Raw genomic sequence first — 53754 nt, forward strand, 5'->3', positions numbered from 1 at the left:
CGACCGTCGCAGCCACGAGGCCATCCGGCTGTCGCAAAAGCCGGTAGCGAAACACCGACTCTGCGAGGGAGTTTTGCGACAGAGATTTTCTTGAAAGGCAGCGTCGCCGATTTTGTCCGTATATTAGGGATATCGCGACAAATCTATCAGCGGAAAGGCGCTCAAGGCGCTTGGTATGGTGACTGGGGCTGCCGGATGCAGATACAATCGGCCCAATTCTCCAATGGCTGAGACATCAAGCAAAGCCATGGAGCGAAGCGTTTCGTCTTCCAACAGCTCAAGCATGCGAGTGATTGCGGCCTCGCCTCCCGCGGCCAGGGCATAGCACTGCATGCGGCCAAGGCCTACGAGGTCCGCACCTATTGCGAGGGCTTTAATGATATCCGATCCGCGACAGAGCCCTCCATCGACCATCACCTTTGCTCGGCCTGCTACGGCATCGATGATTTCGGGCAAGGCATCCATTGTAGCACGGCCATGGTCGAGCTGACGGCCACCATCGACGAGGAGGTGATTAAGAGAGCCAACACGAGTGCGCGCAAACTGCCCGAACCCATCGGAAACCGCATTTCATACTCTCCATTCAGCATCTCAACGCGCCCAGAGAATAGCGGAACTCGCGGTGTGAACAATGACCGCAGATGGCACAATGTTGCCCTTTGGCGCTGTGGCCGCGAATTTCCGGATTCCACCCAAAGCGATCCTCCGGGGAAATTGCCGCGAGTTATGGTGAAGGGCAATTTACCCTGGCAAAAAAGCTAAGATTGCTGAATAGTCTGAAGACGAGATGCTTATTTTTCAGTGCGTTGGCCACGGCATAGGGGTAAGTTAGCGTGGCAATCGACACACGGCTAGGGTTTGACTAGGCCTGAGCCGAAGCAGCTCCGCCCGCGGCAAGCACCGCCACGACATCCTCGAGCCACTGGTCGCGGATGCCCATTTCGCGGAGATGGGAGAGCGTATTGAGGACATAATCCGTGTTTGGCCCGGACTTGCCGACAGCGGCCGCCACAGTTGCCGCCGCTTCCGTCGCCGTCAGGGCCCCTGCATACTGGACGTGGCTGCGGTCGATCACGTAGGCAAGCGCCGGCACGCGGCGTCCATCCGCGAGTTGGACCGGCATCATCCGCTCTTTGTAGACATGCGTGACCAGTTCCCGCTCGCGAAGATAATCGATCACATCCGCCTTGTCGCTCGCCGCCACGCGGAAGGCCGTACCAATGCAGGAGCCGCCGTAGTCGAGGCCGAGCACAAGACCTGGACGCCGTTCCGTGCCGCGATGCACCCAGGAGCGTACGCAAAGCGAGCGGCGATAGCCGAAAGCGCGCGCCGTCCGCTTCTCCTCGAAGCGAAAGCCCGGATTCCACATCAGCGAGCCGTAGCCAAAGACCCAAAATTCGTCCATATCCACTGCCATTCAACCCATGCTGCTGCCGATTGGCGAATAAACCTCGGCAATACCCGTAGCTGACTACTGCATGTTTCCTTAAATCGGAGCCGATTTAAGGATAAACATGCAGCAACTCAAAGTGCTGCAGCGACCTTCACGCGTCTGAAAAGACGCACGGCGCCGTAGAACTTTCTAGAGCGGGATGAGGAAAAGTGTGAAGCGGTTTTCCGCCCGTATCCCGCTCAAGCTGTTAGAAACGCGCCATAAACGCGAAAGCACCGAAATTCCGGTGCGGATGAGCGAAGTCCGCTGCCGCGCCGCGCAGGAAAATAGTTTGCGGGATTGCATCCGACCACCCGAAAGCCGGATGCCGACGCAACAATTGGAGTACGCGACACCATGACGGTCACCGAAGTCGCCAACGGGCGGCCCACTGGCAGGAAGTTCCGCTGGCTGGCAATTGGCATTGTGCTTGCCATCGGCCTCTATTCCGGCGGCTGGTATCTTGCCGCCGACCAGCTCGAGAAGCGGGTGACGTCCTATCTCACGGAAAAGCAGACCGCCGGCTTCGGTGGTGAATGCACGGATCTGGAGGTTCGCGGTTTCCCCTTCCGCATCGGCCTTTTCTGCGACAAGATTCGCCTCGACGATACGCGCCTTGGCGCATCCGCCTCCTTCGGCGCGCTGAGAACGGCCGCACAGGTCTACCAGCCCGGGCGTGCGGTCATCGAGCTCGACGGCCCCGCCGAAGTACGGGTCTCGCCGGATGTGTCGATATCCGCCGACTGGACCTTGCTCCATGCCAGCCTGGCGGCGACAATGTCGGGCATCGACCGTACGTCGCTCGCCTATGACAATCTTACCGGCACGGTGCGTGCGCCGCTGATCGGCGACAGCCTGGGCTTTGGCGCAGCCCATGGTGAGGTGCATCTTCGCAAGAACGGCACGGATGTCGACGCAGCTCTGAGCGTGGATAAGCTCGATCTGCGCCCGCACCAGGGGCCGAGCTTCGCCCCTCCGGTTGACATAGCGGCGGATCTGACCGTCGTCGATCAAGCCGAATGGCTGCAGGCGAGCGGCTTTTCACCGCAGATGCTTCGCGGCACCAAGGGCGAATTGCGTCAACTGAGCCTTGATGCCGGCGCGGGAATGAGCCTCAAGCTTAAGGGTCCCTTCTCTGTCGACGATCAGGGGCTGATTTCCGGCGAGTTCTCCCTGACCATGACGGATATCGTGGCCTGGCGGGAGAACCTGGTGAAGGCGGTGCCGGAAGAAACCGACCTCATCAACGATATCGCCAACATGCTGACTGCACTTGCCGGCGGCAAGAACGAGGCCACCGTCAAGCTTAACGTGCGCGACGGTACGGCATTCCTCGCCTTCATTCCGATCGGCGTGCTGCCCGCGCTATGAGACAACGGGATGTATGAAGCGGCTTCCGGCATTCCGCTCCAGCCGTTTTGCAGGCCTATTTCTGATCCATTGCGTGCCGGCCGAAGTCCGGCATCGCCGTGTCCTGGCCGGCCTGAATGATCGACCGGCGGATTGCCCGCGTGCGGGTGAAGAGATCAAACAGCTTGTCGCCGTCACCCCAGCGGATCGCACGCTGTAGCGAGGCGAGATCCTCCGAGAAGCGGGCAAGCATCTCGAGGATAGCGTCCTTGTTGTGCAGGCAGACGTCGCGCCACATGGTCGGGTCCGAGGCCGCGAGGCGGGTGAAATCGCGGAAACCGGATGCCGAATATTTGATCACTTCGGATTCCGTTACGGTTTCAAGGTCATCGGCCGTTCCGACGATGTTGTAGGCGATGATGTGCGGAAGGTGCGAAACGATCGCCAGCACCTTGTCATGATGCTCCGGATCCATCTCGTCGACCATCGAGCCAAGCGTTTCCCAGAAGAGCCTGAGCCTGGCGACGGCCTCCTCGTCCGTGCCGGGAGGCGGCGTCAGAATGCACCAGCGTCCGCGGAAAAGTCCGGCGAACCCGGCGTCGGGACCTGAATGTTCCGTCCCGGCGATCGGGTGGCCGGGAATGAAATGCACGGTCTTGGCCAGATGCGGCGCCATCTGGGCGATCACCGACCCTTTCGTCGAGCCGACATCGGTAACAATCGCGCCGGGTTTCAGATGCGCGGCGATTTCCGCAGCGATGGCGCCCGAAGCACCGACCGGCACTGAGACGACAACGAGATCGGCATTCTTGACGGCCTCGGCCGCCGAAAGCGTATAACGGTCGCCGAGACCGAGCTGCTCGGCGCGTTTCAGCGTCGCCTCCGTTCGCGTCGAAACGACGATCGTTCCGGCAAGCTGTTTCTCGCGGATGTCCCGTGCGATCGACGATCCGATAAGGCCTATGCCGATGAGGGCGATCGTTTCGAACTGCGGAGCCATTATTTCCGTCCCATGAATTCAGCAAGTGCGGCGATTACGCCTTCATTCGCCTCTTGCGAGCCGATGGTCATGCGCAGCGCATTGGGGAAACCATAAGCGCGCACGCCACGCAGGATGAAGCCGCGGCTTGTCAGAAACGCATCCGCTTCCTCGGCCGATTTTCCGTCGGCCTCCGGGAAATGGATCAGCACGAAATTGGCGACCGAAGGCGTGACGCGGAGACCGATCGCCTGCAGTGCCTCGGTTATCGTTGAGAGCCAGGTCAGATTGTGATCGACCGCTGCCGCAACGAATGCCTGGTCCCGGATTGCGGCAGCGCCGGCCGCGATGGCGGGCGCATTGAGGTTGAACGGACCACGCACACGCTCGACCGCGTCCACGACATCGCGCGGCGCATACATCCAGCCAATGCGTAAGCCCGCAAGGCCATATATCTTCGAAAACGTCCGCGTCATCACGACGTTGCGATTGCCCGAAACCAGCTCTAACCCGGCTTCGTAGTCGTTGCGACGGACATATTCGGCATAGGCGGCGTCGAGCACCAGCAGCGCGCTAGCGGGAAGTCCGGCATGCAGCCGCCGGACCTCGTCAACCGGAATATAGGTGCCGGTCGGGTTTGCCGGATTGGCGATGAAGACGATCTTCGTCCGCTCCGTCACCGCAGCCAGGATCGCATCGACGTCGACGCGCGCATCCCTTTCCTGGACCGTCACGGCAGTGCCACCGGCGGCCATGATCTGGATCTTGTACACCAGGAAGCCGTGCTCGGTGACAATTCCCTCGTCACCGGATCCGAGATAGGTGTGGCAGAGGAGCCCGAGCAGTTCGTCCGAGCCGTTGCCGCAAAGGATATTCGCCGGATTCAGCGCATGGACGGCGGCGATCGCGTCCTTGAGGGCGTGCGCCTGTCCGTCGGGGTAGCGCTCGAGGTTGAACGCTGCTTTCCGGAACGCCTCGATCGCGCTCGGGCTGGCGCCAAGCGGCGTCTCGTTCGACGAGAGCTTGTGAACCTTGGCGGCGCCCGGCGCGTGTTCCTTGCCGGGCACATAGGCGGCAATGTCGAGAATGCCGGGGCGCGGCTGAGGGCTCTTCGAAACAAGGTTCATCGGATCGTCTTTCGGGGAACGAATGCGATCCAGCCAATACCGGGACTAAGCAAATTTGTCGAGTGTGACGTCTTTAACAGGGCAGGCGCAAAATATTTGCCCCTCATCCGGCCTGCCGGCCCTCTCTGCAGGCGGGTCGACGGAGACGCGCGGCAAGCTCCGAGGCCAAAATCGCCTCTCCCCGCCTGCGGCGAGAGGCTAGGGCAAAGCAATCGACCTACCTACCCTTGACCTCCGTTAGCCGGCTGCGCGTGCTTGGAACGCCATGCGGCGCGAGCACCGGAACGAAAACGCGGCGCGATGCGCGCACAGCAACCGGCAATCCCTGATAAAGCCGCTTCTGCGCCTCGACGATGATCACCCCGGAGAATACCGGCCACAGCGAGCGCCCGACTCGCTCGAAGCCTTGGCGCAGACGGAGGATCATCTTTCGCTCCGTAGGTGGAAAGAAGAGTGCTTCGGCCGTGGCTCCGGGCGTAAAGTTCGTTTCGCGCAGGAGCGCCGTCAGTTGACCCCGCGAATAGGGTCGTCCGGAGCCGAAGGGGGTATGCTCCATTCGCGCCCAAACGCCGCGCCGGTTCGGCACGACGATAATCAAGCGCCCGCCGGGCGCGAGAATCCGCCAGATCTCTTTCATTGTCTCGCGCGGGCTTTCGGCGAATTCCAACGAGTGAACCATCAGCACACGATCGATCGACGCATCGGGCAGCGGCAATTCCTCATCGAAGACCAGCGCCGTTGAAGACAATTCGGCAACCGGCCAGTTCACAGCGCCCTGCCCGGCCGGCATGAAGGCGAAAGTCCGTTCAGTGTCGGCGCGGAACCGCTCGAGATAGGGCACCGCATAACCGAGCCCGACAAGCCGTTCCTCCGGCAGACGCGCCCAGACGGAAGCGAGCGCCATGCTGACGGAGTGCTCCGCCATCCGGCCGAGTTCGGAATGATAGAATTGGCGCAGATCGACGATATCCGTGTGCATGGGGCAACATGTTAGCCTTGAGGCGGTAGACTTCAAGGCGAGCCTCGCTACATTCGGCTGGAGCGGGTGAAGCGGTTTCGCCATCCCGCGCGACGCCCGAACGGAGGACCAAGCCATGGCCGCGCTCGAACTCGACCTTTTTCTCTGCCGCACCGATAATTTCGGTGTTCTTGTCCACGATCCGGAGAGCGGCGCTACGGCATCGATCGATGCTCCGGAGGAGCAGCCGATCCTCGACGTGCTGGAGCGCCGGGGCTGGCGGCTGACGCACATTCTGACCACCCACCACCACGGCGACCACGTGGCCGCGAATGTAAGCCTGAAGGAACGCTTCGGCGTCACCATCATCGGCCCGACGCGCGAGGCATCGAAAATTCCCGGCATCGACAGGACGGTCGGCCACGGCGATCGTTTCGATTTCGCCGGCCACCCGGTCGATGTCATAGAGACGCCGGGGCATACGGCCGGCCACATCTGCTTCCATTTTCCTGACGATAAGCTGCTCTTTGCCGCCGACACGCTGTTTGCGCTCGGATGCGGCCGGCTGTTCGAGGGAACGGCCGATGCGATGTGGCAATCGCTGAGCCGGTTGATGGCGCTGCCCGATGACACGGCCGTCTATTTCGGTCACGAGTACACGCTCTCCAACGCTCATTTCGCCGTGACGATCGATCCTGAAAACACCGCGCTCAAAGCGCGTGCCGCGGAGGTAGAGGAGACCCGTTCGGATGGCGGCTTCACTGCGCCGACGACGATCGGCCTCGAGAAACGGACGAACCCGTTCCTGCGCGCGGCCGATCCGAAGATCCGCGCGCATCTCGGCATGGATAAGGCGACTGATGCCGCCGTCTTTGCGGAGATCCGCAAGCGGAAAGACAATTTCTGATGATTGCATCGCGAGATTTGACCGCGGCGGCGTTTATCGAAACGCTGGGCCTTCTGCGCCACCCGGAAGGCGGCTGGTATGTGCAGACCTTCCGCGACCAGGCAGGAGGGCCGCGTGGCCATTCAACGGCAATCTACTATCTGCTCGAAAAAGGTGATCGATCGCATTGGCACCGTGTCCGGGATGCCGCCGAAGTCTGGCATTACTATGCCGGGGCGCCGCTCGAACTCAGCATTGCCGAACCCGGTGAGCCCGCCGCGCATGTCCGGCTCGGCCCGGACCTCCTCGCCGGCGAGAGGCCGCAGCACGTGGTCCCCGCCAATTGGTGGCAATCGGCCACTTCCCTTGGGGACTGGACACTCGTCGGCTGCACGGTCGCGCCGGGCTTCGATTTTTCCGCATTAGAAATGGCGGCACCCGATTGGGAGCCGCCTCAGAGCGCCGCGCCTTCTAAATAATTAGGCGCGCAACTTACTCGGCCGGCTGCGGCACGGCTCTGTCCTTCCGGAAAATCATGTCGTTTGCCGCAAGCACGGCGCCGCCGGTCACCAGCAGGCAGGCCGCCGCAATCCGCCAGGATGGCTCCGCAAAGCCGAATAGGATGAGGATCAGCGTCGAAAGGACCGGCGCCGCGTAGCTCGCAACGCCGAGAAGCTGAATGTCGCCGTTCTTGACGCCGAAATCCCAGGCGTAAAAAGCCGCGCCGACCGGCAGCAATCCAAGTCCTGCGACCGCAAGCCACTCGAAAGCCGTCTGCGGCCACACGGTGGTTTCAAGGCCGAGGTGGCAGAGGAAAGACAGAATCGAGGTTGCCAGGCAGAAACCGGTCACGACATCGGTCGACACCGCGTCGAACCGGCGGGTGAGCAGCGAATAACCGGACCAGGTGAAGGCGCAGAGGAACGCAGCCCCGTAACCGAGTGTATAGGCGCCATCGAAGGCGATGCCGTTGCGGGAGACGATCAGGATCGTGCCACCAAGTCCCGCAAGTGCGCCTGCGATATGATACCAACGAAGCCTCTCCCCAGGCAGCAATGCCGAGCCGACGACGATCAAGAGCGGCCAGAGATAGGCGATCAGGCCGGCTTCGACCGCCGGGGCATTTCGAAGCGCGGTGAAATAGAGAAAATGATAGCCGAAGAGGCCGGCGATCCCGGTGACCCAGACCTCGGCCGGCTGCTTCAGAAGCGCCAAACGCTGAGGCTTCAAAGCGAGCACGACGATACCGGGCAGGCTGCCGATGAGAAAGCAGATTGCCGACAGCTGGAACGGCGGCATTTTGCCGGAGGCGGCAGTAAAGAGCGCCAGCAGCGACCACATGAGAATCGCGGAAAATCCGATCAGCGTAGCCTTGAACTTCATTCCTGCCCCCACGCGCCGCATGCTTGTTTCGCATTGTTAGAACCGCATCGCGGAAAACGACGCAAGGGTTTTCCGCTGCCACGTCAACTTATAAAGGATCTACCGCTCTTCCGCGATTGGAAGCGCGACGGCCTACCGGCTAGTTTCATCCGCCAAAGCGTGTCGCCGATATGGTTACCGGGCCGAGCTTGGTCGGAATGCGGAGGTAGACCGGTGCGTAGACGTCGACAGTTTGGGCTTTTGCGAACCAGACTTCCATGGTTGCTAGGCGGCGGAGATATTCGACATCCTCGCGCCCCTTCCTGTAGCCCGCCTTCGGCACGAAGCGGACGCCGCAAACGATCACCTCGCCCTCGAAGCCCTTGGTTCTGAAAATTCTCGTCCCCCTGGGCGAAAGTTGGATATCGAGCCGCGATTCGCCGTCGAAGATCGGCAGGGTATTGGGGCAGATGCGGCTCCTCGCCGGAATGATCAGCCCGGAAAGCGGATCCAACACGTTTCGCATGTCGCGACTCGTGACCGGCACCCAGTTCTTCGGCAGCGGGTTACGCTTCGGGGTCATGCTCGCTTGAACGACGTTGCCGTTGCGGAAGGTCACGTTGATCGCGCGGGCCTTCCTGCCGCTGCGGTAGGACATGGAATATTCGGTGGCGCGAAGACGATCGCGCCCGACCACGCCGGAAACGCGCGTCTGCCCCGAAGTTCGGCTGATGATATCGGCGAGCCCGGCCGACCTCAGCGTGCCCGAAATCGTGTAGCGATTCTTTTCAACCTCGGTGTAGAACGAGGCCCGTGCCACCGGGAGACCGGCAAGCGAGATGCTATAGTCCGTCTGATGCTCGATATCTGCAGCGGGAGACGCTGTGGAAAACATGATGGCGGCCAGCAGTGCCGGCGCGTGAAAGCCAATGCGCAACTTCATGCCCGATTGCCCCATTCCTTCTAAGCTGTCGCAATCCCTTGAGATGCAGGCGGTTTGCGGCTTTTCTAGGCCAATTCCTCAAAATCCGCGCGACCGCCGACGCTGACGCCACGCATGGTTCCAGCGAAGAGTAGCGCATCCCAGAACGTCTTGGAATTCGGCCTACACCGCGCTACTGTGGCAGGCATCGCTGCTTGATCTTGCAAAGCCATCGCGAAAAGTGCTGGTTTTTCGGGAACGCGCAGGTTTGGCTTGACTGGCGAGCCGCCACTGACTATAGAACCGCGACTTTCCAATAATGGCCAACAGGAACGCGGCCTGGGCTCTAGGCCCGCTACCGCATTGTCCGGCGGCGATAAAAGAGAATAGGTGTACCATGTCCCGTAGTTGCGAATTGACCGGCAAGGGCGTCCAGTCGGGCAACAATGTCAGCCATGCCAACAACAAGACAAAGCGCAAGTTCCTGCCGAACCTGTGCAACGTCACGCTGATTTCCGATGCTCTCGGCCAGCGCTTCCGCCTGCGCGTTTCCGCTGCCGCTCTCCGTTCGGTCGAACACCGCGGCGGCCTCGACGCCTTCCTGCTGAAGGCCGATGAGAACGAGCTGAGCATGCGCGCTCGCCTGCTGCGCCGCCAGATCGTCAAGAAGGCTGCTGAAGCAGCCTGACCGGCGCCCAGCACGTCCGACAAGAGCTTGAAGGCTTGCGGGCTCGTCCGGCAAGCCTTTTTCTTGTGTCGCCACATATTCATCCGCCGGCGCGCCCGGCTACAGCGCCGTGCGTCTTTTCAGACGCACAAAGGTCGCTGTAGCACTTCGAATTGCTGCATGTTTGTATCCTAAATCGGAGCCGATTTAGGATACATGCAGTAGGCTTTCTCCAACTGGTGGCATCACCCAGGATAAAAAAATGCTGATCAACCGCACGTTCTTTATCTATGTCGCGCTGATGACCCTCGTGGTCGTGGCCTCGAATTTTCTCGTCCAGTATCCGTTGCCGGGCTCCATGGCCGGCATGCAGCTCGGCGATCTTTTGACCTGGGGTGCCTTCAGCTATCCCTTCGCCTTTCTTGTTACCGACCTGACGAACCGACACTTCGGGCCGCAGGTCGCACGGCGGGTCGTGATTGCCGGTTTCGTTGCCGCCATCGCCCTTTCCTTCTTCGCCGCAACGCCGCGAATTGCGATCGCCTCGGGCTCGGCATTCCTGCTCGGGCAGCTTCTTGACATCTCCGTCTTCAACAGATTGCGGCGCCAGAGCTGGTGGCGCGCGCCCCTCGCCGGCTCTCTCATCGGCTCGGCGCTGGACACGGCCATGTTCTTCTCCTTCGCCTTCGCGCCGTCTTTCGTCTTTTTTGGTCCGAACGACGGTTTCGCGCTGGAAGCGGCTCCCTTGTTCGGTCTACTCACGCCCGACGCGCCGCGCTGGATTTCCTGGGCGCTCGGCGACCTCGCCGTCAAGATCCTTTGCGGCGTTGTCCTGCTGCTGCCCTATGGCGCGCTGATGAGCGTCATCAAGCCGATGCCGGTCGCTGCGGCCCGGGCGGTGTAACGAGCCGCCCGGCGCCGACGACTCTTTTGAGCGGGGCCAGCAGGCCCCGTTTCTATTTGGCCAAGCGGAATTCGAGCATAAGGTTGCGCTCGAGGATCGAGTGATTGTCGTCGGAAACGACGATCACCCGGATATCGCCATCGCTCCGTGCGATCACATCGAGCCCTTCCATATTGTCGATCTGATAGGCCATATCCGCCTGGAGCAACACCTCGCCATTGACGACGGCACCCGGCCGAATGTCTTCGGCCGCTATTCGCCGAATGCGCATGCCGAGACCGGAGGCGAGATTGAACCGGCGTTCCAAGAGCAGCAGGTCGCCATTCGGCAGGAAAGCACCATCGGTGACCGAGTAGGGATCCTCGCGGGCCACCGTGAAAGCACCCTTCATCGGGCCCTCCAGAATGCCCGCCAGGAGGTTGCCGGCTTCGTCGACGCTGCGCTCCGACACCACGACCGCGGCACCGGCGAGCGGCCCCTCTTTCGGCGCTATGGCAATCGTCTCCAGACCGCCGTTGCTGCGCAATTCCTCAAGCGGAAACGGCAGCCTCATCTGGGCTATGGGCCTTGAATGCGCGAAACCCGGATCGGGATAGACCTCGATGCGGGACAATTGCTCGAAGCTCGCGATCGCCTGCCCTTCGCGCAAAGCCAATCCCTCCGAATCCACCCTCCATTTCTCGAGCTGCGCCCTGCCGCTTCCATCGGTCATGGAGGTCGCCTTCAGATCGGTAAGCCCCGCAAGCCTGCCCGCATCATCTCGGATAACGGCCCCTTCGACCCAATGACCGGTGTCCATGACCGCAACGAAGCTATCGCCATCCGGGCGAAACCGGATTGCCGAAATAGCACCGAGCAGCGGATTGGGCGAAGTCATCTCGATCCCGCCGATGAATTCGAGCCTGCCGAACACCGTCTCGTCGGAGCCGACCCTGAATTGCGATATCTGCCGGCTCTGAACCGGCACGATCTCGCTTGCAGGCACCGCGCGGGCGGCCACCGTTGACGCCAGCAAGAAAAGGACGGCAAGACTTCGGCAGAGCATCTGGGGACCTTCCGAGGAGGATAAGGCAGAATAAGGCGGGAGCGGCTTTGCCGCTCGCAAGCGAACGGCGAAACCTTCGTAGACGGGAGCAATTGCTGCATGATTCCCCGTAAATCGTGACTGATCTGAGGGTAAATCATGCGCTCATTCAAAGTGGCATAGCGACCTTGATGCGCCTCAAAGGAGGTAGCGTCGCTGACGAGAGACTTAAATCCGGCTCATGGCGGATGCGGCGCATCCCGTCCTAGCCGGCGCGCCGCATGCGTCCCGAACGACGAGTCAAGCTTTCATCCTCGAAGAGCGCCGCAAGCTGTTCCGTCATGGCGCCCGCCAGCTCGTCAGCGTCGACGATCGTCACGGCGCGGCGGTAGTAGCGGGTGACGTCGTGACCGATCCCGATCGCCAGAAGTTCGACCGGCGAGCGGGTTTCGATCTGCTCGATGACGGCGCGCAGATGGCGCTCGAGATAGTTGCCCGGGTTCACCGACAGCGTGGAATCGTCAACCGGCGCGCCATCCGAGATCATCATCAGGATGCGCCGCTGTTCCGACCGCGCCAGCAGGCGGTCATGCGCCCACATCAGCGCTTCGCCGTCGATGTTCTCCTTGAGCAGACCCTCGCGCATCATCAGTCCAAGATTGCGCCGCGCGCGGCGCCAGGGCGCATCGGCGGACTTGTAGATGATGTGCCGAAGATCGTTGAGACGCCCCGGCGACTGCGGCTTTCCGCCGGCCAACCATTTCTCGCGGGATTGCCCGCCTTTCCACGCCTTGGTGGTAAAGCCGAGGATCTCGACCTTGACACCGCAGCGCTCCAGCGTGCGGGCGAGAATGTCGGCGCAGGTGGCCGCAACGGTAATCGGCCGGCCGCGCATCGAGCCGGAATTATCGATCAGCAGCGTAACAACGGTATCGCGGAAGGTCGTGTCCTTCTCCCGCTTGAAGGAGAGCGGTTGCATCGGATCGATGATGATGCGTTGCAAGCGCGCGGTATCGAGATAGCCTTCCTCCAGGTCGAACTCCCAGGACCGGTTTTGTTGCGCCATCAACCGGCGCTGCAGGCGGTTGGCGAGACGGCCGACGGCCCCTTGCAGATGGGCAAGCTGCTTGTCGAGGAAGGCACGCAAGCGATCGAGCTCCGCCTCGTCGCAAAGCTCTTCGGAGGTGACTATCTCGTCGAACTCCCGCGTGAACACCGCATAGTCCACCTTCTCGTTGAAATCCGCGAAGGGGTGGCTGGGCCGCTTGACCTCGCCGGGTGTCTCGCTCTCCTCGTCGCCCTCGTCCTGAAGGTCGTCGTCGGAAATCTCCGCGCCGTCCATCTCGCCTTCTTCCATCTGCTCCTCGGCAGACTGGTTTTCATCGGCGGGTGCGGCATCGGACCCCTGCTCCTCGTCGCTTGCGTTCTCGTCCTGCTCCTGGCTGCGCGGCTGGTCCTCGTCGGTCTCGTTCTCCTGCTCATCCGGTTCGATGTCGTCTTCGCCGTATTTCTCGGCGACATCCATCGAAGAGAGCATGTGGCGCACCACGCGAGCGAAGGCCTGCTGATCATTGATCGTGGCCGGCAGGCCGCGCATGTCCGCCGCTGCCTTCTGTTCGATGAAATCGCGCCAGAGATCGAGCACCTTCCCGGCTGACGCAGGCGGTTTCTCTCCGGTGAGCTTTTCCCGCACGAGGAGCGCCACCGCCTCTTCCAGAGGTGCATCTGCCTGGTTTTCGATCGCCGCGAAATTCGCCTTGGCGTATTTCTCCTCGAGCATCGAGGAGAGATTGTCGGCAACACCAGCCATCCGGAGCGCACCGATAGCCTCGACGCGCGCCTGCTCGACGGCATCGAAGATCGCGCGCGCATCCGCCCCCTGCGGCGACATCGTCGCGTGGATGCGCGCATCATGGCAGGCCTTGCGCAGGGCCATGGAATCGCCGAGGCCGCGCGCAACCGCAAGCTCCTGCCGGGTCGGGCGCTTGGAAAGTTCCGGCAGACGGATGCGCTCGCCCGCCATGCCCGGACGCTCGTTAGCGAAGGCAACCTCGAGCTCTGCATCGCCGGCGATCGACCGGACGCAGCCGGAAAGCGCCCGCTTGAACGGTTCAGCGGCGTTTTCCCTCGTGTTCGGTTTCGCCTTGGAATTCGAGCTCACAACAGTTCCTTCTTTCAGCCCGATCAGCTGACATCCGAGCGCATCATCAGGTTAGCCCCACTGCATGGTTCTTAAATCGGAACCGATTTGACGATAAACCATGCAGCATTTCAAAGTGTTACAGCGGCCTTTGTGCGTCTTAAGACGCGCGGCGCTGAAAGCCGCAGTCCGGCCTCAAATCGAGCCCGGCGTTGGGGCCTCAGGCGGTGGCTTCCAGCACGATATTGGCGGCGCTTTCCTTGAGCTCGACGCCAAAGGCGCGCTGGTAATGTTCGGCGACCAGCGCCCGCTCCAGCTCGTCGCACTTGTTGAGGAAGGTCACGCGGAAGGCAAAGGCGATGTCACCGAAGATATAGGCATTCTCGGCCCAGGTGATCACGGTGCGCGGGCTCATGACGGTCGACAGGTCGCCATTGATGAAAGCGGCGCGGGTCAGATCGGCGACCCGAACCATCTTCGATACCGTCTCGCGGCCCTTGTCGGCAGTGAAGCCCTTGACCTTGGCGGCAACGATGTCGACTTCCTTGTCGTGCGGCAGATAGTTGAGCGTCGTGACGATTGACCAGCGGTCCATCTGTGCCTGGTTGATCTGCTGGGTACCATGATAGAGGCCGGTGGTGTCGCCGAGGCCAACGGTGTTGGCGGTCGCAAACAGCCGAAAGGCCGGATGTGGGCGAATGACGCGGCTCTGGTCGAGCAGGGTCAGGCGACCGGAGGACTCGAGCACGCGCTGAATGACGAACATGACGTCCGGGCGGCCGGCGTCGTATTCGTCGAAGACGAGCGCGACATTGTGCTGGTAGGCCCAGGGCAGGATGCCGTCCTTGAATTCGGTGACCTGCAACCCGTCCTTGACGACGATTGCATCCTTGCCGACGAGATCGATACGGCTGACATGGCTGTCGAGATTGACGCGCACGCAGGGCCAGTTCAGCCGCGCCGCGACCTGCTCGATATGCGTCGACTTGCCGGTTCCGTGATAGCCGGCAACCATGACGCGTCGGTTATGGGCAAACCCTGCAAGAATGGCGAGCGTCGTCTCGCGATCGAAGAGATAGTCCGGATCGAGATCGGGCACATAGGCGTCACCCTTCTTATAACCGGGAACGCGCAAATCCGTATCAATCCCAAAAACCTCCCGGACAGAGATCGTCGTGTCGGGGAGGTTGGAAATATCGAGGTCAATCTTGCTCATCATGTCTCCAGAGCGGCCGCCGGAGGGCACCCGCGCATTCGCCTGCAAAAGTGCTTCATGTAATAGTCCGCGTTGTTAGCAGAAGCCAGCCTGTTTTAACAATTGATAGGCTTGAATAACCGCCCGAAAACGGTCTTCCGATCCCCTGTCGCCGCCATTTGCATCGGGATGATGCTTCTTGACGAGATCCTTGTAGGCGGCCTTGATATCGGCAGACGTTGCCGCGGCTCCGAGCCCGAGTGTTTCGAAGGCCTTGGCTTCGAGCGTCTTCAGCTTACGCAGGCGCGGTTCATGCCGGGCGGCTCGGGCGCGCGCCTCGCTGAAAAAGCCGAACGGATCGCGCAGGCGCGCCTGCGCACCGGCAGTGCCGGAACGCATCTGCGACTGGCTGGGACCATTGCGGGCATTCTTGTTGACGCCGACAGTCCAGGTGGGGCGATGGCCGGTCAGCGCTTCCTTCTGATAACGCGCGATTTCGGTGTCGGAGAGCCCGGAGAAATAATTGTAGCCCTTGTTGTATTCCTTCACGTGCTCGAAGCAGAACATGAAATATTCGCCCTCGGCATTGCGGCCGACGGGAGCCCGATGCTGCGCGTTCTTGTCGCAACCGTCCCACTGGCATACCGGCGCAGACGGCTCTGCGCGCGGCTCCACCTTGCGGCGCGTGCGGATGCGATCGAAGTATTTGGAATCGAGTTTCATGGCTCACATTATGGGGTTTGCAGAGGGTCACAACAAGAATTGACAAAGCTGAATGTTGCTGGCTTTGTGCGAGTATTTTGCGGCTTTGAGCGGTACCGCAGCAAACAAGGAAATGGGACGGAAGCATGTCGCTGCAAAGCCGGATCGAACAGAAGCTCGTGGAAGCCTTCCATCCGGAACGTCTGGCGGTGATCAACGAGAGCGGCCAGCATGCGGGGCACCAGCCGAGTTTCGACGGCGGCGGCGAAACCCATATGCGCATACGGATCGTTGCCAGCGCTTTTGCGGGCATGAGCCGCGTTCAGCGTCACCGCGCGATCAATGACCTGCTGAAGCCGGAGCTCGATGCCGCCCTGCACGCGCTGGCAGTCGAGGCGGCAGCACCCGGAGAGCCTACGCGCTGGTGAGGTGGACCGCCATTCCCAGTCCACCTGCTACGCGAGCGGCTGATCATCCTCTGCAGGGCGGATGCGCAACTTGGTAATCCGGTTCCTGACGCGTTTCATGACGATGAAGCGCTTACCGTAGAAGGTGAAGGCCTGCCGCTCTTCCGGAATGCTCTTCGACTCATGGATGACGAGACCGGCGACCGTCGTTGCCTCTTCGTCCGGCAGCGACCAGTCCAGCGCTCGGTTGAGGTCGCGGATCGGCACCGATCCATCGACGACGATAGAGCCATCGGCCTCCTGCCGCACACCCTGAATGTCGAGGTCATGCTCATCGGCGATATCGCCGACGATCTCCTCGAGGATGTCCTCGAGCGTGACGAGACCCTGAACCTGGCCATATTCGTCGACGACGATGGCGAGGTGCAGCTTGCGCCGCAGAAACGCGTTGAGCTGGTCCTTGAGGTTGGTGGTGTCCGGCACGAACCACGGCTTCTGCGCGATCTTCACGATGTCGAGGTTCTCAGGCTCGACGTCCGGCTCGGCCAGCGCCCTCAAAAGATCCTTGGAATGGACGACGCCAATGATGTTATCGGTGGATCCGCGCCAGAGCGGCAGCCGCGTGAAGGGACTTTCGAGGATATCCCGCACGCAGACCTCCGGGGGATCATCGGCGTTTATCGCCCGCATCGCGGTGCGATGGATCATGATGTCGGAGACTTCAAGCTCGCCGAGGTCGAGAACGCCGCCAAGCCGGTCGCGGTCCGCCTTGATCACGGATCCTTCGCGGTGAAGCAGATTGACCGCACCCCGCAATTCCTCATGCGCCGTAAGCATCGGCATGTCGGATGAAAGGTTCACGCCAAAAAGGTGCAGAATGTGCCGGACGATCGCATTGACAAGAGTGGATAGAGGACCGGCGACGGCAACGAAGGGCCTCACGACCGGCGCCACGGCGAGCGCGAACCGATCCGGCGACGCGATTGCCCAGCTTTTCGGCAGAACCTCGGAAAAAATCACGAGCAGCACCGTCATGGCGAGCGTCGCAATCGCCACGCCGGAATCGCCGAAGAGACCGATCAGCAGGCTCGTCGTCAGCGATGAGGCGAGAATGTTGACGAGGTTGTTGCCGATCAGCAGTGTCCCGATCAAACGGTCGCGTCGCTCGATCAGGCGATTGACGATACCGGCGCGCTCGTCGCCGTTGCCCTCCAGCATATGCATCCGCGACCGCGAAGCCGCGGTCAGCGCCGTCTCCGAGCCGGAGAAAAAGGCGGAGAACACGAGAAGGCAGACGACCGAAACGAGAGAAAGCCAGTATTCTGCCAGAAAGGCCAGGAATGCGTCGGCGGTCATCGGGGGTGCTTTTCTCTGAGGAAGCTCAGCACTTCGGAGGTTGGGACGTCGTCGGCGACGAAGGATTGGCCGATGCCTCGCGTGAGAATGAAGGTGAGTTTGCCGCCTTTTACCTTCTTGTCCTGGGCGATCGCGTCCATCAACCGCTCGGCCGGCGGCAGCGTGCCAGGGATATCGGCCATCCGCGTCGGCAGGCCGACAGCCTTGAGATGGGCAGCCACACGCGCAGCATCGTCGGGGCTTGCCAGGTTCATGCGGGCGGAAAACTCGTGCGCCAGCACCATACCGATCGCCACGCCCTCCCCGTGAACCAGCCGTCGACTGTCATACTCGGTCGCTGCCTCCAGCGCATGTCCGAACGTATGGCCGAGATTGAGCAGTGCGCGCAGGCCGTTTTCGCGCTCGTCCGCTGCGACGACGTCTGCCTTCGCCTGGCAGCTGACGGCGATCGCCTCGATCCGGGCAGGCCCGCCGGCAAACACCTCCTGCCAGTTCTGTTCGAGCCACCGGAAGAAATCCGGTTTGTCGATAAGACCGTATTTGGCGACCTCGGCATAGCCGGCGCGGAACTCGCGCGGGCTCAAGGTGTCGAGCACATCCGTGTCGGCGAGAACGAGATCCGGCTGGTGAAAGACGCCGATCAGGTTCTTGCCATACGGCGAGTTGATCCCGGTCTTGCCGCCGACCGAAGAGTCGACCTGCGCCAACAGCGAAGTCGGAATCTGAATGAAGCGCGAGCCGCGACGCACGATGCCGGCCGCGAAGCCGGTGAGGTCGCCGATGACGCCGCCGCCGAGCGCGATCACCGCGTCGTTGCGCTCGATCCTCGCGCCGAGCACGGCTTCGCAGACGGTGATCAGATGCTCGAAGCTCTTGGTCTTTTCCCCGGCCGGCAGAACGAGGGAAACGGCATCGATATCGTTTCCTTTAAGGCTCGCCATCAACGGCTCAAGGTAGCGCGGCGCGACGTTCTCGTCCGTAATGACGGCCATCTTACGGCCCTTGAGGCGGGACGCGATCTCCTTGCCCGCAGCAGCGATCAGGCCGGGGCCGATGAGGATATCGTAGGAACGATCCCCGAGGTGTACGCGGACCTTGCGTTCGGCTGCGGGGATTAGATGGCTGTTCATGGCTTCTGGGCTTTCTGGTGGTCAGCGATGGCAGCGAGGACTTCCTCCACCATCGTTTCCTTTTTTACGTCGCGAGAGAGGACCGTAAGATCTGCCTCGGCATAGATCGGATAGCGCGCGCGCATCAGGTTTTCGAGTGTCTGCTTGGGGTTCTCGGTCTTCAGCAGCGGGCGCGTGTCGCGTTTGTTCACCCGTTCCCAGAGCACGTTGAGGTCGGCATTGAGCCAGACCGTCAAGCCGCCTTTTTTGATATGCCGGCGGGAGCGTTCATTGATATAGGCGCCGCCGCCGGTCGAAACCACCCGCGGCCCCGATCTTAGCAGCCGCTTCAGCACGCGTGCTTCAAGGGCGCGGAACTCCTCCTCGCCATAGGTGGCGAAAAGGTCGCTGACGGTCATGCGCGAGACCCGCTCGATCTCATGGTCGGAATCGACGAAGGGAATGCCGAGCGCCTGAGCCGTCAACCGACCGATCGCCGATTTTCCCGCGCCCATCAGTCCGATGAAAACGAGATTGCGCCTACCGAGGGCGAGCTTCGCCCGTTCGGCAAGCGTCTCGGAAACCGGTTCGGTCACGTCGTTCATTGCGTTTCATATTCCCCGTTTTACTCCGTATCGACAAATCGACGGGGAGCGTCAAGTCGCCGCGCGTTCGCCTGCGGCGCTTCTTGAACTTGGCGACAGGGCCGTTCATATAGATCGCGCATCCGCTACGGCGCCGCGCATCTACTCAGACGCGGAAGGTTACTGTAGCACTTTGAACGGCTGCATGATCTGTCCTTAAATCCTCTCCGATTTAAGCAACATGCAGGGGAGACTGAAATGCCGACGCTGTTCCGGTTCCTGTTTTTCTGCGCCGTTATGGCCGGCGTGATCTATGGCACGATGATTGCGCTCGTCACCCTCGTCGAACCGGTTGAGCGGGACGTGACGGTGCGCATTCCCTCCGAACGGGTCAACAAAACGCAATGACCGACCTTTCGGCCGCCCACCTCGAAGCCTTCCTTGAAATGATGAGCGCCGAACGCGGCGCGGCTGTGAACACGCTGCAGTCCTACGAGCGCGACCTTGAAGACGCGCTTTCGTTCCTGCGGGCGCGTGGCACGCGATTGACCGATGCCTCCGCCGATGATCTGAGGAGCTATCTTTCACACCTTGCCGGCCAAGGCTTCAAGGCGTCGTCGCAGGCGCGCCGCCTGTCGGCGCTGAGGCAATTCTACAAGTTTCTCTATGCCGAAGGACTGCGCGGCGACGACCCGACGGGAATCCTCGACGCGCCGAAGAAGGCACGCGCGCTGCCGAAGACGCTCACCATCGAGGACGTCACGCGGCTGATCGGTCAGGCGGAAGCCGAAGCCGCCTCTGGCGGCGAGGACACGTTGGCCAGGCTGCGCATGCATGCGCTGATCGAGCTTCTCTACGCGACCGGCATGCGCGTCAGCGAGCTGGTCTCGCTGCCGGCAAGCGTGCTGGCGCAGAACGGGCGCTTTCTCGTCATCCGCGGTAAGGGCAACAAGGAAAGGCTGGTGCCGCTGTCGCAGGCAGCGATCCGCGCCATGCGAGCCTATGGCGATGCGCTACGCAAGACGGCTGACGAGGCCGAGAGCCCTTGGCTCTTCCCCTCCTACGGCAAGAGCGGCCACTTGCCGCGCCAGGTATTCGCCCGCGACCTCAAGGGGCTGGCGGCGCGAGCGGGAATAAGGATCGCGGCGATTTCGCCGCACGTGCTCCGCCATGCCTTCGCCAGTCATCTGCTCGCCAATGGCGCCGACCTTCGCGCCGTGCAGGAGCTGCTCGGCCACTCGGACATTTCAACGACACAAATCTATACACATGTGCTGGAACAACGGCTGCATGACCTCGTGCAAAACCATCACCCCCTTGCCAAACAGGCGAAAAAACAGGATTAGGACCGCCGGGCAGGTTGGCTTTGCCGGTCTTCCTTGTCGCAATTGATCGGAAACGCATCTCATGCACAACTATCTCGACTTCGAAAAACCCATCTCTGATCTTGAAGGCAAGATCCTTGAGCTGAAGAAGCTTGCCAGCGAAGATGAGAGCGTGAACACCTCCGACGAGATCGCGCGACTTGAGGTGCGTGTCCGCGATGCCATGGCCGAGATCTATTCCAAGCTGTCTCCCTGGCAGAAGACCCAGGTGGCCCGCCATCCGTCGCGCCCGCATTTCCTCGACTATGCGGCCGACCTCTTCACCGAATTCACGCCGCTTGCCGGCGACCGGCAATTTGCCAATGACGATGCGATCCAGGCAGGGCTCGCCCGTTTCCGTGGCATGCCCGTCGCCATTCTCGGCCAGGAAAAGGGCAACGACACCAAGTCGCGCATCAAGCACAATTTCGGCAGCCCGCGGCCGGAGGGTTATCGCAAGGCGATCCGGGTCATGGAGATGGCCGATCGTTTCGGCCTGCCGCTGATCACGCTGGTCGACACCGCCGGCGCCTATCCCGGCGTCGGCGCCGAGGAACGCGGCCAGGCCGAGGCGATCGCCCGCTCCACTGAAATGTGTCTCAACGTCAAGGTGCCGATCGTCACCGTGGTGATCGGCGAAGGCGGCTCCGGCGGCGCGATCGCGATCGCGACCGGCAACCGCGTCTACATGCTGGAACATGCGATCTATAGCGTGATTTCACCGGAAGGGGCGGCTTCCATCCTCTGGCGCGATTCAACGCGTGCGAAGGAGGCGGCCAGCAACATGAAGATCACTGCCGAAGACCTGAAGTCGCTCGGCATCATCGACGGCATCATCCCCGAGCCGGTCGGCGGCGCGCACCGCGATCCGCAGTCGGTGATCAGCCGCACCGGCACTGTAATCGCCGACGCACTCAAGGAACTCTCTCGGCGCAATGGCGATGAGCTGCGGGCGGATCGTCGGCAGAAATATCTGAATATCGGTCGCAGCCTTTAAAATCAGATGCCGGAACCGCGCGGTTTTCTTCGTTCCGGCAATGAACCATTGCGATTATCCCGGCACGATCGGCAACCAGAAATCGGACTGTGGCCAAATCTTGGCCATATTCGTGCGGTCATGAAAGATGGCGTGCGCAGGGGGATCCTGCAGGGTTAAGATTTCGTGAAGAATAATCGCTTACTGATTCGTTGACACCCTTCCCGGTGGAGGCGGTGCTCATGGTGGATTTTGGTTAAAACGGGCTTCTGCGGATGCGTTTCAGGAATCTTGTTGTCATCGCCGCTGTCGTAGCCGCGCTTGCCGGCTGCACCAACGAGACGCTGGACACGGTCAACCTCTCTTCGGTCAAGAGCAAGACCGACTATCAGCTTTCGAGCAAGATGGTCAGCAAGATGCGCGAACTGGGGATGCAGAAGACGTCGCCGATAGCGCTGCGCATCTTCAAGGAAGAAGGCACGCTCGAAGTCTGGAAGGCCAATACGGCGAACCGGTTCCAGCTTTTGAAGAGCTATAAGATTTGCGCCTGGTCCGGCAAGCTCGGACCCAAGGTAAAGGAAGGCGACCGGCAGGCGCCGGAGGGATTCTATCCACTGTACCCGCATCAGATGAATCCCAATTCGAGCTATTACCTGGCGATCAATACTGGCTATCCCAATGCGTTCGACAAGGCCAACGGCCGTTCCGGCACGCATCTGATGATCCATGGCGCCTGCTCTTCCTCGGGTTGCTATTCGATGACCGACGAGCAGATCATCGAGATCTTCGCGCTCGCGCGCGACGCCTTCAAGGGTGGGCAGGAGAGCGTTCAACTGCAGGCCTTCCCCTTCCGCATGACGGCGGAGAACATGGCGCGCCACCGCAACAATCCGAATATCGAATTCTGGAAGATGCTGAAGGCCGGTTACGACCAGTTCGAAGTCACCAAGCGCCCGCCGGCAGTGAATGTCTGCGAAGGGAAATACGTCTTCAACCAGCAGACCGACGGCAAGTTCAACCCGGCCGGTCAATGCCCCGCCATGTCGACGCCGCCGGCGCTGCAGATGGCCATGGCGAACTTCGAGAAGGACTATCGGCGCGACTACGATAAGGCGCTGAAGAAGTTTGAGGGCATGGTCTGGTATGAGCCGAGCGAGGCGGAGCGCAAGGCGATCGTTGCCGAGCAGCGAAAGGGTCGCGAGCTCGCCTATGCGCCGACCGGCAATTCCCTCGACGCCGGCAAGCTGATGAAGGTGAGCGACCTCGAAAAGAAGCTCGCCGAACAGAAGGCCGCCGAGGAAGCCAAGCAGGCGGCGCTGATCCAGAAGGAAGCGCTTGAAAAGGCAACGCGAGACGGCGCAAACGTGCCGGTGCCGCAGGAGAGCCCCATCGAGCGTCCGGTTCAGCAGGCCGCCGTCGAGACGGCACCCGCGAGGAAATCCTTCTGGAACCTGTTCTCGAAAGCCGAGCCTCAGACCGCAGCGCCACAGCCGCAGACACCGCAGCAGCAGCCTGCCGTACAACAGACGGGGGCGGACCCGCAGACGCCAGCGGCCGAGAAGCAGCCGGGCACCGCACCGGCAGAGGCCAATGCGCAGGCAGCCGCAACGCCGGCAGCGAATGCGGCGGCGACAACCCATCAGCCGGTCACAGAAGAGCAGCCGAAAAAGCGCCCCTTCTGGAAGATCTGGGGCAATTGATGTCGGACGAGCGGAAACCAGCCGAAGAGAAAATCGTCTACGATCTGAGGGGGCTTAAGTGCCCCCTTCCCGTTTTGAAGACACGGAAGCGCATGGCAGCGCTGGCACCCGGCGCTCTGATCGAAATCGAGACGACCGATCCTATGGCGGTGATCGATATTCCGCATTTCTGCAACGAGGATGGACACCAGCTCGAAACAGCGGAGCCGACAGAAAGCGGCCACCGCTTCCTCATCCGCAAGAAAATCTAAAAGGTCATCCCGGGAATCGCGAGGGGATTATCTGCGAGAGCCTGTGCATCCGGGCGATCCACTGCCGGCTTGCCGGTGAAAGCATCGAAGAGGTCGCGTACGAAATCTTCCTCAAGACCCTTGGTAATGAGGACCATCCGCGTGCGGCGGTCGGCGGGATCCGGCCAGGCAGAAAGCCGTTCTGGAGCATGAAAGACGCTCTGCACCCCGTGGAGCACCAGCGGCCGTTCCGGATTAGCCGTCACTGAAACGATCGCCTTCATGCGCAAGAGCTTCTCACCGTGGGCCGAGCGCAGGAGATCGATGAACATTTCCAGCGCCATCGGTTCGATCGGCCGGTCGTGAACGATGCTGAACGAGCGGATATCCGAACCGTGGCGATTAACGTCATGGTGGTGATGGTGGTGATGCCCGTGGCGATGATCATGGCCATCGTGATCATCGCCGTGATGGTGGGCCGCACTCGTCTCGTCCTGCAGCCAACGGCCGACATCGGCGACCTTCGTCGATGGATCGTAGAGGCCGCAGGCAAACAGCTCCGCGCGCGCAGCCTCGTCCGTGTCGCCGTCGATGATCGGCGCGCGTGGATTGAGTTCTCGGAGCTGTTCCGAAAGGGCGCCGAGTTGCTCGCCATTCGCGAGCTTGGCCTTGCTGATCACAAGCCGATCGGCGACCGCCACCTGCTTTGCGGCTTCCACGTGATTTGCGATCGTCTGCAGGCCATTGACGGCGTCCACGACGGTGACGACACCATCGAGCCGGAAGTTCTGCGCGATTACCGGATTGCCGAGAACCGATTGCAGCACCGGCGCCGGATCGGCAAGGCCCGTGGTCTCGATGACGACACGCCGCAACGGCTTGATCCGGCCCGTCTGCATACGGTCCACCAGATCGGCCAGCGTATCGACGAGCTCGCCGCGCACCGTGCAGCACAGGCAGCCATCGGAGAGTTCGATCACTCCGTCGCTCGAAGCCTCGACCAGCAGATGGTCGATCGAGACGTCGCCAAACTCGTTGATGATGACCGCTGTATCGGCGAGGTCCGGATCCCTCAGCAATCGATTGAGAAGGGTCGTCTTGCCGGCACCGAGAAAGCCGGTGAGGATAGATACCGGCACGACCGGCAAAGGACCGCTCATGGCAGACTCCGCTTAAAGGCTCGGGCGAGGAACGGGGATCGGGATATTGGCGACATCGCCCTGTCCTGTGGCGTCCTTGGCGACCTTGGCGCTCTTGTCGCTGCTACCCGGCATGAGCCCGGCGAAGGTGAGCTTCAGCGGGCGGTTGAGCTCGCGGATATAGGGAGAGAGCAGCTTCTGCCGGCCGGCTTCGTCGCGGCCTTCGCTGCGCACCTTCGCCGCCTGTTTCGAGCAGATCTCTTTGCTGACGTCGGCAACCAAGTCGCGAGTCTCCCCATAAGGCGCAATCTGCACCAGCGAGGGTTTGCCCGCGTTGTTTGTCGTCAGTGCCATCTGCAGCAGCCGGGCCGATTCGTCGGCCCGCGCGCCAAGACTGTCTTCGCCAAGAACCACCGAAACGACGCTGCGGCCAGCCCTCGTTGCCGACGAGACCTGGTTGAAGCCAGAGGCGCAGATGAATCCGGTCTTCATGCCGTCCGCACCTTCGAAGCGGCCGATCAGCATGTTGTAATTCGCATAGTCCTTCTTGCCGGTGGTGAAACCCTCCAGCGAGAAATAGGCCGAGTATTCCGGAAATTCGCGCTTAAGCGTGATCGCCAGGACCGCCAGATCCCGAGCCGTCGTGTACTGGCCCTGCCCCGGCAATCCGTTGGCATTGATGAAATGCGACGACGTCATACCGATGCGGCGTGCCTCGGCATTCATCCGGTCGATGAAGGCCTGCTCCGATCCGCCGACCGTTTCGGCGATCGCCACGGCGACATCATTGGCTGACTTGACGAGCATCATCTTCAGAGCACTGTCGAGCGTCATCGCCTGGCCGGGCTTGTAGAACATCTTGCTCGGCGGCTCGGACGCGGCGTTCTTCGTCATGATTACCGGGCTTTCCAGCGTCAATTGCCCGGATTTGATGGCCCGAAACGTCGTATAGGCCGTCATCAACTTGGTCAGCGACGCCGGATACCATTTCTGGAAAATATCCTGATGCTCGTAAACCTTCAGCGAGTTGACATCGACGACGAGCCGCGGATTGGCGAGTGCCGGCAGTGCCATCGCCGAAAATGCCGCACAGGCAACCACGAGAGCGCCCATCGCTCCTACCCTGTTGCGCGTCGAGAATCCACCTGTCACCACTATTCCAACCTCGAAATTCCGGAGTTGCCTCGTACTGTCCCGCTATTTAGCCTATATGGCGAGGAAATGGCAAAGCCCATTCATCTGGCTACCGCGTCAATTCACCGCTCTGGCTTCAGTGACAGAACAGACCGACAGGAAAGAACCATGCCGATTTTGAACCGTGCCGCCGAGCTCCAGGACGAAGTGACCGAATGGCGCCGCCGCCTGCACATGAACCCGGAGCTTCTGTTCGCGGTGGAAAATACGGCAGCGTTCGTCGAAAGGAAACTCAAGGAATTTGGCGTTGACGAAATCGTGACCGGTCTCGGCAGGACCGGCGTCGTCGGCCTTATTCGCGGCCGCCTCGGCCCGGGCCGCACCATCGGGCTCAGGGCGGACATGGACGCCCTGCCGATCACGGAGACGAGCGGCAAGCCCTGGTCGTCTACGACGGCGGGCAAGATGCACGCCTGCGGTCATGACGGCCACACCGCGATGCTCCTCGGTGCGGCGAAATACCTAGCCGAAACACGCAACTTCGCCGGCAACGTCGCCGTCATCTTTCAGCCGGCGGAGGAAGGCGGCGGCGGCGGCAACGAAATGGTCAAGGATGGCATGATGGAGCGGTTCGCGATCGAGGAAGTCTACGGCATGCACAACATGCCGGGCATGCCGGTCGGCCACTTCGGCAGCCGGATCGGTCCGATCATGGCGTCCACCGACGAGTTCACCATCACGATCACCGGCCGCGGCGGCCATGCGGCCCAACCGCATAAGACGATCGACCCGATCATGATCGGCTCGCAGATCGTCAACGCGCTGCAGACGATTGCTTCGCGTACCGTCGATCCGCTCGCATCGGTGGTCGTCTCCGTAACCAAGTTCAACGCTGGTTTCGCCCACAACGTCATTCCCGAGCAGGCGGCTCTCGCCGGCACGGTGAGGGCGCTGACGCCGGAGGTGCGCGACGCCGGAGAGGCGCGCGTCCGCCAGATCGCCGAAAGCATTGCCGGAGCTTACGGCGCGAGCGTCAACGTCTGGTACGGCCGCAACTATCCGGTGACCGTCAACCATGCCGAGGAGACCGGCCATGCACTTGCCGCCGCAGCGACTGTTGCCGGCGATGGCAAGGTCAGCGCGTCGCTCGACCCTATGATGGGCGGCGAGGATTTCTCGTATATGCTGCTCGCCCGCCCCGGCGCCTTCATCTTCATCGGCAACGGCGACACGGCGGGACTCCACCATCCGGCCTATGACTTCAACGACGAGGCAATTCCGCACGGGATTTCCTATTGGGTGAAACTCGCGGAAGCGCGACTTGCCGCCTGAGACGCAAAGCGGGAGGCGGCGATGCACCAGATCGACAAAACGGACCGCAGAATCCTCAACATCCTGCAAGCGGACGGGCGGATCACCAATCTCGAGCTGGCTGATCGCATCGGCCTGTCGCCGACCGCGACGAGCGAACGCCTGCGGCGGCTCTTGAAGGAGGGCTATGTTTCCGGTTTCGGCGCGCGTCTCGATCCGCACAAGCTCGGCTTCGGATTGCTGGTCTTCATTGAAGTGATGCTGGACAAGACCACGCCCGAGGTGTTCGACCAGTTTGCGAGCGCCATCAAGCAGGCGCCCGCCGTTCTCGAATGTCACATGGTCGCCGGTGGTTTCGACTATCTCGTCAAAACCCGATTCGAGGACATGGCCGCCTATCGGAATTTCCTCGGCCAGGTGCTGTGGACGCTGCCGGGCGTCAAGGAAACCCGGACTTACGCGGTGATGGAAGAGATCAAGAACGACGGTCCGCTGCCGCTTATTTAGAGCGAGATGAGGACAAGTGTGTGCGGTTTTCCGCCCGTATCCAGCATCTCAGCCTCGGAAATCGATCGCGATCGCGATTTGACGAAGCGGCAGCGGTTCTCTGTCAGGCGGCTTCGAGCGAGGCCATGTCGATCACGAAGCGATAGCGCACATCGCTCTTGATCACCCGCCCGTAAGCTTCGTTGATCTGATCGATGCGGATCGTCTCGATCTCCGAAACGATGCCGTGCTCCCCACAGAAATCCAGCATCTCCTGCGTTTCCTTGATCGAGCCGATCATAGAGCCGGAAATGCTGCGCCGCGCCGGCACCAGCGAAAAGGCATGAACCGGCACCGGGTTCTCCGGTATGCCGACCACCACGAAATCGCCGTCGACCTTCAGGAGATTGAGGTAGGCATTCCAGTCGATCTCAGTCCCTACGGTGCAAATGATCAGATCGAAGCTTCCGGCGAGCGCCTTGAAGGTCTCGGGGTCATTCGTCGCGTAATAATGGTCGGCGCCGAGTTTCAGCCCGTCCTCCTTTTTCGAGAGGCTCTGGCTGAGGACCGTGACTTCGGCGCCCATCGCGTGGGCAAGCTTCACGCCCATGTGCCCGAGACCGCCCATGCCGACGATCGCCACGTTCTTTCCGGGACCAGCCTTCCAGTGGCGCAGCGGCGAATAGAGCGTGATGCCGGCGCAAAGCAGAGGCGCGGCCGCATCAATAGGCAGGCTCTCCGGAATGGAGAGAACATAACCTTCCTTGACGACGATATGATCGGAGTAGCCGCCTTGGGTGACGGTTTTGCCGTCGGCTTCGACACCGTTATAGGTCACCACGAGACCCGGCAGATAATGTTCGAGATCGACATCGCGGGTGGCGCAGGTCGTGCAGGAATCGACGAAACACCCGACGCCGGCGCGGTCGCCGACCTTGAACTTGGTCACCTTCGATCCGACGGCAGTAATGATGCCGACGATTTCGTGGCCGGGCACCATGGGGAATGTCGAATTGCCCCATTCGTTGCGAGCCTGGTGAATATCGGAATGGCAGACGCCGCAATATTTGATGTCGATAACCACGTCGTCGTCACGCGGTTCGCGGCGTTCGAAGCTGAAAGGGGTGAGCGGCTTCGACGCGTCCGTCGCCGCATATCCTCTTGCAATGGCCATGGGTCTGTCCTTCATGTCTGGGAGATAGCGTGCCCGTTGAGGTGTGGACCTCGGGCAGCGAGACGGACTATGCTGTGCCGGACGCTTTTTGCGTTAGTGCGATCCTGCAAAATTTTTGCACAATCCTGCAAGAGTGGCGGGAGCAGCGTGGCGGCATCGCGTTCGCTCCCTATCTGTGCCTCATCCCGAGCAAACCTAAAACGCAAACCCAAAACACTGGAAAGACGCCGAGCATGACACCTGCCCAACGGACCCCGCGTCAGGAAATGATCGACATCATTGCCCGGATCGCCGGAGAGGACGGCGATTATCCGACGATCATACCGAGCCTCAGCATTCATCGGCATTCGAGTCCGGCAAGGCCCAACTGCGCGGCATACAAGCCGAGCCTGGCGATCATTGTTCAGGGTGCCAAGCGTGTCGTGCTTGGAGAGGAAACCCTAATCTACGGCGCATCGGATTACCTGCTGACCTCGATCGATCTGCCGGTTCTTTCGCAGGTGTCGGTAGCTTCACCCCAAGAACCCTATCTGAGCATGGTCTTCCAGATCGACACCGGGCGGATTCCAGCGCTTCTCGAAACGATCGGCGACGGACCGGCGAAATCAGCCGCCTCGCCGCGCGGCATGACGGTCAGCAAGCTCACGCCGGACCTTGAAGACGCGGCGCTCCGGGTGCTTCGCTTGCTTGACCGGCCAGCCGACATTGCCGCGCTGTTGCCCTTGCTCGAACAGGAGATTCTTTACCGCCTCCTGATCGGACCGCATGGCGCGAGGCTCCGGCAGATGACCACGGCAGAAAGCCAGCCGCACCAGGTCGGCCGCGCCGTCGCCTGGCTGAAGGAACACTATTCGCGGCCGCTCCGCATCGATGATCTGGCGAGCCGCGTCAGTATGAGCGTCTCCTCGCTTCATCACCATTTCAAGGCGATCACGGCGATGAGCCCGCTGCAGTATCAGAAACAGCTCCGCCTGCAGGAGGCGCGGCGCCTCATGCTGGAAGAGCGTCTCGACGCAGGCGACGCAGGCCACCAGGTCGGCTATGACAGCCAGGCGCAATTCAGCCGCGAATATGCCCGTCACTTCGGCGAGCCCCCGATGCGCGATATCGGCCGCGTTCGGCGCAGTCTGGTCGGCCGGCTGGGCAGCGAGCCTGAGATGCTGAGCGAGGCCTAGGTCACTCGTTCGGAGCGGGATGCGGGTGGAAAACAGGACACACTTTCATCCCGCTCCTTACCAGCCTTCTTCGAGCACTCTTGCCAGCATGTCCGCGAAGAAATCGGCACTCTCCCGGCTGAGGCAAAGTGGCGGCTTGATCTTCAAGACATTGAGGTGGTCGCCGGTCGGCTGCATGATGACGCCGAGCTCGAGAAGCCGGTTGCAGATGGCCGCCGTCTCTTCCGTCGCGGGCTCGAGCGTTTCGCGGTCGCGGATGAATTCGACACCGAGATAAAGCCCTATGCCGTGAACGGCGCCGATGATCGGAACCCGTTCGCCGAGCGCCTCCAGCCGCGCCTTGAGATGGTCGCCGACCGTGCGGGCGTGCTCTTGCAGGGCTTCATCGTGAAGAATGTCGAGAACAGTCAGCCCGACGACGCAACTCACGGGGCTGCCGCCTGCGGAGGAGAAGAAGTAGCCTTCCTTTTCCAGCGCATCGGCGATTTCGCGCCGGGTAATGACGGCGCCAAGGGGATGACCGTTGCCCATGCCCTTGGCGACGGTGATGATATCCGGAACGACGCCTTGTTCCTCAAAGCCCCAGAAATAGTGCCCGAGGCGACCGTAACCGACCTGCACCTCGTCGGCGATGCAGACACCGCCCTTTCCCCTGACCATCGCGTAGACGGCTTCAAGATATCCGGGCGGCAGGGGGATGCCGCCGGCATTGCCGTAAACGCATTCGCAGATGAAGCCGGCGAGGCTTGCGTCCTTTTCATCGAGTTCCTTGAGCTTCTGAGCAACCGTCTCGACATAGTCGCGGGTCGATCCCTCCCCGCGAAACGGCCCGCGATATGTATTCGGTGAAACGACCGGGTGCACCCAGTCCGGCCGTGTGGTCAACGCCTCGGGGTTGTCGGCGATCGAGGTCGAGACCGCATCGCTCGCCACCGTCCACCCGTGATAGGCCTCCAGCAAAGAGAGCATGTTGCGCGCGCCGGAGTAGGCCCAGGCGAGCCGAATGGAGAGATCGTTCGCCTCCGATCCGCTATTGACCAGAAAAACCGTGTCGAGCCCTTCCGGCGCCAGTTCCGCGAGCCGCTCCGAGAACTCGGTGACCGCCGCATAGTGAAAGCGTGAATTGGTGTTGAGCAGCGACCATTGCCGGCCGACCGCAGCGGAAAGACGGGGATGTCCGTGGCCAAGGATCGTAACGTTGTTGACCATATCGAGATAGGCGCGCCCCTCGACGTCGAAGAGGTGCTCCTTCCAGCCGCGCTCGATCTGCGGCGGCTGCCGATAGTAGTTCTTCTGCGGCCGCGCGAAATGGCGACGCCGCCGCTCCAGGAGCTCTACCGCCGCGGGCGGGGCCGCGTCGCAATCGAAACCCAGGAACTGCGCCGGCGACGGGCAGAGCGCACGCCATGCTTCCCTCTGGTGCGCGGCGGCAAAGGGCGGCGGATCTATGTCCGCCTCCGTGCAAAGTTGCACGCGCATGAACCCGACTTTCTCGGAATCGCCGAAAATGACGCCAATCCGAACACCGGCTTCGACGGTCACCTCCTCGGTATCGGCCGGGTCGACGCCGAGCAGGTGAAGATGAAGGCCGTCGGTCGAGAGGATCAGTTTCCCGCCGCGCTGCTGGACGCGACCGGCAAAGGGTGCGTGGACCGGCGTTTGCCCATGCAGGCACAGATCGACATGCAGGGCGAAGGTCTGAGGCGCCTTCGCTTGCAGGAGCCGCGTTTCGGTGAGCCGGAATTCGCTGTAGCGCGTGGCGGCAGCGCCGGCGGCTCGCGCGGCCGACTGCAGCAGCAGCGCTTCCGTGTCTTCGTAGTGCCAGCGGTCGGCGGGAAGGTGCGGCCCGAGCAATGAGAGATCGACGATGCCGACGCTTGCGGGATCGATATCCGGCAGCAGACGCCCCTCCAGCTCGGGGGCGGCCTGTTCCGTTTCCTTGCCGACGGCCTGATGAATCGCGTGGTCCATGAGCTGGAAGGGCACTGAGACCGCCACGTCGAAGATTTCGCGTTCATGGGCGGCATTGCCCTGAACATAGGTGTTGTCCGGATCGATCTCGAGCTGCTGTTCGGTGCTTGCGACCAGAACGCCCGCTCTTGCGACGATCAGCGGCCAGAGCGCCTTCAGTTCGGGACCGGTCAAAGGGCAGACGGCATGAAATGCCTTCACCGCCGGCAGGATGAAGAACGGATCGCCAGCCGCATGGTGAAGCAGCGATGCGCAGGTCACCGCCAGATCGGCGACGACCCATCCCTTCAGAACATCGCCGAAATCGATGACGCCCTCGGGAACGAGGCGGCCGCTCGCTTCTGCCCTGCTGACGACATTGTCGTCGGTGACATCCTGATGGATCGTCTGCAAGCGCAGCTCCGGCACGAGCGGCTGCACGCGGCGCATGGCACCGACCATCGCTTCGGCTATGCGCTTGCGAAGCTCCACGTCGGTCATTGTCGACAGCAGATGAAGCGCGACCGGCCCTGCTCGCCGCAGGTCCCACTGCAGTTCCCGGTCAAGCCCCGGATGGTCTAAGTCCTGGAGCGCGACCGCAAGCCGGCCGGCGACGTCGCCGAGCGCCGCCACCGTTTCTTCCGGCAGGTGCTTGCGCCGGGTCAACGGCACGCCGTCGAGATAACTCAGCAGCCGGAACTGATAAGGCTCCTCGCCGACGACGGCGGTGACGATTTCCTCACCGTTGACCGCCGGCACGACGCTTGGCACCTTCGGTGCGTCGGGCTTGGCTCCGACATGGCGCAAAGCTGCGTTCTGCGCTTCGAGTTCGAGCCGCGCATATTCCATCCTGCAGATCTTGAGAACGAAACGGCCCTCGTCCGTGTCGACCCGGTAGTTTTGATCCTGTTGGCTGCCAAGTTCGATGAGATCGCCAGAAAGACCATAATGCTCCGACAGGACCACCTTCGCCTCTTCGGCCGATACATTCGGCCTTGGGAGCTCTGTGCGGCGCTTGAGCGTTTCCTCTTCCATCATTCCGTTCCCGTCCGTCTCAAAGCGTCTTACTGTGAAACGCCCTCCAGACGATAGCGCGTGCCGGGATAAAGCAGCCGCGCGGTCGTTACATTCGCAGTGTCCGACCAGGTGCGGCGTCGGATCATCAGGCAGGGTTCGTTGCGGCCGATCGCCAGAAGCTTGGATTCCCAAGGCTTCGGCGACACCGCCTCGACGATCTGCTCGGTGCGGGTGATCGGCGCAACAAGTGTCAGATAGGCGTTCGGAGTCATGCTGCGAAAGTCCTGTCCCAGATAATTGGGGCAGATCGAGGGATTGACGAAGCGATCCTCGATCTGAATCGGTACATCGTTCTCGCAATGAACGATGATCGAGTGGAAAACCCGCGCCCCGGTCGCAAGACCGAGTGCGTCGCCGACGTCGGGGCTCGCGTGCTCCTCCTGCAGGAGATTGATTCGCGACGTGTGCCGGTGCCCCCGCTCGCGGATTTCGTCGGCGATGTTGCGGACTTCGAGCAGCGCGGTGCTGCCCTTGTGCGCAGCAACGAAAGATCCGACCCCCTGCACGCGCGTGATTGCACCCTCGCTCGCAAGCTCACGCAAGGCGCGGTTGGCGGTCATCCGGCTGACGCCGAGATCCGCAACGATATCGTTTTCGGAGGGTATGCGGTGGTGTGCAGGCCACTCGCCGCTTTCGATACGACTGCGGATGAACTGCTTTACCGCTTCGTAACGCGGCACCGGTCCATTCTCGAAATTGGAAATATCGCTCTTGCGCCCCACTGCCGTCATTCGGTGCTCCATTCCGCCGGTGCCAGACCGGCGGCCCCGGCACTCATCGATTCTTTTCGTCCATTTTCAAGTTGCACGCCATTATAAAATATCTATAGTTCCATATACAACCACGTACAGGAATGCGGATGACGACTTTTCCCGTTCAGCGGCTCTTCGCCGAGCAGATACTCCTGTCGACCGGCTGGGCGGAGAATGTCGCCCTCACTCTTGATGGCGGCGGACGGATCGCAGCTTTAGTGCCGGGCCAGTTGCCGGCGGCGGGAGATGAGCGCCTTTCCGGCCCGGTCGTTCCCGCAATTGCGAACCTGCACTCCCATGCCTTCCAACGCGCCATGGCCGGCCTCGCCGAGGTGGCGGGAAGCGGCGACGACAGCTTCTGGACCTGGCGCGAGAAAATGTACCGCACTGTCGCCCTCGTCGATCCTGACGACGTCGAGGCAATTGCCGCCAAGCTTTACATGGAGATGTTAAAGGGGGGCTTCGGCCGCGTCGCCGAATTCCACTACCTTCACCATAGGGCGGATGGCAGCGCCTATGCCGATCCGGCGGAGATGTCGCTCCGCATTCTCAGGGCGGCGGAGGCAACGGGCATCGGCCTCACGCATCTGCCGGTCTTCTACGCGCATGCCAATTTTGGCGGTGTCGCGCCCAATCCGGGCCAGCGCCCCTTCCTCCACGGCCCCGATCGTTTTCTCGCGCTTCTCAACCGCCTCGTCCCGGCCTGCGCGAGAGCGGGAGCTGAGCTCGGCTTTGCCATCCATTCGCTCCGCGCCGCCACATCGGACGAAATGCGCACGATCTTCGCTTCGGCTCCCGTTACCGGACCGATCCACATTCATGTTGCCGAACAAACCCGCGAGGTCGAGGATTGTCTTGCCTGGAGCGGCCGCCGCCCAGTCGAGTGGCTGCTCGACGAAATGCCGGTCGACCAGCGCTGGTGCGCCATTCATGCAACGCATATGACGCCGGAGGAGACGCATGGGCTCGCCAAAGCGGGGGCGGTTGCCGGCCTCTGCCCTGCGACCGAGGCCAATCTTGGCGACGGCATCTTTCCGGCGGTCGATTTCGTTGCCGCGGGTGGGCGTTTCGGCGTCGGCACCGACAGCCACGTCGCAACGAGCGTGGCCGAGGAACTGCGGCTCCTCGAATACGGTCAGCGGCTGCGCGACCGTAAACGCAACCGGCTTGCGGCCGGCCCGGGCACGTCCGTCGGTCGTACGATTTTTGATATGGCCCTTGCTGGCGGCGCACAGGCGGCCGGCATCGGCGCGGGACGCATCGAGGTCGGCGCGCGCGCGGACCTCGTGGTCCTTAGCGGCGCCAACCCGTATATCGCCGCCGCCGCCGGCAACCAAATCCTCGACCGCTGGCTCTTTGCGCTCGGCGGCGATGCGATCAGCGACGTCATGGTCGCTGGCCGATGGAAGATCCGCAATGGACGCCATGACCGGGAGGAAGATATCGACCGCGCCTTTGGGCGGGTTCTGAACAAGTTGAGATAGCAATCGCAGCGACGATCAAAAAAGGGGAAATGCATGTCGATCAGCACAATGAAACTCACCTTCGCTGCCGCCGGCCTGATGCTGGCGGCGTCCACCGGCAGTGCCAGCGCCTCCTATTGCGGCGATGGCAAGACGGTGACCTTCGCCGGCATCGATTGGGAAAGCGGCGCCTTCATCACCGAAGTCATGAAGACGATCCTCTCCAAAGGTTACGACTGTCAGGTCGATTCCATTCCCGGCAATTCCGTAACGCTCGAGCAGGCGACCGCCAACAACGATGTCCAGATTTTTGCGGAAGAATGGCTCGGCCGCTCGGATATCTGGAACAAGGCGGTGGAGGAAAAGAAGGTCGTCGCTGTCGGCAAGACCTTCGTCGGCGCCAGCGAAGGGTGGTTCGTGCCGGACTACCTCGTTCACGGCGACCCCGCTCGCAACATCGAGGCCAAGGCGCCGGATCTCAAAAGCGTTTCCCAGCTTTCCGACCCCAAGATCGTCGAAATTTTTGCCGATCCGGAGGAACCGTCCAAGGGTCGGTTCCTGAACTGCCCGTCCGGCTGGACTTGCGAAGGTGTCAGCACCGCCAAGCTCGAAGCTTATAAACTTGGTGAGGCCTATGTGAACTTCCGCCCGGGTACGGGTACGGCGCTCGATGCCGCGATCACGTCCGCCTATCTCCAGGGAGAGCCGGTCCTTTTCTACTACTGGTCACCGACCGCGATCATGGGCAAGTTCAAGCTCGTCCAGCTCGGAGAGCCCGCTTACAACGAAGCTTGCTGGAAAGAACTGAGCAGCGCTAACGGCAAGCGCGACCAAGGCTGCGCCTTTCCCTCCGTCGATGTCGCTTACGGGGTAAACAGCACCTTCGCGTCGGAGGCTCCCGAGATCGTCGATATCCTCGAAAAAGCGACATTTCCGCTCGAGGAAGTCAACGGCAGCCTTGCCTATATGACCGACAACAAGGTGGACGCCACGGCCGCTGCTGCCGAGTTCCTGAAGACCAAAGGCGACATCTGGGGCAAGTGGGTCTCTGACGAGGCGCGCACCAAGATCGAAGCAAGCCTGAAGTAATGCGGCTCTTCCGGCCTGCAATCGCCTCCGCGCTCCGATCATGTTGGAGGACGCGACGATCGCAGGCCGCAAGGCTCTTCCCCCAGGGCAGGCAGGCCTGCGGCTCACCGCCGGTCGCCTGATCAAGGAACGCTATCCGATGTTTCCGGACTCTCTCAATCTCTCCATCCGCGCACCGGTGAACGAGTTCATCCAGACGCTGGTCACCAATTACGGCTGGGTGTTCAAGGCGATCAGCGCCGTTATCCTGAAAGCCGTGCTGTTCATCGAATGGATCCTGCGCGGCCTGCCCTGGTGGCTCGTCATTCTCGCCTTCATGGCGCTTGCCTGGCAAAGCTCGAAGCGCTGGTCGTTGACGGTTGCGGTCGGCGCGCTGCTCCTCGCCGTCGGCGTTCTCGGCCTCTGGGATCTGACGATGCAGACGCTGGCGCTGATGCTGATGGCGACCATCGTCTCTGTGATCATCGGCGTGCCGATGGGCATCCTCGTCGCCAAGAGCCGCACTGTCCGCAATATCACGTTACCCGTGCTCGACGTGATGCAGACCATGCCGAGCTTCGTCTATCTGATCCCGGCGCTGATGCTCTTTGGTCTTGGCAAGGTGCCGGCGATCCTTGCCACCATCATTTATGCCGTGCCGCCGCTGATCCGCCTCACCGACCTCGGCATCCGCCAAGTCGATGGGGAGGTGGTCGAAGCGGCAACGGCCTTCGGCGGCAGCCCGACGCAGATTCTCTTCGGAGTCGAACTGCCGCTCGCGACACCGACCATCATGGCTGGGCTCAACCAGACGATCATGATGGCGCTGTCGATGGTCGTCGTCGCCTCGATGATCGGCGCGCGCGGCCTCGGCGAACAGGTGCTGAACGGCATTCAGACGCTCGATGTCGGCAAGGGCCTCGAGGCCGGCATCGGCATCGTCATTCTCGCAATCGTGCTCGACCGCATCACGCAGGGCTTCGGCAAAGCCCGCACGGAGGACGCCCGCAATGGCTGATATCGAGATCCGCAACGTCTACAAGATTTTCGGGCACGACGTGAAAACGGCCCTTGCCATGGCCAGGGCCGGCTCCGACAAGGCCGACATTCTCGCCCGTTCCGGCTGCAGCGTCGGTCTCAACAATGTCAGCATGAAGATCGGGGCCGGCAAGATCTTCGTCATCATGGGGCTTTCCGGTTCCGGCAAATCGACGCTGGTGCGCCACATCAACCGACTGATCGAACCGACGAGCGGTGAGGTCGTCTTCGATGGCAGCAACATCCTCAGCCTCGGCGCGAAGGCGCTGCGGGCCTTTCGCATGCGGCGCGTCAGCATGGTGTTTCAGAGCTTTGCCCTGATGCCGCACCGGACCGTGCTTCAGAACGTCGTCTACGGCCAGCGCGTGCGCGGCATGTCGAAAGCCGACGCCCGCGAGATCGGCATGAAGTGGATCGAGACGGTCGGCCTTTCCGGCTATGACGCCAAATTCCCGCATCAGCTTTCCGGCGGCATGAAACAGCGCGTCGGCCTTGCGCGGGCGCTTGCCGCCGATACGGACGTGATCCTGATGGACGAAGCTTTCAGCGCTCTCGATCCCTTGATTCGCGCCGACATGCAGGACCAGTTGCTGCAACTGCAGCAGAACCTTTCGAAGACCATCGTCTTCATCACACATGATCTCGACGAAGCCTTGCGCATCGGATCCGAGATCGCGATCCTGAAGGACGGCCAAGTCGTGCAGGTCGGCACGCCGGATGATATTCTCGACAATCCGGCAAACGACTATGTCGCGCGCTTCGTCCAGCGCCGGCAGGGAAGGCCTGCGCCCCATGGCTGAGACGATCACGATCGACGGACCGCTCACCTGGCGCGACATCGCCGCCGTCGCCGAGGGTACTCGTCTGAGCTTGTCCGAACCGGCACGTCGGCGAATTAGCGATGCACGGCGGATCGTCGATGCTCTGGTCAAACGTGGCGTCCGCGGCTACGGCATTAACACCGGCGTCGGCGCGCTTTGCGATGTCGTCATCGGCCGTGAGGACCAGCAGGCGCTGTCGCGCAACATCATCATGAGCCACGCCTGCGGCGTCGGCGAAACGCTCGCGCGCATCGAAGCACGCGCCGTCATGGCGGCCCAAATTGCCAATTTCGCCCATGGTTACTCGGGTGTCCGGCTTGAGACGGTCGAGGCGCTGCTGGCGCTGCTCAATGCCGATATCATCCCGCTGGTGCCGTCGCGCGGTTCGGTCGGTTATCTCACCCATGCCGCCGCGATCGGCCTCGTCTTGATCGGGCACGGTTCAGCCATGAACGGGACCGAAAAGCTTGGCGGCGCCGAGGCCCTTACCCGCATCGGGCTCAAGCCACTGCGGCTGGAAGCAAAGGAAGGGCTCAGTCTCGTCAACGGCACGCCCTGCGCGACGGGCCTGGCCTCGCTGGCGCTCGCGCGCACCGAGCGGCTTTTCGGTTGGGCGGATGCCGCCGCGGCGATGACTTATGAGAACCTTGGCAGCCAGGCCAATGCCTTTGCCGAAGGACCGTTGGCACTGCGGCGGTCTCCTGGCCTCGAGGCCGTCGGCAGGACTTTGCGAACCTGGCTGGCGGAGAGCCCGATGCTTGCGGAGACGGCCGGCGCCCGCACCCAGGATCCCTTGAGCCTTAGGGCAGTACCGCAGGTGCACGGCGCGGCCCGCGACGCCTTCGATCAGATAGCCGAGATCGTCAACCGCGAACTTTCGAGCGTCACGGACAACCCGGCCGTCTCCGGCTCCCCCGGCGCTCCCGAGGTGCATTCGCAGGCCCATGCAGTCGGTGCCGCGCTCGGCCTCGCCATGGATAGCCTCGCCGTCGTGGCGGCAGAGGTCGCAGCGATTTCGGAGCGCCGCGTCGACCGGCTGGTAAACCCGCTGGTAAGCAGTCTCCCCGCGTTTCTCGCGGGCGACAGCGGCGTTTCCTCCGGCTTCATGATCGCACAATATACCGCTGCGGCCCTTGTCGCCGAAAACCGCCGGCTGGCGGCGCCAGCAAGCCTCGACGGCGGCATCACCTCGGCGCTGCAGGAAGATATCCTGACCCATGCGACGCCCGCTGCATGGAAAGCCCTGTCGATCCTCGACAATCTCGAGAGAATCCTGGCGATAGAACTGCTCGCCTCCGCGCAAGCCTACGACCTGCAGCCGCAATCGCGCGGTAGAGCAGCGCGTACCGATGCGCTTTATGGCCGCATTCGTGGAGCAATCTCGACCTATGCCGACGATAGGCCTATGAATGAGGATTTCGAACGGATGCGCGCCCTCATGCGAGGAATGCCACCATGAAAATTCTGCGCTCGAACGATTACAGGCGTATGCCATGGAAGAACGGAGGTGGGGAAACGGTAGAGATCGCCGTTTCGCCAGATCGTGCGCCTCTCTCCGATTTCGACTGGCGCATCAGTATGGCCACTGTTGCGAGCGACGGGCACTTCTCAAGTTTCCCTGGCATAGACCGCACGCTCTCGATCCTTGAGGGCGCCGGCATGACGCTTTCCATTGAGGGTCGCCCGCCGAAACTCCTGACTGTGGCCGACGCGCCCCTTTCCTTCCCGGCCGACATTCCGACGTCCGCCCGGCTCTCTGACGGCCCGGTTACCGACCTGAACGTGATGACGCGGCGGCAAAGGCTGAAGCATCGCGTGCGGAGGCTGCGTCTAGAAGGCTCGCAGTCCGTCGTCTCCAGCGCCCGCGAGCTTGTTCTCTTCTGTCATCGCGGCAGCGTCGTGCTGACGACTGAAGGTGTTTCCGCAACGCTGCATGCGTTCGATACCGCTGTTCTCGTCCACCCCTCGACGATAAATCTGTCCGCCGAAATCGCGTCCGAGGTTTTTCTTATTGAGATCAGCCCCAGCTAGAGAGGCAAGAATGCGGGCGCTTCTCCGCAACTGCATGTTTCCTTAATCGGAGCCAATTTGATTTAAGAATAAAGCATGCAGCAGTGCTCGCGACCTTTGTGCGTCGGAAAGGACGCACGGCGCTGGGGATCGAAAAAGCCGAGCATGCTCGAGGAGCCGCGCAATCAGCGCGTACGCGTCTGAGGTCGCACTATATTCATCTGAAGCTCGTGGGTTGATGCGTATTTGCCAAGTACCTTGATCAGGCGCTTCTCTTCGGCCTTGTGTATGCCGTTCCGCCTGCAGTATTCCGCCACGTCCCAGACGTGTTTCGCGTGCGTCCTGTCGAGCTTTCCGATGTCCGTGTGTTTCATACGCGCCTCCCAACTGCCTGGGTGTAACGTTGAGGGACATCTTTGGTTCCACAGCCGCAGCAAAGTTCTGAAGCCGTTTTTCAACGCCACCGCGATATTTTCAGCTTCCGCGGGAACGTACCTCCTCGCCGCGAGTTTGAGCACCAAGGCATCGCCCGGCGATCCGCCTGAAAATTCGGAGGTTCCATGATGTTGAACAGAATTTTGATCGCAGCCGTCATTGCTGCCGCTCCTGCGAGCTCAGTCTTTGCCCAGGCCGACCTGGTTTGCGACCAAGCGGGTATGACAAAACTAGAGACTGACGTGAATTCCATAACCGATGCGACCAAGAAGGACATGGCTCAGAAAGAACTCGCCATGGCCAAGGAAGCGATGACGGCAAACGATATGGCAAAGTGCAAGTCCCATATGGAAAATGCCATGAAGGGCAGAGACCCCATGTGATCGGCGATCGGGCGACGGGCGACGGCGGCAAGCTTTGCCGTCCTCGCCTGCACCTCGCGTCCCGATGACGGACGATCGTATTTTTTGTTCCAGCTAAAATAAGCAGAGCGGTCCACGGACGACAGCCAACTGCCGCTCCCCTTGCCGGAGGGGACCGGTCCGGGCGAACTGATCCTCGCCCGCGGCTGGCGAGACAGCGCACTGGCAAAGGTTGGGCTCGACGATCTCGCCACGGAGATGCAAGCGATCAAGAGAGCGAGGCCCGTCCGCAGCGAAGCGAAAGGACTGGCCCTCCTCGATTGTCTTCACTTGCCATCGTTCCCATCCGCACTGGACCGCGGCAGCGGCACCGTCTCGCGGCAGCATGGACGCGCAAATGAACTACACCGCCGGCGCGTTTATCCAGACGCGCAAAGGTGAAGATCGATCGGAAACGATGAGATGACCGGAACCTGGGTCGTCAATGTTCCTGATCGCGATAGTCTTTCATTATCGGCGGCGAACCGTCTGTCCTGAATTGCAGGAGGTAAGCCCCGTTGGCTGCATCAACGCCCTGACAACTGACAGTCGTCGGTCCTCTGTAGGGATTGCTATATGCGCAGTTGCCTGCAACGGCCTTTGAGCTCGGCGGTACTCCCTCTATCCCAAGATTTAAGATGATCCGGTCTAGGCTCTGCAACTGGGTATCAGCATCTGGCTTGGCACCCTCAAGCCCACTGAAGGTCACCGCCCCTTTGTCACCGATCACGACGGTAAATCCGGTCCGGCCGGTACTGTAGATCGTCTGAACGATTTTGCCGCTGCAACGGTCCGACAGATTGTCTCCTGCCATGACGAGGCGTTCGCAGGTCCCCTGTAAGCATGGCCAAACCGACCAAGTTCTGAAGGTCTTGCGACCAGGCCCGCGCACCAAGAGAAGCGGTGGACAGTAAAGTCGCTGAGAAAAGGACATAGCCGAACCTGCATTTATCATTCGTCATCGGTACAACCGTTGCATTGATGTGTTGCCAACTTGTACTCGCGTTAAATTAACACCTCGCGAACGTCCGTGAGTCGAAGCGAAAGGTTCATCTGCCTCCGCCCGGATGCCAGAACAAGTCCCGGACATTCGGCATTGAAATCATTGGTCGTCGACGCGGGCCGTTGCCACATTGATCCGGCGCAGGATGTGCTCCGAAATACCCCGCGCGATCTCCCGCTCGCCCATGATGATGAGGTCCGCGCCGAACTTCTTGAGGTAGTCCACTTCATCGTCGGAGTGGGCGCGGGCGATGATCTCAAGCCTGGGATTGACCGCGTGGGCGCGTTCGATGAGATTGCCACTCTCAAATGGATTTGGAATGGCGCTGATCAACCATCGAGCTGACGCGACGTTGGCCGCATCGAGTAGGCCCGGCTGGGCTGCGTTTCCCGCGATGACTTCCACGCCGCGGGCGCGGAGTTGATCTATCACCAGTTGCCGCTCCTCAATGACGAGGTAAGGCTGCCCTGCCTCTTCCAACGTCTTCGCAACCAGACTGCCGACCCGTCCATGGCCGACGAGCACAGCGTGGTCCGTTAGCCTGGTGATCGGCAGTTCAGGTCTTTCGGGGACTTCTGCCTCGCCTGTACCCGTCTCTCGCTCTCGTGCCCTTAGCCATGCCGTCAGCCGATTCAATCCCACGAGCAAAAACGGATTGACGAGGATCGACAGGATTGCTCCGGCAAGCACCAGATCACGCCCCGTTTCCGGGAGAAGACCGAGTTCGACACCCAGGCCCGCTAGGATGAAGGAGAACTCGCCGATCTGGGAGAGACCAAGACCGATTGTCAGGGCCACATGGGAGGGATAGCCAAACATCAATACGATTGATGATGCGGCCGCGGCGTTGCCAATGATGATCACCAGAAATGTCGCCCCGACGAGCAGAGGCTGCTCGACCAGGATCATCGGGTTGAACAGCATCCCGACCGAGACGAAGAAGAGGACGGCAAATGCATCGCGCAGCGGTAATGTTTCTTGAGCTGCCCTTTGGCTCAGCTGGGATTCGGCGAGGATCATCCCTGCGAAAAAGGCGCCGAGGGCGAACGACACGCCAAAGAGCTCGCTGGCTCCGAAAGCGACCCCAAGGGCCATCACCAGCACGGCCAAACGGAAGAGTTCTCGCGAACCCGTATGCGCGACATAGTGAAGAATGCTCGGGATGAGACGCCGGCCGACGATCACCATGGCCGCGAAGAAGGCTGCCAACTTGCCGAGCGTAAGCCCGAACGCCCCCCAGAATGCAGGAAACTCAATGAACGCGAACAAGCCGCTGGCGTCGGCGCTCGCGCCGTCGATATCGCTGCCCTGCAACGCCGCGAAAACCGGCAACAGGACAAGCGCGAGGATCATGGCCAGATCCTCGACGATCAGCCAGCCAACGACGATGCGTCCGCCTTCCGTTTCGAGCTGCCGGCGTTCCTGCAGCGCCCGGAGAACAACCACCGTACTCGCGACGGATAGTGCGAGCCCAAACACGACTCCGGCTCCAACAGGCCAGCCGATCGTCTGCGTCACGAGAAGGCCGAGCAATGTCACCAAGGTCATCTGGCCAACGGCGCCGGGAAGCGCGATCATCCTCACCGAGAGCAGATCGTTCAGCGAAAAATTCAGTCCTATGCCGAACATCAGCAGGATCACGCCGAGTTCGGCGAGTTGACGTGCCAGCGCTTGATCCGCAACGAAGCCGGGCGTGAAGGGGCCGATCACAACGCCCGCCACGAGATAGCCAACCAGCGGCGACAGCCGAAGCCGGTTGGCCAAGGTCCCGAAGACGAAGGCAAGCCCGAGACCGGCAACAATGGTGGCAATAAGCGGCGCCTGCGGCATCTTTCACTTCCGGTCTCCGGCTAGGCCGGCGCTTGGGTCACTGACCGCGATCGAGCATTGACGCAAGAAGAGCGCCAATAGGCTAGCCGAGATTAGAGCGCGGCTCCATCCGATATCTCTGGCAAGGCGGTGAGAGCCTGCCTCGGCTTCGGAGCCAAGCAGCCACAGCATTAGGCAAGGCTTGAGCAGCAGCGTCAACAGCACAGTCACGGCAAGACCACCGGTGATCGCGTCGAGAGCACCCGTTGCTAAAGGAATGATCTCGACCATCCCGCAAGTCACCTATGCCGAATCCTTCGTCGGCATGGGCGGCGTGTTTTTCCGGCGCACGGCTGTGCCGAAGAGCGAGGTTATCAACGATCGGAACGGCGAGGTCGTGCACCTCTTCCGCATCCTGCAGCGGCACTATCCGCAGTTTATGGACACGCTCAAATTTCAGATCACAGCCGGCGTGAGTTCGAGCGGCTCAAGGCGTGCGACCCCGCAACGCTGACCGATCTGGAGCGCGCCGCGCGCTTCCTCTAGCTGCAGAAGCTCGCCTTCGGCGGCAAGGTGAAAGGCCAGAACTTCGGTATTGGCCTTGGCCGATCGGCGCGGTTCAATCTAACGCGCTTGGCGCCGATCCTCGAGGACGTTCACGAGCGCCTCGCCGGCGTCGTACTGGGGAACCTGGACTGGTCGGATTTCATTGACCGCTACGACCGGTCGAGCACGCTCTTCTACCTCGACCCGCCGTATTTCGGCAGCGAGGATGACTATGGCAAAGCCCTATTTGGCCGCGACCAGTTCGCCGCCATGGCGGAGCGTTTGAAGCGGCTTCAAGGACGCTTCATCCTGTTCGATAAACGACGTTCCGGAGATCCGCGAGACGTTCGCAGAATTCGCCTTTCACTAGGCAGCGCTGACCTATTCGGTCGGCGGCGGGAAAGGGACGTCCGCGCGGGAGCTCATAATCACAATCAACATGGGTAACCGGTAGCGCTAGCTACCACCTGGGATATTGTCCATCTTTATCGTGCAGATTCGCGGCTGAGTTGGACATTTCTCTATGAAGACCCCTGCTATCTCGAAATTGTTGATTGTTGCAGATGATGCAAAGCTCGCGGCGCAGGCTTCATGCCGGTTTTCTAGCTCTGGGCAATACCTTCCGATCGTGGATGGTCCTCGGATGTCGCGGCCTGACTGGCCGGATGAAGTTTTGCGCCGCAGCAACGTGGCTGCCAGAATAAGGCCGGAACAAATTTTGTTTGCCGGAGTCTCGGACACTGGCTGTGAGGCGATGTGCTCGCAGCTGCCCAGATCGAGGATAGAGCGAGTTTCAACGAGTTCGGACTTGCCGCCGTTTTCATCCAATCGGCCGCCCTTGAGATGGGGTCGGAATAGAATTGGACTTGGGCTGCTCACTGCTCTACGGGCGAAGACTGAAATTTTCTTCGACGACACTGAGTCTCCCCTGATCCCAGTTCCCTCTAAATCGGGTCATCTCGTCGTTTGCGAGGCAGGCGAAGAGCTTGAGCTCGAGAGTGTGATCGCTGCAAACTACGCATTCTCGCTGCAAGCGGGTATGGCAATGATCCCACATGTACCGCAAACAGCTAGCGAGCGCATTTTGGAGCGGTTTTATAGTGTGTACGATGACCTTTCGACGTCGGCGACTAAAGCACTTGAGGAACTGCGCGCAGAACTCCGCGCCCTTTGCGCGGGGGTCGAAATCCCACCTCACGGATCGATCACGTTTGTAAGCCGGCGTCTGCCATTCGGCTTCGCATTTCCGGAAGTCCCTTCCACTCACCTCTTTATCTACCCTGATCTCGGTACGTCGGTCGTGAACGGCTTCACATTCGAAGAGACCGAGCGAGCAACGAAGGTCGCGGTCGTTGTCGATCCCGGCCAAGCGGAAGCGCCTGAAATTGAGGCTGCCGCCCACTTGTTGGCCTCGAAGGGAACGTTTGTTCGTGGATACTCGGATGCAGGAGCGAGCGTTCGTGCGATATCCGAAATGATTGAGCACTTTCCCTACGACTTGCTGATTGTAGCGACGCATTGCGGAGATGTTCCGGGTCACCGCTGGACTTATGAATTTACTGACTCGGAAGGCATCGATCGAGAGTTGGTGGTTGATATCGCGTTGGGTATCGCAAGCACCGATGACCCCGACCTGCTGCGGTTAACACGATTCGTACGCTTCCACTCTCTAGATCGTGTAGACTGGAATGACCCCGCCAAAAAGGAAAAGCTGTACGTCGGAACTGCAATCAAGGACTACGCCGAGTGGGTCCATGAACAGGAGCCCGTTTACAAGGACCAAGTCGAAAGAGTGATCGGTTCTGCGGCCCTCAGGATGTACGACCACAACATAATTCCTATCCCAAGGTCGCTCGCATCCGGCAGAACGCCCGTGGTGATAAACAATGCCTGTGTGTCTTGGCATGAGCTTGCGGCTCGGTTTCTGTTCGCAAACGCTCGTGCGTACATTGGTTCACTTTTTCCGATCAGCACGTCGGAGGCGCACGACGTCGTCTTGAGCCTTCTCGGAAAACATATCGAGAAGCCCTTAGCGCATGCATTGTGGGCATCGCAGCGTGGGGTTTACGGCGAGAGTGTGCGCCGACCATATGTCGTCAGTGGAGTCTATCCGCAGCGCCTCTATCCCTCTTGGATCGACGCTCCCCGCCACATCGTCGCTTGCTTGTCTGAAGCGCGACAGAGATGGCACGCCTTTTTCAACGGTAAGCAACGTTTAAAAGGGCCATCAAAAACGGTCAAAGTGAGCAAAGATGAGGCCGCCATCTTGGCTTATTTCGACCGAGAGATCGCATCGATTCGTTCGAGATACGGGCTGAAATGAATGCTGAATACGGCCTGAGCACTCTCAGCCTGAGATGTGAGCCGCCGCGCCAAATCGCGTCGATTTCCCGGTCCTGGCGGTCAACTTTCCGGGAAGTCGCGGCGAGCTACACCCTTGAAATTGGCTAGTTGCTACTCGCGCCTAGCCCTCTACCTTTCAGAGAAGAGGAGGATGGAGGCAAAGCCATGGCAGACGATCTGCAGAAGCGAGGGCGGGACAGCGAGCGCGTGTCTGTGCAGGACCACGAGATCGACTACTTGATGAGAACCACCAATGCGCCGAGGCAAAAGGTGCTGGAGGCCATTCGCGAGGTCGGTCCTGATCGCAAGAAGGTACTCCTATATCTCCTGAAAGACAGCAGCAGCTAAAGATCCAATGGCGAAGTCGTTCTAAGAGCAGCCTGCCACTTTTCTCAGAGAACTGGAAAAGCAGTTTTTCCGGTGCTCGCCGTCAAAATTCCGGAAATTCGCGGCGAGCTACACGGAAAGTCGCGGCGCGCTACAGCGGCGCTACATGCGCACTGTAAAATGCTGAAAATAGTGATGAACTTTGGTAGCGGAGGTCCGTTCTTGTCATAATAGCCGAACGGAGACCCCTGATATCATTGACCTTGGCACTTGGCAGGAAGCGCTCTTAAGCGCAATTCAGTCTTACAGGGATGGATGAACCCAAAAACGCGAGGTAGATCGAAGGAATGGGTGCGTGATAGCCTTTGCCGCCGCTTTCGAGGGGCGGCCTCACTGTGCTGCCCTTATGACAGGATTCGCTCTGGGGTACTCGTGGATCTCACCTCGCTTGAGCGATCGGTAGGTCAACCAATCAAGCTCTTGCCGACCGTCATTGCACTTCTTGCACGACATGGCGATATTCGAAGGATGATCCGTACCGCCATCGGCTAGCCGTTCTAGGTGCTCGATCGTGGCGGCATCTGGCCTCTGCTGATCGCGCCAGCGGTAGGACAGAATGACGTGCTGGTCACAGTAACAGCATTTGCCGCCCTGCTTTTCGAAGAGCTTTAGGATGAGTTGTCGTTTGATAGCCGTCTTCATCCCGGCAAAGTAGCATCCACAAACCAAAGGGGCCACCCGCCGTGAAGCGGATGGCCTAGTGGGTGGCAGCGCGCCGCGCATGGAGGGGCGGTGGTGTCGCGCTCGCCTGTGGTGATTTGGAGGCCCCTGCAGGGCTCGAACCTGCGACCTAGTGCTTAGAAGGCACTTGCTCTATCCAGCTGAGCTAAGGGGCCGGAAACTCTCAGTTTGCCGCAGACTTCGGCGGTAGTAGATAGTAATTCAATCGCGTCGCCTGCATGTCGACCTGATGCAGCATTCGCAGACCTTCAGCGGCGTCACGGAGCAGCTTATCCATTTTGTTGATGATCTCTTCGGCGCCTTCCTCGTCGCAGCAGAGATCATAGACGTAATTCGTCAGAAGGTGATTCACGCAGCCCAGCCGGTGCAGCACGTTCTCGATGTCCATTGGCGCGATGTCGACGGCCTTCTCCAAGATCGCGTCTGTCGTCGCGTATCCAATTTCCACCGTAGCTTGATCTCTCCGTTCATCGGCCGCATCGATCATCGCGACTGTCGATCTGAAGAGAGGGTAAAGGTCTGGTTGGCTGTTTAAGGGTTCATTAATCATGTGGGCTGCTCCTCGTTGCGCCTGCCGTTCAATGTGATACTATTCGTATCAATAGGGAGTAACCCATGTCAATACTAAAAGTATCAGTTCGGCAAGTTAAAGCTGCCAGAGCCATGCTCGACTGGTCTCAAGCCGAGCTAGCGGAGAGATCCGGCGTATCCGAGCCAACGATAAAGAGGCTTGAAGCCTCCGACGGGGAGCTAGGTGGGCGAACAGACACTGCCCAAAGGATAGTCGGCACACTCGAATCCGCCGGCGTGCTGTTCCTCGATGGCCCCTACTCCGGCGATGGCGGCCCCGGCGTCCGCCTTCGCTCAGTAGATCGCGCATGAAGTGGCTAGTGGCCGCAGCTACCGCGATCGCAGTCCTGCTTCTGTTTTTGCTGATTTCGGGCATTGCCGACATCCCGTGCCAAGCAGGCAGTTGGCATCCAGGCAAATACACCTGCACACATACAGGAGTGACGTCATGACAGTGAGAAGCGCTCGCCCGCCTCGTCTATGGGTGCTATAAAGCTGGATGCCCAAAGACGAACAGCAATATGAGTTTTCAGAATTTTCCGGCGAGTTCGTCGACGACGAGGGATCAGTTTTTCTGCGCATCTACCGGCCTGCCGGCACCAACCTCGATTGGATGCTTGAGGTGCTCGACGAGGAAGAAAACACGACCGTCTGGGACGGCACCTTCGATACAGACCGAGACGCGTTCGAAGAGTTTTTAGCGACCGTTGAGCGAGACGGCATCCGCACCTTCTCGGATCAGCCGGTGCAAAAGCTGCATTGACGCTTGACCGCGAGATTTCGCGCAAATAGCTTCCAATTCGCGGTCTACCAAACCGCAATGTCGTTCGCGGCGCACCACCACTAAGAGGAGACGACAAGAACGCGGTCGGCATCCGTGCCGGCGGCAATCGTCGTAACTCTATTGGAGGTGCTTATGCAGCCAACGATTCCCCTTGATGCCATCTATACCGCCACGGAAGCTGCCGAGCGGCTGCGTGTGACGCGGCGGACGATCATCAAGCTTGGTCGCGATCTCGGCGCATGCTCGAAAATTAGTGACGAGTATCTATTCAGTGAGAAGGACCTGCTGGACATTTGGCAGGCGCAGCGGGCGATGCCGACTAGCTCCCAAGGGCGTGCGGTGAATGTGAAAGCCTTCCTGTCTGATCTGCGGCTTCAGCGATCCTTAGTGTCACTGACCCAGAAGAAACGACGCCGGCCATGAGCGTCGATGACTTTCTGGATGGCCTCCTCACACCAGAAGAAATCGCGCGCCGTATCACTGCGTCGAGCGGCGTGCATATGACGGCTCGCACGGTGTGGGAGAAGGCAAAAAGATTAGGCGTGGCCAAGAAGATTGGCAGGTCGCCGCTTATCCACCTCTCCGACGTTCCGCGGTTGCTCGAGGTGGAGAAACACATTCGATTGCCCGCCTATAGATCCGACTTCGATCCAATTGCCAGCAACAGCAGAAAGCGAGCTCTCGCGGCGCTTCGAAAGAAACGGCTCCAGCGATGACCATCGATCCTCTTTCTCAACTCCCCCTGTTCGCCACAGACCAGCAATTAGCTGTGGTGATCGTCGGCAAGGATCGCGCTTCGATGTGGATGAAGGCAGTCATCCCTCAACTGGAGCGAAAGGGCTTTCCGCGGATCGATCCGCTGCATGACGGGCGGCCAGTGCCGCTCGTGAGGAAGTTCTACGATGGGTATTTCGGAATAACGGCTGGCTTGGCCGCAGCCGCGCCCGACGGGAAGGAGGATTGGAGCGTTTGGAATTCTCGGCGCCGTGTTAGGAGATCTGGTGATGAATGACTCCCCTCGCCTCATCGGCCGCAAGGAGGCGGCAACATACTGCGGCATCTCTCCCACCTGCTCTATGTGGGTGGCGACGCACAAGATGCCGCCGGCTATACCTGGCACGCGCAAGTGGGACAAACGGGCAATTGACGCGAAGTTGGACGAGATAAGTGGACTTGCGACTCACGAACCCGCGAAAGAAACCGGTTTGCAGAAATGGAGGCGTGAGCGCGACGTGCGGCGAGCAGCACGAGAAGCGCGTTGACCGCAACCAACTGTGGAATTCAACACCACAGACGCTTCCCTGCCCCGCTCAACCATGCTTTGTTGCGGCGGGGGCAAAGTTCTTCTTAGAGGGGCAATAATGAAAATCCGTCTAATCGTGCTGGCGTCCGCGCTGGCCGTAGCTTCTTGCGCGAAACGTCCTGACGCTATCGTGCCAGTCGATATTCCGATGGCGGCATATAGCAACCAGAGTTGCGAAGGGTTGGCGCAAGAGCTGCTGAAAGAGCAAAACAATCTCGCGGCCGTTTCAAAGCAACAGAACCAGGCCGCGACGGGCGACGCAATCGGCGTATTCTTGGTCGGAGTACCTGCTTCCAGCACGCTCGGCGGCGACAAGGAGGGGCAAGTCGCGGTGTCCAAGGGCAAGGTCAATGCGATTGAATCGTCGATCAAGAGCAAGGGCTGCAAGTAGCAGCCTCTCTGGTTTCTACCCTCCAATTTGGAAGAACTTATGACCTTCAAATTCTCCGTTCCGTACCAGGATGGGCAGAAAGAATTTGCCGTTGAACCGGGAAACGCGATCATATTTGTGGGCGCCAATGGAGGCGGAAAGACCCGTTTGGCCGTTCAAATTGAGACTAACTTAGGTCTTGATGCGCACCGGATATCGGCTCATCGCGCGCTGAACTTGAATCCGGACGTAGCAAAAATCGGAGAGAAGAAGGCGAGGATGGGCCTTCGCACAGGCAATGCTAGCGAGAATGCAGATTTACGGCACAGAGCACCGAATCGTTGGGGTGGTCAAAAGGGTGCCGTGAGACTTCTGGATGACTTCGATTTTCTGCTTCAAGTGTTGTTTGCTGAGCAAGCAAATACCTCCCTCAAAGCGTACAACCAACACAAGCCGGGTGCAGGTCAAACCAAGGAAGAATTTCAGCTTACCAAGTTTGACTTGTTGTCAGACATTTGGTCTCGGCTGCTACCGCATCGAGTACTGCATATTTCTGGCGACGATATCCTAGTTTCATTGCCGACGTCTGACCTCAAGTACAATGCATCAGAAATGAGCGACGGTGAGCGTGCAATCTTCTACATGATTGGCCAGACGCTCGTGGCGGAGCCGAATCAAGTATTGATTATTGATGAACCCGAGCTCCACGTTCACCGCTCAATTATGTCCAAACTCTGGGATGAGTTGGAGGCTGCTCGGCCAGATTGCGCATTTATATTCATCACGCACGACCTTGAGTTTGCTGCTGCGCGCGCGGCGCGGAAATACGTGATCCGCGATTACGAACCCACTCCACGATGGACAATCGATGAGGTGCCGGCCGACACCGGCTTTGACGAAGATCTTGCAACCCTGATCTTGGGCAGTCGGAGGCCAATATTGTTCGTGGAGGGCGGCCGTTCCAGCCTCGATTTGCCATTGTATCGATGCTGCTACCCTGAATGGACTGTCGTACCTCGGTCATCCTGCACCGAGGTTATACACGCAGTGGTGACCATGCGAGCGAACGAAGAGCTAACCCGCATCACTTGCTGTGGTATCGTCGATGCCGATGATTACAGTGATGAAGATAAGAAATACCTGTCTGAGCTTGGAATAGAAACGCTTCCAGTTTCCGAAATAGAAAACCTGGTCCTTCTGCCAACGATCAGCCGTGCCATAGCGGAGGCGGATGGCTATCGCGATGCCGAATTGGAAAAGCGACTCGGTGAATTAGCTGAGAACATCTTCCAGAGCATCGACTCAGATGAAAAAATCGAAGCAGTTGCCGTTCGGTATGCAAAGCGGCGTATCGATAGAATGCTGAAGAAAGTCGATCTGAGCAAAGCAAAGACCATCGAACAGCTTGAGGATGAACTCACGGAGAGGATCGGAGAACTGAATATCCGGACTTTAGCTGAACGCTTGAAGCACCAAATTCACGAGGCTATCCGAAATCGTGATCTACCCGGGCTTCTTGCGCACTACGATAACAAGGGTTTGATGAACCTCGCCGCTACGAAGCTCAAGTCAACCCGGCTGACAGACTTCGAAAGCTGGCTCACTCGCACGCTTCGAAACAAGACCGCTCCAAACGTGGTGAACGCCATATCGAACTATCTGCCCAAGATCATCCCTTCGTGACAATCATGATGATCTGTGGCACGTCCCCTCTCACTATAAGTTCGGCGCTCAGTCGAGTTCAAAAACAGTCGCATCATCCGCCCGTTCCCTGATCCCCTTGAACGACGGATGCCGCAGCTTTCCGTCTTCCGTCCACGCGCGATATTCGACCTCGGCGACGAGCAACGGTTCGGTGAAAACGGCGCCCTTGCGCTGGAGGTTCACCGCCGGCGTTTTCGTCGCCATTCCTTCGAGCAAATTGCGCAGCTCGCGCGACAGTTCGCTTGACCAACCCGTACCGCAGCCGCCGACATAGACGAGATCGCCGCCTCTCCTCGCCCCCAGCAGGAGCCGGCCGAGCGCACCGGGCACGGTCGACGGCTCGAAGCCAACGATCACGAAGGTGTCGCGCCGCCTACAGGTGATCTTCTGCCACCAGTCGCCCCGACCGCTGCGGTAGGGCTTTCCCCGATGCTTGGCGATGATGCCTTCTATGCCATGCGCGCAGGCGGCGCGGAGGAAGTCTTCGCCGTCCGCCTCCACTTCCTCAGAAAACCGAATTGTTCCTTCCTGGCCGGCGACGAGTGGTTGCAGCAGCCGGCGACGCTCTCGCAGCGGCAGTCGGCGCAGGTCGCGGCCATCGAGATAGAGGAGATCGAACGCGTAGAAGACAATAGCGCCCGCTTCATAGGACGATGGCAGACGCCCAAGGGCGCGCTGCAGCATGCCGAAATCGGATCGCCCCTTCTCATCGAGCACGACGGCCTCGCCGTCGATGACCGCCGTGTTCACGGCAAGCCGCCGCGCATCGTCGGCGATCGTCGGAAAGCGATCCCTCCAGTCGTAGCCGCCGCGTGTGATTATCCGTATTCTGTTCGGCTCGATATGGACGGCAAGCCGGTAGCCATCCCACTTCACCTCAAAGGCCCAATCCGGTCCCCGAGGCGGCTTATCGACTAGCAGCGCCAAGCACGGCTCGACACGATCCGGCATCGGGTCCGGTGGAGGGGCGTCACGCGGTGTTTTCGTGGTTATTCTGGCCATGCGACCGTTAACGCACGAGCGGCAGATAAAAGAGCACCACGTCGGTAAATAATTTTGCTCAGCCTACGTTGGCTCAAACATGAACCGGTTTAAAAGTAGCTGTCAGAGCGCGAAATATTTCGCGAGCGATAAGGTGCGTGGCGGCTGTGCGTGGGCCAGCGGGTTGTCGCGCAAAATCCTCAAGAGCCATCTCCGGAATTGCCCAGATAGCGTTGGTGATGAGCCCGATCACCTCGTCTTGGTGCGCCTCCGCTGAATTCCGGCGGAATTGATAGTGACGCCCCACCCGCATAAAGACGTGAATGGCAATTGCACCCGCGCCGCGACGATCGGGCGGTTCCGATTTTCGGCCCGACAGCAGCGTTCGCCGCAAGCCGTCGTCGATTTCCAACAGAGCAATGTGGATCGCTGATGCATTCAGTTCTCGCGGCAATTTCCTGCCTC

57 protein-coding genes, 1 tRNA gene and 2 pseudogenes (1 of these 60 only partly in view) are annotated in these 53754 nt (G+C 60.6%); 32 read left to right on the forward strand and 28 right to left on the reverse strand.

Translation table 11 applies throughout. The features are described from left to right. Positions 1-123 precede the first annotated feature (123 nt). Both PYH37_RS25800 and PYH37_RS25805 read right to left on the reverse strand, forming a co-directional pair. Positions 124-498, reverse strand: a pseudogene (locus PYH37_RS25800) (alpha-hydroxy-acid oxidizing protein); the annotation flags it as partial. Between the two features lie 364 nt (positions 499-862). Beyond that, on the reverse strand, positions 863-1417 hold the full coding sequence (locus PYH37_RS25805; RefSeq protein ID WP_280734298.1) for a gamma-glutamylcyclotransferase: 555 nt from the start codon (positions 1415-1417) through the stop codon (positions 863-865). Between the two features lie 187 nt (positions 1418-1604). On the opposite strand from PYH37_RS25805, the gene PYH37_RS25810 reads away from it, so the two are divergent. Both PYH37_RS25810 and PYH37_RS25815 read left to right on the forward strand, forming a co-directional pair. After that, a complete protein-coding gene (locus PYH37_RS25810) occupies positions 1605-1793 on the forward strand; it encodes a hypothetical protein (protein ID WP_280734299.1) in 189 nt (62 codons plus the stop codon). Continuing rightward, positions 1790-2803 (forward strand): DUF2125 domain-containing protein, encoded by a 1014-nt coding sequence (locus PYH37_RS25815; RefSeq protein ID WP_280734300.1) that lies wholly within the window; start codon positions 1790-1792, stop codon positions 2801-2803. The genes PYH37_RS25810 and PYH37_RS25815 overlap by 4 nt, the downstream gene beginning before the upstream one ends. Positions 2804-2858: 55 nt before the next feature. Here the strand turns inward: PYH37_RS25815 and PYH37_RS25820 are convergent, their stop codons facing one another. From PYH37_RS25820 to PYH37_RS25830, 3 genes are all read right to left on the reverse strand, one after another. Further along, positions 2859-3782, reverse strand: a complete 924-nt coding sequence (locus PYH37_RS25820; RefSeq protein WP_425336121.1) for a prephenate/arogenate dehydrogenase family protein — start codon at positions 3780-3782, stop codon at positions 2859-2861. Next, the gene (gene hisC / locus PYH37_RS25825; RefSeq protein WP_280734302.1) at positions 3782-4888 is read right to left on the reverse strand and encodes a histidinol-phosphate transaminase; all 1107 of its coding nucleotides are present in this window, start codon (positions 4886-4888) and stop codon (positions 3782-3784) included. Before hisC ends, PYH37_RS25820 begins: the two co-directional genes overlap by 1 nt. A gap of 217 nt (positions 4889-5105) precedes the next feature. After that, on the reverse strand, positions 5106-5867 hold the full coding sequence (locus tag PYH37_RS25830) for a class I SAM-dependent methyltransferase (RefSeq protein WP_280734303.1): 762 nt from the start codon (positions 5865-5867) through the stop codon (positions 5106-5108). A gap of 115 nt (positions 5868-5982) precedes the next feature. On the opposite strand from PYH37_RS25830, the gene gloB reads away from it, so the two are divergent. Both gloB and PYH37_RS25840 read left to right on the forward strand, forming a co-directional pair. Then, positions 5983-6753 (forward strand): hydroxyacylglutathione hydrolase, encoded by a 771-nt coding sequence (gene gloB, locus PYH37_RS25835; protein WP_280734304.1) that lies wholly within the window; start codon positions 5983-5985, stop codon positions 6751-6753. A 2-nt stretch (positions 6754-6755) separates the two neighbouring features. Continuing rightward, positions 6756-7211 (forward strand): cupin domain-containing protein, encoded by a 456-nt coding sequence (locus tag PYH37_RS25840; RefSeq protein WP_280736167.1) that lies wholly within the window; start codon positions 6756-6758, stop codon positions 7209-7211. Between the two features lie 13 nt (positions 7212-7224). Here the strand turns inward: PYH37_RS25840 and yddG are convergent, their stop codons facing one another. Beyond that, entirely contained in the window at positions 7225-8115 is an 891-nt protein-coding gene (gene yddG / locus PYH37_RS25845; RefSeq protein ID WP_280734305.1) for an aromatic amino acid exporter YddG, read from the reverse strand. Between the two features lie 145 nt (positions 8116-8260). Next, positions 8261-9052 carry a DUF3108 domain-containing protein gene (locus PYH37_RS25850; protein ID WP_280734306.1) on the reverse strand — a complete coding sequence of 264 codons (792 nt, stop codon included), beginning with the start codon at positions 9050-9052 and terminating at the stop codon, positions 8261-8263. Between the two features lie 361 nt (positions 9053-9413). Here PYH37_RS25850 and rpmB point away from each other — a divergent pair, with 361 nt between their 5' ends. Then, complete coding sequence (rpmB, locus tag PYH37_RS25855; RefSeq protein ID WP_003527451.1) at positions 9414-9704, forward strand: 50S ribosomal protein L28; 291 nt, start codon at positions 9414-9416, stop codon at positions 9702-9704. 241 nt (positions 9705-9945) lie between these two features. Continuing rightward, positions 9946-10587, forward strand: coding sequence for a VUT family protein (locus PYH37_RS25860; RefSeq protein ID WP_280734307.1), 642 nt, complete (start codon positions 9946-9948; stop codon positions 10585-10587). A 52-nt stretch (positions 10588-10639) separates the two neighbouring features. Here the strand turns inward: PYH37_RS25860 and PYH37_RS25865 are convergent, their stop codons facing one another. The 4 genes from PYH37_RS25865 to PYH37_RS25880 all read right to left on the reverse strand — a co-directional run bounded on the left by PYH37_RS25865 (position 10640) and on the right by PYH37_RS25880 (position 15669). Next, a complete protein-coding gene (locus PYH37_RS25865; RefSeq protein WP_280734308.1) occupies positions 10640-11632 on the reverse strand; it encodes an esterase-like activity of phytase family protein in 993 nt (330 codons plus the stop codon). A 244-nt stretch (positions 11633-11876) separates the two neighbouring features. Further along, positions 11877-13772 (reverse strand): cobaltochelatase subunit CobT, encoded by a 1896-nt coding sequence (gene cobT, locus PYH37_RS25870; RefSeq protein WP_280734309.1) that lies wholly within the window; start codon positions 13770-13772, stop codon positions 11877-11879. 199 nt (positions 13773-13971) lie between these two features. Further along, a complete protein-coding gene (cobS, locus tag PYH37_RS25875; RefSeq protein WP_280736168.1) occupies positions 13972-14967 on the reverse strand; it encodes a cobaltochelatase subunit CobS in 996 nt (331 codons plus the stop codon). A 75-nt stretch (positions 14968-15042) separates the two neighbouring features. Further along, on the reverse strand, positions 15043-15669 hold the full coding sequence (locus PYH37_RS25880; protein WP_280734310.1) for a J domain-containing protein: 627 nt from the start codon (positions 15667-15669) through the stop codon (positions 15043-15045). A 125-nt stretch (positions 15670-15794) separates the two neighbouring features. Between PYH37_RS25880 and PYH37_RS25885 the strand changes: the two genes are divergently transcribed. After that, positions 15795-16076, forward strand: coding sequence for a BolA family protein (locus tag PYH37_RS25885; protein ID WP_280734312.1), 282 nt, complete (start codon positions 15795-15797; stop codon positions 16074-16076). A gap of 27 nt (positions 16077-16103) precedes the next feature. On the opposite strand, the gene PYH37_RS25890 is transcribed toward PYH37_RS25885, so the two are convergent. Genes PYH37_RS25890 through PYH37_RS25900 form a run of 3 tightly spaced genes read right to left on the reverse strand, consistent with a single transcriptional unit; the run spans position 16104 to position 19125 of the window. Further along, positions 16104-17411 (reverse strand): HlyC/CorC family transporter, encoded by a 1308-nt coding sequence (locus PYH37_RS25890; protein WP_280734313.1) that lies wholly within the window; start codon positions 17409-17411, stop codon positions 16104-16106. Then, positions 17408-18541, reverse strand: coding sequence for a 3-dehydroquinate synthase (gene aroB, locus PYH37_RS25895; protein WP_280734314.1), 1134 nt, complete (start codon positions 18539-18541; stop codon positions 17408-17410). The genes PYH37_RS25890 and aroB overlap by 4 nt, the downstream gene beginning before the upstream one ends. Further along, positions 18538-19125 (reverse strand): shikimate kinase, encoded by a 588-nt coding sequence (locus PYH37_RS25900; RefSeq protein WP_280734315.1) that lies wholly within the window; start codon positions 19123-19125, stop codon positions 18538-18540. Before PYH37_RS25900 ends, aroB begins: the two co-directional genes overlap by 4 nt. 237 nt (positions 19126-19362) lie before the next feature. Between PYH37_RS25900 and PYH37_RS25905 the strand changes: the two genes are divergently transcribed. The 5 genes from PYH37_RS25905 (at position 19363) to PYH37_RS25925 (ending at position 23395) form a co-directional block, all read left to right on the forward strand. Then, positions 19363-19512, forward strand: a complete 150-nt coding sequence (locus PYH37_RS25905; RefSeq protein WP_280734316.1) for a hypothetical protein — start codon at positions 19363-19365, stop codon at positions 19510-19512. Then, positions 19509-20450 carry a site-specific tyrosine recombinase XerD gene (gene xerD, locus PYH37_RS25910; protein ID WP_280734317.1) on the forward strand — a complete coding sequence of 314 codons (942 nt, stop codon included), beginning with the start codon at positions 19509-19511 and terminating at the stop codon, positions 20448-20450. Before PYH37_RS25905 ends, xerD begins: the two co-directional genes overlap by 4 nt. Positions 20451-20511: 61 nt before the next feature. Next, positions 20512-21465 (forward strand): acetyl-CoA carboxylase carboxyltransferase subunit alpha, encoded by a 954-nt coding sequence (locus tag PYH37_RS25915; protein ID WP_280734318.1) that lies wholly within the window; start codon positions 20512-20514, stop codon positions 21463-21465. Between the two features lie 254 nt (positions 21466-21719). Continuing rightward, positions 21720-23144, forward strand: coding sequence for a L,D-transpeptidase family protein (locus PYH37_RS25920; protein WP_280734319.1), 1425 nt, complete (start codon positions 21720-21722; stop codon positions 23142-23144). Next, a complete protein-coding gene (locus PYH37_RS25925) occupies positions 23144-23395 on the forward strand; it encodes a sulfurtransferase TusA family protein (RefSeq protein ID WP_280734320.1) in 252 nt (83 codons plus the stop codon). Before PYH37_RS25920 ends, PYH37_RS25925 begins: the two co-directional genes overlap by 1 nt. Here the strand turns inward: PYH37_RS25925 and PYH37_RS25930 are convergent. Both PYH37_RS25930 and PYH37_RS25935 read right to left on the reverse strand, forming a co-directional pair. Next, positions 23392-24534 (reverse strand): CobW family GTP-binding protein, encoded by a 1143-nt coding sequence (locus tag PYH37_RS25930; RefSeq protein ID WP_280734321.1) that lies wholly within the window; start codon positions 24532-24534, stop codon positions 23392-23394. The two genes, PYH37_RS25925 and PYH37_RS25930, sit on opposite strands and share 4 nt — an antisense overlap. Before the next feature lie 12 nt (positions 24535-24546). Continuing rightward, positions 24547-25626: a D-alanyl-D-alanine carboxypeptidase family protein gene (locus tag PYH37_RS25935; RefSeq protein WP_280734322.1), complete on the reverse strand. Its 1080-nt coding sequence runs from the start codon at positions 25624-25626 to the stop codon at positions 24547-24549. A gap of 189 nt (positions 25627-25815) precedes the next feature. Between PYH37_RS25935 and PYH37_RS25940 the strand changes: the two genes are divergently transcribed. Both PYH37_RS25940 and PYH37_RS25945 read left to right on the forward strand, forming a co-directional pair. Further along, positions 25816-26979 carry a M20 aminoacylase family protein gene (locus PYH37_RS25940; protein WP_280734323.1) on the forward strand — a complete coding sequence of 388 codons (1164 nt, stop codon included), beginning with the start codon at positions 25816-25818 and terminating at the stop codon, positions 26977-26979. 21 nt (positions 26980-27000) lie between these two features. Then, on the forward strand, positions 27001-27465 hold the full coding sequence (locus PYH37_RS25945; RefSeq protein WP_280734324.1) for an Lrp/AsnC ligand binding domain-containing protein: 465 nt from the start codon (positions 27001-27003) through the stop codon (positions 27463-27465). 103 nt (positions 27466-27568) lie between these two features. Here the strand turns inward: PYH37_RS25945 and PYH37_RS25950 are convergent, their stop codons facing one another. Beyond that, the gene (locus tag PYH37_RS25950; RefSeq protein WP_280734326.1) at positions 27569-28618 is read right to left on the reverse strand and encodes an NAD(P)-dependent alcohol dehydrogenase; all 1050 of its coding nucleotides are present in this window, start codon (positions 28616-28618) and stop codon (positions 27569-27571) included. Positions 28619-28851: 233 nt separating this feature from the next. Here PYH37_RS25950 and PYH37_RS25955 point away from each other — a divergent pair, with 233 nt between their 5' ends. Then, positions 28852-29793 (forward strand): AraC family transcriptional regulator, encoded by a 942-nt coding sequence (locus tag PYH37_RS25955; protein ID WP_280734327.1) that lies wholly within the window; start codon positions 28852-28854, stop codon positions 29791-29793. 57 nt (positions 29794-29850) lie between these two features. Here the strand turns inward: PYH37_RS25955 and PYH37_RS25960 are convergent, their stop codons facing one another. Both PYH37_RS25960 and hutC read right to left on the reverse strand, forming a co-directional pair. Next, positions 29851-32781, reverse strand: a complete 2931-nt coding sequence (locus PYH37_RS25960; protein ID WP_280734329.1) for an aminotransferase — start codon at positions 32779-32781, stop codon at positions 29851-29853. 26 nt (positions 32782-32807) lie between these two features. Further along, positions 32808-33551 (reverse strand): histidine utilization transcriptional repressor HutC, encoded by a 744-nt coding sequence (hutC, locus tag PYH37_RS25965; protein ID WP_280734330.1) that lies wholly within the window; start codon positions 33549-33551, stop codon positions 32808-32810. A 128-nt stretch (positions 33552-33679) separates the two neighbouring features. Here hutC and hutF point away from each other — a divergent pair, with 128 nt between their 5' ends. The 6 genes from hutF to PYH37_RS25995 all read left to right on the forward strand — a co-directional run bounded on the left by hutF (position 33680) and on the right by PYH37_RS25995 (position 39993). After that, entirely contained in the window at positions 33680-35056 is a 1377-nt protein-coding gene (gene hutF / locus PYH37_RS25970) for a formimidoylglutamate deiminase (protein ID WP_280734331.1), read from the forward strand. Positions 35057-35089: 33 nt separating this feature from the next. Further along, positions 35090-36124: an ABC transporter substrate-binding protein gene (locus PYH37_RS25975; RefSeq protein WP_280734332.1), complete on the forward strand. Its 1035-nt coding sequence runs from the start codon at positions 35090-35092 to the stop codon at positions 36122-36124. A 139-nt stretch (positions 36125-36263) separates the two neighbouring features. Then, on the forward strand, positions 36264-37121 hold the full coding sequence (locus tag PYH37_RS25980; RefSeq protein WP_280736169.1) for an ABC transporter permease: 858 nt from the start codon (positions 36264-36266) through the stop codon (positions 37119-37121). After that, a complete protein-coding gene (locus PYH37_RS25985) occupies positions 37114-37941 on the forward strand; it encodes a quaternary amine ABC transporter ATP-binding protein (RefSeq protein WP_280734333.1) in 828 nt (275 codons plus the stop codon). Before PYH37_RS25980 ends, PYH37_RS25985 begins: the two co-directional genes overlap by 8 nt. Then, entirely contained in the window at positions 37934-39421 is a 1488-nt protein-coding gene (locus PYH37_RS25990) for an HAL/PAL/TAL family ammonia-lyase (protein ID WP_280734335.1), read from the forward strand. Before PYH37_RS25985 ends, PYH37_RS25990 begins: the two co-directional genes overlap by 8 nt. After that, positions 39418-39993: a HutD/Ves family protein gene (locus PYH37_RS25995; RefSeq protein WP_280734336.1), complete on the forward strand. Its 576-nt coding sequence runs from the start codon at positions 39418-39420 to the stop codon at positions 39991-39993. The genes PYH37_RS25990 and PYH37_RS25995 overlap by 4 nt, the downstream gene beginning before the upstream one ends. A 164-nt stretch (positions 39994-40157) precedes the next feature. Here the strand turns inward: PYH37_RS25995 and PYH37_RS26000 are convergent, their stop codons facing one another. After that, positions 40158-40346, reverse strand: coding sequence for a hypothetical protein (locus PYH37_RS26000; RefSeq protein WP_280734337.1), 189 nt, complete (start codon positions 40344-40346; stop codon positions 40158-40160). A 189-nt stretch (positions 40347-40535) separates the two neighbouring features. Here PYH37_RS26000 and PYH37_RS26005 point away from each other — a divergent pair, with 189 nt between their 5' ends. Continuing rightward, on the forward strand, positions 40536-40790 hold the full coding sequence (locus tag PYH37_RS26005; RefSeq protein ID WP_280736170.1) for a hypothetical protein: 255 nt from the start codon (positions 40536-40538) through the stop codon (positions 40788-40790). A 460-nt stretch (positions 40791-41250) separates the two neighbouring features. Here PYH37_RS26005 and PYH37_RS26010 read toward each other — a convergent pair whose 3' ends face one another. The 3 genes from PYH37_RS26010 to PYH37_RS26020 form a co-directional block, all read right to left on the reverse strand. After that, positions 41251-41622 carry a hypothetical protein gene (locus PYH37_RS26010; RefSeq protein ID WP_280734338.1) on the reverse strand — a complete coding sequence of 124 codons (372 nt, stop codon included), beginning with the start codon at positions 41620-41622 and terminating at the stop codon, positions 41251-41253. Positions 41623-41910: 288 nt separating this feature from the next. Next, a complete protein-coding gene (locus tag PYH37_RS26015; RefSeq protein WP_280734339.1) occupies positions 41911-43641 on the reverse strand; it encodes a cation:proton antiporter domain-containing protein in 1731 nt (576 codons plus the stop codon). A gap of 3 nt (positions 43642-43644) precedes the next feature. After that, the gene (locus PYH37_RS26020) at positions 43645-43911 is read right to left on the reverse strand and encodes a hypothetical protein (protein WP_280734340.1); all 267 of its coding nucleotides are present in this window, start codon (positions 43909-43911) and stop codon (positions 43645-43647) included. On the opposite strand from PYH37_RS26020, the pseudogene PYH37_RS26025 reads away from it, so the two are divergent. From PYH37_RS26025 to PYH37_RS26035, 3 genes and pseudogenes are all read left to right on the forward strand, one after another. Beyond that, positions 43898-44620 (forward strand): annotated as a pseudogene (locus PYH37_RS26025) (DNA adenine methylase). The gene PYH37_RS26020 and the pseudogene PYH37_RS26025 sit on opposite strands and share 14 nt — an antisense overlap. A 69-nt stretch (positions 44621-44689) precedes the next feature. Further along, the gene (locus PYH37_RS26030; protein ID WP_280734341.1) at positions 44690-46489 is read left to right on the forward strand and encodes a hypothetical protein; all 1800 of its coding nucleotides are present in this window, start codon (positions 44690-44692) and stop codon (positions 46487-46489) included. A gap of 185 nt (positions 46490-46674) precedes the next feature. Then, positions 46675-46857: a DUF3606 domain-containing protein gene (locus PYH37_RS26035; protein WP_280734342.1), complete on the forward strand. Its 183-nt coding sequence runs from the start codon at positions 46675-46677 to the stop codon at positions 46855-46857. Between the two features lie 369 nt (positions 46858-47226). On the opposite strand, the gene PYH37_RS26040 is transcribed toward PYH37_RS26035, so the two are convergent. From PYH37_RS26040 to PYH37_RS26050, 3 genes are all read right to left on the reverse strand, one after another. Next, positions 47227-47619 (reverse strand): HNH endonuclease, encoded by a 393-nt coding sequence (locus PYH37_RS26040; RefSeq protein ID WP_342394662.1) that lies wholly within the window; start codon positions 47617-47619, stop codon positions 47227-47229. Between the two features lie 36 nt (positions 47620-47655). After that, positions 47656-47732, reverse strand: a tRNA-Arg gene (locus tag PYH37_RS26045). Between the two features lie 8 nt (positions 47733-47740). After that, the gene (locus PYH37_RS26050; RefSeq protein WP_280734344.1) at positions 47741-48064 is read right to left on the reverse strand and encodes a hypothetical protein; all 324 of its coding nucleotides are present in this window, start codon (positions 48062-48064) and stop codon (positions 47741-47743) included. A 128-nt stretch (positions 48065-48192) separates the two neighbouring features. Between PYH37_RS26050 and PYH37_RS26055 the strand changes: the two genes are divergently transcribed. From PYH37_RS26055 to PYH37_RS26085, 7 genes are all read left to right on the forward strand, one after another. Beyond that, entirely contained in the window at positions 48193-48459 is a 267-nt protein-coding gene (locus PYH37_RS26055; RefSeq protein WP_280736699.1) for a helix-turn-helix transcriptional regulator, read from the forward strand. Positions 48460-48646: 187 nt separating this feature from the next. Further along, positions 48647-48910, forward strand: coding sequence for a hypothetical protein (locus PYH37_RS26060; RefSeq protein ID WP_280734345.1), 264 nt, complete (start codon positions 48647-48649; stop codon positions 48908-48910). A 153-nt stretch (positions 48911-49063) separates the two neighbouring features. Then, positions 49064-49354 (forward strand): helix-turn-helix domain-containing protein, encoded by a 291-nt coding sequence (locus tag PYH37_RS26065; RefSeq protein WP_280734346.1) that lies wholly within the window; start codon positions 49064-49066, stop codon positions 49352-49354. Next, a complete protein-coding gene (locus PYH37_RS26070) occupies positions 49351-49647 on the forward strand; it encodes a hypothetical protein (RefSeq protein WP_280734347.1) in 297 nt (98 codons plus the stop codon). The genes PYH37_RS26065 and PYH37_RS26070 overlap by 4 nt, the downstream gene beginning before the upstream one ends. Then, complete coding sequence (locus PYH37_RS26075; protein ID WP_280734348.1) at positions 49644-49943, forward strand: hypothetical protein; 300 nt, start codon at positions 49644-49646, stop codon at positions 49941-49943. The genes PYH37_RS26070 and PYH37_RS26075 overlap by 4 nt, the downstream gene beginning before the upstream one ends. Before the next feature lie 349 nt (positions 49944-50292). Beyond that, entirely contained in the window at positions 50293-50625 is a 333-nt protein-coding gene (locus tag PYH37_RS26080) for a hypothetical protein (protein WP_280734349.1), read from the forward strand. Between the two features lie 39 nt (positions 50626-50664). Next, positions 50665-52287, forward strand: a complete 1623-nt coding sequence (locus tag PYH37_RS26085; RefSeq protein ID WP_280734350.1) for an AAA family ATPase — start codon at positions 50665-50667, stop codon at positions 52285-52287. A gap of 48 nt (positions 52288-52335) precedes the next feature. On the opposite strand, the gene ligD is transcribed toward PYH37_RS26085, so the two are convergent. Both ligD and PYH37_RS26095 read right to left on the reverse strand, forming a co-directional pair. Beyond that, positions 52336-53310, reverse strand: coding sequence for a non-homologous end-joining DNA ligase (gene ligD / locus PYH37_RS26090; RefSeq protein ID WP_280734351.1), 975 nt, complete (start codon positions 53308-53310; stop codon positions 52336-52338). Positions 53311-53383: 73 nt separating this feature from the next. Further along, on the reverse strand, positions 53384-53754 hold the 3' portion of the coding sequence (locus tag PYH37_RS26095; RefSeq protein WP_280734352.1) for a hypothetical protein. 22 nt of this gene lie beyond the right edge of the window; only the last 371 of its 393 coding nucleotides appear in the window; its start codon lies off the right edge, out of view; its stop codon occupies positions 53384-53386.

Source organism: Sinorhizobium numidicum, from assembly GCF_029892045.1.
Classification (GTDB): domain Bacteria; phylum Pseudomonadota; class Alphaproteobacteria; order Rhizobiales; family Rhizobiaceae; genus Sinorhizobium; species Sinorhizobium numidicum.

Excerpts from the sequence above, each read along its gene's own strand:
- PYH37_RS25805 (WP_280734298.1), bottom strand. The coding sequence starts at position 1,417 with ATGGCAGTGGATATGGACGAATTTTGGGTCTTTGGCTACGGCTCGCTG.
- PYH37_RS25815 (WP_280734300.1), top strand. The coding sequence starts at position 1,790 with ATGACGGTCACCGAAGTCGCCAACGGGCGGCCCACTGGCAGGAAGTTC.
- PYH37_RS25820 (WP_425336121.1), bottom strand. The coding sequence starts at position 3,782 with ATGGCTCCGCAGTTCGAAACGATCGCCCTCATCGGCATAGGCCTTATC.
- hisC (WP_280734302.1), bottom strand. The coding sequence starts at position 4,888 with ATGAACCTTGTTTCGAAGAGCCCTCAGCCGCGCCCCGGCATTCTCGAC.
- PYH37_RS25830 (WP_280734303.1), bottom strand. The coding sequence starts at position 5,867 with ATGCACACGGATATCGTCGATCTGCGCCAATTCTATCATTCCGAACTC.
- gloB (WP_280734304.1), top strand. The coding sequence starts at position 5,983 with ATGGCCGCGCTCGAACTCGACCTTTTTCTCTGCCGCACCGATAATTTC.
- yddG (WP_280734305.1), bottom strand. The coding sequence starts at position 8,115 with ATGAAGTTCAAGGCTACGCTGATCGGATTTTCCGCGATTCTCATGTGG.
- PYH37_RS25850 (WP_280734306.1), bottom strand. The coding sequence starts at position 9,052 with ATGGGGCAATCGGGCATGAAGTTGCGCATTGGCTTTCACGCGCCGGCA.
- rpmB (WP_003527451.1), top strand. The coding sequence starts at position 9,414 with ATGTCCCGTAGTTGCGAATTGACCGGCAAGGGCGTCCAGTCGGGCAAC.
- PYH37_RS25860 (WP_280734307.1), top strand. The coding sequence starts at position 9,946 with ATGCTGATCAACCGCACGTTCTTTATCTATGTCGCGCTGATGACCCTC.
- PYH37_RS25865 (WP_280734308.1), bottom strand. The coding sequence starts at position 11,632 with ATGCTCTGCCGAAGTCTTGCCGTCCTTTTCTTGCTGGCGTCAACGGTG.
- cobS (WP_280736168.1), bottom strand. The coding sequence starts at position 14,967 with ATGAGCAAGATTGACCTCGATATTTCCAACCTCCCCGACACGACGATC.
- PYH37_RS25880 (WP_280734310.1), bottom strand. The coding sequence starts at position 15,669 with ATGAAACTCGATTCCAAATACTTCGATCGCATCCGCACGCGCCGCAAG.
- PYH37_RS25885 (WP_280734312.1), top strand. The coding sequence starts at position 15,795 with ATGTCGCTGCAAAGCCGGATCGAACAGAAGCTCGTGGAAGCCTTCCAT.
- PYH37_RS25890 (WP_280734313.1), bottom strand. The coding sequence starts at position 17,411 with ATGACCGCCGACGCATTCCTGGCCTTTCTGGCAGAATACTGGCTTTCT.
- aroB (WP_280734314.1), bottom strand. The coding sequence starts at position 18,541 with ATGAACAGCCATCTAATCCCCGCAGCCGAACGCAAGGTCCGCGTACAC.
- PYH37_RS25900 (WP_280734315.1), bottom strand. The coding sequence starts at position 19,125 with ATGAACGACGTGACCGAACCGGTTTCCGAGACGCTTGCCGAACGGGCG.
- PYH37_RS25905 (WP_280734316.1), top strand. The coding sequence starts at position 19,363 with ATGCCGACGCTGTTCCGGTTCCTGTTTTTCTGCGCCGTTATGGCCGGC.
- xerD (WP_280734317.1), top strand. The coding sequence starts at position 19,509 with ATGACCGACCTTTCGGCCGCCCACCTCGAAGCCTTCCTTGAAATGATG.
- PYH37_RS25915 (WP_280734318.1), top strand. The coding sequence starts at position 20,512 with ATGCACAACTATCTCGACTTCGAAAAACCCATCTCTGATCTTGAAGGC.
- PYH37_RS25920 (WP_280734319.1), top strand. The coding sequence starts at position 21,720 with ATGCGTTTCAGGAATCTTGTTGTCATCGCCGCTGTCGTAGCCGCGCTT.
- PYH37_RS25925 (WP_280734320.1), top strand. The coding sequence starts at position 23,144 with ATGTCGGACGAGCGGAAACCAGCCGAAGAGAAAATCGTCTACGATCTG.
- PYH37_RS25930 (WP_280734321.1), bottom strand. The coding sequence starts at position 24,534 with ATGAGCGGTCCTTTGCCGGTCGTGCCGGTATCTATCCTCACCGGCTTT.
- PYH37_RS25935 (WP_280734322.1), bottom strand. The coding sequence starts at position 25,626 with ATGGGCGCTCTCGTGGTTGCCTGTGCGGCATTTTCGGCGATGGCACTG.
- PYH37_RS25940 (WP_280734323.1), top strand. The coding sequence starts at position 25,816 with ATGCCGATTTTGAACCGTGCCGCCGAGCTCCAGGACGAAGTGACCGAA.
- PYH37_RS25945 (WP_280734324.1), top strand. The coding sequence starts at position 27,001 with ATGCACCAGATCGACAAAACGGACCGCAGAATCCTCAACATCCTGCAA.
- PYH37_RS25950 (WP_280734326.1), bottom strand. The coding sequence starts at position 28,618 with ATGGCCATTGCAAGAGGATATGCGGCGACGGACGCGTCGAAGCCGCTC.
- PYH37_RS25955 (WP_280734327.1), top strand. The coding sequence starts at position 28,852 with ATGACACCTGCCCAACGGACCCCGCGTCAGGAAATGATCGACATCATT.
- PYH37_RS25960 (WP_280734329.1), bottom strand. The coding sequence starts at position 32,781 with ATGATGGAAGAGGAAACGCTCAAGCGCCGCACAGAGCTCCCAAGGCCG.
- hutC (WP_280734330.1), bottom strand. The coding sequence starts at position 33,551 with ATGACGGCAGTGGGGCGCAAGAGCGATATTTCCAATTTCGAGAATGGA.
- hutF (WP_280734331.1), top strand. The coding sequence starts at position 33,680 with ATGACGACTTTTCCCGTTCAGCGGCTCTTCGCCGAGCAGATACTCCTG.
- PYH37_RS25975 (WP_280734332.1), top strand. The coding sequence starts at position 35,090 with ATGTCGATCAGCACAATGAAACTCACCTTCGCTGCCGCCGGCCTGATG.
- PYH37_RS25980 (WP_280736169.1), top strand. The coding sequence starts at position 36,264 with ATGTTTCCGGACTCTCTCAATCTCTCCATCCGCGCACCGGTGAACGAG.
- PYH37_RS25985 (WP_280734333.1), top strand. The coding sequence starts at position 37,114 with ATGGCTGATATCGAGATCCGCAACGTCTACAAGATTTTCGGGCACGAC.
- PYH37_RS25990 (WP_280734335.1), top strand. The coding sequence starts at position 37,934 with ATGGCTGAGACGATCACGATCGACGGACCGCTCACCTGGCGCGACATC.
- PYH37_RS25995 (WP_280734336.1), top strand. The coding sequence starts at position 39,418 with ATGAAAATTCTGCGCTCGAACGATTACAGGCGTATGCCATGGAAGAAC.
- PYH37_RS26000 (WP_280734337.1), bottom strand. The coding sequence starts at position 40,346 with ATGAAACACACGGACATCGGAAAGCTCGACAGGACGCACGCGAAACAC.
- PYH37_RS26005 (WP_280736170.1), top strand. The coding sequence starts at position 40,536 with ATGTTGAACAGAATTTTGATCGCAGCCGTCATTGCTGCCGCTCCTGCG.
- PYH37_RS26010 (WP_280734338.1), bottom strand. The coding sequence starts at position 41,622 with ATGGCAGGAGACAATCTGTCGGACCGTTGCAGCGGCAAAATCGTTCAG.
- PYH37_RS26015 (WP_280734339.1), bottom strand. The coding sequence starts at position 43,641 with ATGCCGCAGGCGCCGCTTATTGCCACCATTGTTGCCGGTCTCGGGCTT.
- PYH37_RS26020 (WP_280734340.1), bottom strand. The coding sequence starts at position 43,911 with ATGGTCGAGATCATTCCTTTAGCAACGGGTGCTCTCGACGCGATCACC.
- PYH37_RS26030 (WP_280734341.1), top strand. The coding sequence starts at position 44,690 with ATGAAGACCCCTGCTATCTCGAAATTGTTGATTGTTGCAGATGATGCA.
- PYH37_RS26035 (WP_280734342.1), top strand. The coding sequence starts at position 46,675 with ATGGCAGACGATCTGCAGAAGCGAGGGCGGGACAGCGAGCGCGTGTCT.
- PYH37_RS26040 (WP_342394662.1), bottom strand. The coding sequence starts at position 47,619 with ATGCGCGGCGCGCTGCCACCCACTAGGCCATCCGCTTCACGGCGGGTG.
- PYH37_RS26050 (WP_280734344.1), bottom strand. The coding sequence starts at position 48,064 with ATGATCGATGCGGCCGATGAACGGAGAGATCAAGCTACGGTGGAAATT.
- PYH37_RS26055 (WP_280736699.1), top strand. The coding sequence starts at position 48,193 with ATGTCAATACTAAAAGTATCAGTTCGGCAAGTTAAAGCTGCCAGAGCC.
- PYH37_RS26060 (WP_280734345.1), top strand. The coding sequence starts at position 48,647 with ATGCCCAAAGACGAACAGCAATATGAGTTTTCAGAATTTTCCGGCGAG.
- PYH37_RS26065 (WP_280734346.1), top strand. The coding sequence starts at position 49,064 with ATGCAGCCAACGATTCCCCTTGATGCCATCTATACCGCCACGGAAGCT.
- PYH37_RS26070 (WP_280734347.1), top strand. The coding sequence starts at position 49,351 with ATGAGCGTCGATGACTTTCTGGATGGCCTCCTCACACCAGAAGAAATC.
- PYH37_RS26075 (WP_280734348.1), top strand. The coding sequence starts at position 49,644 with ATGACCATCGATCCTCTTTCTCAACTCCCCCTGTTCGCCACAGACCAG.
- PYH37_RS26080 (WP_280734349.1), top strand. The coding sequence starts at position 50,293 with ATGAAAATCCGTCTAATCGTGCTGGCGTCCGCGCTGGCCGTAGCTTCT.
- PYH37_RS26085 (WP_280734350.1), top strand. The coding sequence starts at position 50,665 with ATGACCTTCAAATTCTCCGTTCCGTACCAGGATGGGCAGAAAGAATTT.
- ligD (WP_280734351.1), bottom strand. The coding sequence starts at position 53,310 with ATGGCCAGAATAACCACGAAAACACCGCGTGACGCCCCTCCACCGGAC.